Raw genomic sequence first — 57,671 nt, 5'->3', positions numbered from 1 at the left:
GCGAATTGACCTCTCTGCCAACACGAGACAACTTGCGGGCTATGGCCGCCGAGATCGGCCGGCCCTATCGTCAGGTCCTCTCGGCGGCGCTGTTCGACACCGGATATCTGACTGCGGCCGAGACGATGGTTCCCCGACCGTACGACGAAGTCCTCTACGACGTGATCGCCGCCCTGACGGAGGCCGCTCATCTGACGAATCAGCCGATGCGTCAACATAGTTCGGGGAAATGGGAACCGGATCGCGACTCCCGCGCAGCGCTACCGATCGACTGGGCCGAGTTCGTCACCCACGCCCTGGCCGCGGCCGCCGTCAACATCGAAGGCACCGAACAAATCCTGGCCGGGCGGCCCGGCTCCTGGGAGGCCGAGCGGGTGCGTCAAACCTTGCAGTCAACTGTCGGCGTCGACGACGAGGATCTCGTACGACAGCGTACCGAACTCGTCGTCATCGGCCTGTGGGTCGACAGAATCTTGCGCGACACCTACGACGACTACCGCAACGCCGAACTGGAACTTTCTCGACGCCAAGACGCCATCCCCCAACCCGATGACCAACCCCCCGGCCCCTTCTCCCCCGACGACACGCGTATCGCCGCAGTGGACTGGATCAGGGTCGACGAGAACGGTTACCTCATTGTGGAGGGTAAAGTCGGCGGGGCACGATCCAGCGGACACCGCACTGCTCGCCGACCTTCACCAGAAGGCCCAGACCAGTAGGCCTACGAGTTGACGACCTCGATCTCTCACTGCACCAAATGACCCGTGAATTCAAGACCTGGGTGAAATAGGCGCAGATGTAGGTCATCGACGGGTCAGCCCCCAGTGAGCCGTCCCGGCGTTTCCGGAGACTCCCGATCTTGGGAGGATCTGGGTTATGGGACGTGTCAGCAAGTACCCCGACGAGCTTCGTGAACGTGCGGTGCGCATGGTCGCTGAGGTGCGCCCGCAGTACCCGTCGCAGTGGGCGGCGATCACGGCGGTCACGGGCATGTTGGGGATCGGCACACCGGAGACGTTGCGGACCTGGATCCGCCGCTCGGAGGTCGATACCGGCCAGCGGCCGGGTGTGACCTCCGCGATGGCCGAGGAGAACAAGGCGCTGCGCAAGGAGATTGCCGAGCTGCGCCGGGCCAACGAGATCTTGAAAGCAGCGGCGATTTTCTTCGGGGCCGAGCTCGACCGGCCCGGGAGACGGTGATCCGGTTCATCGCCGAACACAAGGACCACCAGGTGGCCGGCCCCAACGGCGGGGCCGGGCTGCGCTGGGGTGTCGAGCCCATGTGTGCGGTGCTGTCTGAGCATGGCGTGCCGATCAGCCCGTCGACCTACTACGAGTGGATCAACAAGACCCCGACACGACGGCAGATCCATGACGCCGAGCTGGTCGAGATCATCACCGCGGCGCGGGAAGACAAGAAAAAGGGCAAGTTCGTCCAGACGCTGGGGTCACGCAAGTTGTGGATCTGGCTACGCAGCCAGGGTCACGATGTCGCCCGGTGCACGGTGGAGCGGATCATGCGCGAGAACGGTTGGGAGGGCGCGCGGTACGGATCCAAGCACAAGACCACCATCGCCGACGACACTCATCGGCGATACCCGGATCTGGTGGACCGCCGCTTTATGCCGCGGCGCCAAATCGGTTGTGGGTGGCCGACTTTACGTATGTGTCGACCTGGATGGGATTCGTCTACGTCGCATTCGTCATCGACGCCTACAGCCGCCGGATCCTAGGCTGGCGGGCCGCCAGATCCATGACCACCGATCTGGTCCTCGACGCTATCGAGCATGCGTTCTTCACTCGCGCCCAGGACGGCACCACCAGTCTGCACGGGCTGATTGCGCACAGCGACGCGGGCAGTCAATACACCTCGGTGGCCTTCACCCAGCGGCTCATCGATGAGGGCGTGGATCCCTCCGTCGGCTCGGTTGGCGATGCGCTGGACAATGCGCTGGCCGAGACCACCGTCGGCTCGTTCAAGAACGAACTTATCCGCCGGCAAGGCCCGTGGCGCGACGTCAACCAGGTCGAGCTGGCGACCGCTGAATGGGTGGTCTGGTTCAACACCGAACGCCCCCACGAGTACCTCGACGACTTCACTCCCGAGGCCGTCGAGACGCTCTACTACGATCACAAACGCACCCCACCAAAGGCAGGGTGATTCAACGAATGCAGTCTCCGGACTCACCGGGACGGCTCAGAGCGGTGCTTGGCGGGAAGGACTGACGATGTCAGAAACACTCGATCCTGTGGCGATGGAACTGGATCAACGGCAGCTGGCTGAGCAGCTGCTGGCGCAGGCGAAGGAACAAGGAGTCGAATTGGTCGGCCCCAACGGGCTGCTCAATCAGTTGACCAAGAACGTGCTTGAGACCGCGCTGGACGCGGAGATGGCCGAGCACCTGGGTTATGACAAGCATGACCCAGCGGGCCGTGGCAGCGGCAATTCCCGAAACGGCACCCGGGCCAAGACGGTGCTCACCGAGATCGGGCCCGTCGAGATCGAGGTGCCCCGTGACACCAACAGCAGCTTCGACCCGCAGATCGTCAAGAAACGACAGCGTCGCCTGACCGGTATTGATGAGATCGTATTGTCGTTGACGGCAAAAGGATTGACGACCGGCGAGGTCGCGGCACACTTCGCCGACGTCTACGGCGCCACCGTCAGCAAAGACACCATCAGCCGGATCACCGACAAGGTGGTCGGCGAGATGGCCGAATGGTGCAACCGGCCGCTGGAAGCGGTATATCCAGTGGTCTTCATCGACGCCATCTTCGTCAAGATCCGCGACGGGCAGGTCACCAACCGGCCCATCTACGTGGCCGTGGGGGTCACCTGCGCAGGCGAGCGCGACATCCTCGGGCTGTGGGCCGGCGAGGGCAGCGAAGGCGCCAAGTTCTGGCTGTCGGTGCTCACCGAGATCAAGAACCGCGGCACCGGCGATGTGTGCATCGTGGTCTGTGACGGATTGAAAGGATTGCCCGAGGCAGTCAACACCGTCTGGGACCGAGCGATCATCCAAACGTGCGTCATTCATCTGTTGCGCAACACCTTTCGCTACGCGTCCCGCAAGTACTGGGATCAGATCGCCCGCGACATTCGGCCGGTCTATACCGCGGCGACCGAGGCCGCGGCCAAGGAACGCTTCGTCGAATTCACCGCGAAATGGGGTCCCCAGTACCCGGCGATCATCCGGCTCTGGGAGAACGCCTGGAGCGAGTTCGTGCCCTTCCTGGACTACGACGTCGAGATACGTCGGGTCATCTGCTCCACGGATGAAATCGTCAAGGTGAGCGGTGATTGGTGGCGGGTTTGCGGGGTTGCCAGTGGGCGACGAGGACTTCGTAGGCACGTTCGGCCTGTTCGACGACCGCGTTCTCTTCGTCGCGGCGGTGCTTGCTGTTATAGGTCGCGCCGGGCTGGCGGTAGTTGCCGCGGCGTGACGGCGCCCCGGCGGCCAGTTCGAGCTTTCGGCGCTTGTGGGTGACCAGCCCTGGTCGAGCGAAGGCGTAGTCCTGGTCCTTGGTCACCAAATGCCATGCGAGCACCGTCATCTTGCGGGCGGTGGCCACGATCGCGGTCTGAAATCCGCGTCGGGATTTGATGCGCTGATAGAACGCACGCAAGGGCCCTGGTGCGCGACTGGCCGACCAGGCCGCCTCCACCAGCACACCACGCACATGGGCGCGGCCGGCTTTGCTGATCCGACCGTGCACCGGCGCGGAATTCCCGGACTGGCGCACCTTCGGGTTGAGCCCGATATAGGCCACTAACTTGTCGGGATCGTCGAACCGAGAGAAGTCGCCGACCGCGGCCACAATGGAGATGCCGGCGATCGCATCGACACCAGGGATGGTCATCAACCGGGCCACCATCGGATCGGTGAGCGCTTCTGGGCCAGCTCTCTATCGACCAAAGCGAGTTCATGGGCGTGAAAGTCCAACTGACGCAACAACGCCTGCACGCTGGCGCGTTCATCGGCAGGTAACGGCTGACGCGAGAGCCAGTGCCGACCGGTCTTGCCAAACAAATCCGACACCGGCGGCGTCGGTGCGAGGTTACGGGCCAGGATCGCGTGCACCTGATTCTTCAGCCGAGTCCGTTGACGCACCACGTGAGCACGACGCATCACCTGCCGGCGCAGACTGCGGGTCCGATCGTCGGGCAGCCACACCGGTGGCAGAAAATCCGCTGCCAGCAACTGCGCCAAGATCCGCGCATCGACCTTGTCGGTTTTCACCTTCGCCTCGGCGATCGCCCGCGTCTTCGACGGGTTCGACACCACCACACGGGCCACCAGCGGTGTGAGCAGAGTAGCGATCGCATCGCTGTTTCCGGTGGCCTCCAACGCCACCTCATCATCCGGGCGTAGTTCAGACGCCCACGCCCGCAATGCTTCTGGCGTCACTCCGATCTTGCCTTCGTCGCGGAGGATCCCGTCCTCGACCACCGCCAGCTGCGCGAACTCGCGGTGCACATCCATGCCGACATATCTGACCACCGCCTGGTTCTCCCTTCCGTGCTGATCACTTGGCCGGGGAACCGCTGGGACGGAACGACACCTACGGATACGCGCTCGCAGCGCAGCCGGACAAGTCGCAGGGGCGGCCAACTACTAACACGGGCTCGCAGCCCATCGAGCAAGAACGGCCTGCCCATACGTGTTCCCCGAAGGCCCCTGTTCCGGACGGTCGCACCGTATGCCTAGTACGTCTGACCAGGCAAGACAGAACCACGTGGGCCTCCACCCCATTTCATACCGGGTACCAACGCCGTGGAGTCGATCAACGCCCGCTACCGGCGCGCGATTCGCGCCCGCGGGCATTTCCCTACCGACCAAGCTGCCCTGAAATGCCTGTATCTCGTTACCCGATCACTAGATCCGACCGGGCGAGGTAGGGCACGATGGGCAATGAGGTGGAAGCCCGCACTCAACGCGTTCGCAATCACCTTCAACGGCCGGATCACCCCGACCGGCAACTAACAAATGCCAAGGTCGGATCCACCGTTAAATAGCAGTAAAGAAAGTCCTCACGTGCGAGGTCAGGGCATGTGTCCCACGGTGGCCGGCGGTCTGGCCCGGCTCTGGTCGCCGCGCGAGAGGCGCAAACGCCGTTGGCCTGGCGGTGGCAGGCGCGAACACGGCCGGTGTTCTCACTGAGTGGTGGGCGCTGGTCTGGTGCTCGGCGGCGGACGCAGGGCGCAGTGGAGCGACCGGCGCGGACGGGAGCGCCAGCGGACGGAAGCGAAGGGAGCGCAGCGAAGCCCGGAAGGTAGCCGCCGAGCTGTCGCTTGTGCTCAACGTGTGGTGAGGAGTTCGATCAGGGTGTCGGCGTTGCGGCCGAGGTGGTCGAGGGCACTGCTGCCCTTGGCGGCGGTGGCCTGGGATGGTGAGCCGATGACGCCGGTGGGCGTGTAGGCGTGGATGCCGAGGCTGGTGAGGTAGCGGCGGTCGTTGGCTGTGTGGTCGCTGGTCTGCCAGCCGTCGCGCAGGTAGTCGGGATGGGTGGCGAGCAGGATGGAGGTCTCTAGTTCGCCGGCGTGCATGTCGTCGTGGTTGCTGCTGTGGATTCCTGCGGCGGTGCGGGCTTCGGTCCAGTCTTCGCGGCTGGGGTAGAGCCCAACCTTGACGGGGTTGTTGGGGTGGTTGGCTTGTTGGACGACGTTGGTGAGTACGGCGTTGCCGCCGTGGCCGTTGACGACGATCAGCCCGGCGATGTTCTGCTGTGCCAGCGATTCGATGATGTCAGCGACGATCGCGGCCAAGGTGGTGGCGCTGATGCTGATGGTGCCGGGGTAGGCGGCGTGTTCGTGGGAGCAGCTGAACGCGACCGGTGGTAGCTGAAATACGTTGTGGTGCTGATTGATTGCGGATGCGATGGCAGTGGCGATGAGGGTGTCGGTGCCCAGCGGAAGGTAGGGGCCGTGTTGTTCGAATGAGCCGACCGGCAGCACCGCGACCGTGTGGGTGGCCGCGGGGTCGGTGGTGGTGGTGGTGTCGGGGATGATTCGACGGCTCACGGGGTGACTCCTTGGGTGGCGTTTTTGATGCGGCCGGCGAGCTGTTGCAGGATCGGGTCTTTGTTTCGCCGTCGACGGTCTCGCACGATTGTGCCTGCCCTGGCCAGATGAATCCTGGCTCGCTGAGGGCGCGGCCAGGTAGCCCGGGATCGCTGCGGCGGTCAGTGCCAGTGCTTGCTGGTATTCGCCGGTGGCGATGTAGGCGTGCAGGAGTCGCATATCGGCCACGGTCTGATCGCGGTGCTGCTGTGATGTCCAGGCGTGATGGTGCCCGGCGAGCAGGGTTAGGGCTTTATCCGGGTCACCGATGCGCAGGTAGCCGGAGGCGATCTCGCTGGCGACGTAGGCGCCGTGGGCATAGATCGCATGATCATGCGGGTGGGGTTGCAGGTCACCGAGTTCGAGGGCTGCGGCGGCGTAGCGATGAAATCCCCGCTCATTGTGATTGGCCAGCTCGGCAAGGGCCTGTTGGCGGGCGATGCTGGCGGCCAGGCGACCCACGTCGTGGCCGTCGATGAGGTCGGCGGCATCGGTGGCCAAGGCGGTGGCCAGGTCGGGGTTGGTGCGGGTGAGAATGTTGGATTGGCGCATCAAGATTATGGCGTTGAATGGCGGGCCGGCCGTACGTAGGTGCAGGGCTGCGGTGTGGGTGAGCTTCTCCGCGGCGGCGTGATCTCCGAGGTCTTGGGCGATCCACCCGGCAACTTCGGCGATAGCCCCAGCGGCGCGCCGCATCTCTGCCTTGACCTGCGAGGGTGCGTGGGCAATCAGGGATTCGATGGTGACCAGATCGGATTCCACCAGGGGGCGGGCGTGTTGGGGGCCGAAGGTGTGCTCAGCTTGGATGTGGGCATGTTGCTGGGCCTCGATGACGGCGAGTACGTCACGGTCGACGGGTAGTTGTATCAGCAGCGGGTGCGGCAGCTCGGTGGCGATCGGCACGCTGAACATTTCGTCGGGTTCGACGCCGAACACCGCGGCCAGGTCTTCACGCCACAGCGGGCCGAGCATTCCGGTCCGCTCGATCTGGGCGATTTTTTGCCGCAGGGATTCCCGCGCGGGCAGGTCGGGTCGCCGCGTAGCTTGCGCACGTTTTCGACCTCGATCGCCAACTCACGCAAGCTGTAGCCGTAGCGTTTGCGGGCTTGGCTGAGCCGCTGCGCATTGAGTGCCCGGATCGGGTCGACTGCGGCCATGGCTTCGATCATGCCGCATACATCAGCGCAGGTCAGCTACGTGTGCGCGTGTGCGGTCATCACCAGTATCACTGCCTGTCACTTCCGGGCGCATCCGGGATGGCGCTGTCCTTGAGTCGCGGCCGAACAGACCGCGCCAACACCGCAAGGAAGGACAGCAATCCATGAAGTTACGTATCGACACCACCGGGGTGACGTTCCTCTGTACTCGGATTCCCGAGCAGCGCACGAATTTCGACACCGGTGCACCGCGCGTGGACAAGGCCACCGGGCAGGCGTTGTGGCAGGTGCAGCTGATCGCCCTGGACGCCACCGGCGGTGAAGTGCTGGCGGTCACCGTGGTCGGGGAACCGAAAGTCGTTGTCGGCCAGCCGGTGTCTGTGACGGGTCTGGTGGCGTTGCCGTGGTCGCAAGACGGCCGCTCGGGCATCGCGTACCGCGCCGAAGCCATCACCGCCACCGACCTCGCCACCGTCAAGACGGGCCAGCAGGCCCGGTAACCGCAGGCCGGCCCGGCAGCCCCGCGACAGCGTGCGCCTATGGGCTGCCGGGCCGACGCTCCCGCCCCTTCTTTCCCCGTCGTAAGTGAAGGCAGACCGTCATGTCGAATAGTCCAAACCGTAAGAACCACAACAACAATCCATCACCCGATGATGACTGGATCGGCGAGCTGATCGTCGGACTACTCAAAGCCGCCGGGTATCTGCTGTGGTGGGCAATCCTGTTTCCCTCCCTGAGCATTCCCACCGTCGTCGCCATCTGGGTCGGTTTCAGTCACGGCGCCCGAGCCGGCGTTTTGACCGCCGTTGTGGAGGCCGTGGCATACCTCGGCTGGTGGGTGTGCCAGCCGGCCTCATTCACCCGGTGGGTCAGCGCTCCGCTGCGGCAGCGTTTCTGGGCGTGGTGGCGTTATCACCGCAACTGGGAATCGGTCTGCGCCCTGCACGGCCTGACCGCCAAACTGGGTGAACGCACGTTGGTGCCTGCCCTGCAATCGGTGCGGATCGGCCATCACGCCGACGTGCTGATCGTCAAGGTGGTGACCGGCCAGTCGATTGCCGACTGGCAGAAACGCGCCCTCGCACTGGCGGCGACCTGGGACGCGCAGCGGTTGACGATCCGCGCCACCACGCCGGGCCAGCTGCGGATCATCATCGGCCGCGGGGATGTGCTCGGCCAGCCGATCGCGGTGCCCATGCCAACCCCGGGTTCGGCGGTCGATCTGGGCGCGGTGCGGGTCGGGGTCACCGAATCGCGGCGCTGGTGGCACCTACCGGTGTTGGGCCAGCACATCCTGGCCGCCGGTGCCACCGGAGCCGGCAAAGGCTCGGTGTTGTGGTCGCTGATCGCCGGGCTGGCACCCCACGTTAAAACGGGGCGGGTGCGGTTGTGGGTGATCGACCCCAAAGGCGGCATGGAACTCGGTGCTGGCGCGCCGCTGTTCGCCCGGTTCTGCTACCACACCGGTCAGCCCACCGTGGAACTGCTGCGCGAGCTGGTGAAGCTGATGCAGACCCGCGCCACCCGGCTGCGCGGGCACACCCGCCTGCACACCCCCGCCCTCGCTGAGCCGTTGATCGTGCTGATCATTGATGAGATCGCCGCGCTGACCGCCTATGTCACCGACCGCAAACTCCGCGCCGAGACAGAACAACTCCTCGGCCTGCTGTTATCCCAAGGGCGTGCGGTCGGGATATCGGTGGTAGCCGCGGTGCAAGACCCGGCCAAAGACACCCTGCCGGTACGGCAGTTGTTCACCGTGCGGATCGGGCTGCGGATGACCGAGGCTACCCAAACCGCCATGGTCTTGGGCCAAGGAGCCCGCGATGCCGGCGCCGAATGCGACCTGATCGCTGATACCACCCCCGGCATCGGGTACGTGATGATCGATGGCACCGCCGACCCGATACGGGTCCGGGCCTTTCACGTCACCGATCGCGATATCACCTTGTTGGCCCGCACCTTTCGGGCACCGCGTTCAGGCGAACAGGGAAATCGGTGAAGACCGTAACGACGCAGAGCCCGGTGATCGTGCTGCCGGGCCTGCCGGCCACCATCGATGCCGATGCGGTGGTCACCCAGATGTGCCGGCGCGCCTCCTCACCCGGTTTCGGGTCGTGGTGGCGGCGAGTGGAATCGGTCGGTTACTGCGCCCACCCGATCCAGCTGCTCGGTGTCGACACCGCCGGGCGTCAGCACACGGTGTGGACGCGCTGCAACAACCGCCGTCACGCGGTGTGCCCGTCATGCTCAGACCTCTACGCCCGCGACACCTGGCAACTCGTGCACGCCGGAGCCGCCGGCGGCCACCACGACATACCCGTCGAGGTCGCCAACCGTCCGCAAGTGTTCACCACCTTGACCGCCCCCAGCTACGGGGCCGTGCACAACGCCACCGGAACTCCGTGTCACGCCATACCCAACAGGTCGGCGGGCCGCTGCCGGCACGGAAACTGCCTGCGCTGCACCATAATCCACAGTGTCGATGACCCTCTGGTGGGCCAACCATTGTGCGCGGACTGCTACGACTATCTGGGACATATCTTGTTCACCTGGCATCTGCCCGAGCTGTGGCGGCGGTTCACCATCGCACTACGGCGCGCCGTGGCGACGCACCTGAAAACAGTTGGCGTCAAGCCCGGCTCGGTGCGGGTCAGCTTCGTCAAAGTCGTTGAATTGCAAGCCCGCGCCATACCCCACATCCATGCCCTGATCCGCCTCGACCCGCCACCCGCCACCAACGACACCACGAAATCAGGTGACCACGATCGTCACGGCCCGCCGCCCGCGGGTGGCAGGTTGTCTCGTCCGGTAGCCGAGCAGCATCCCGGCTGGTCGTCAGCGATCACCGCCGCCGAGCTGGCCGCCTTGATCCAACACGCTGCCAGTCGCGTCAGTATCGACGTGCCCGCCGGCGACGACGATTACGCCAACCCGGGCGGGTGCGCACGGTGCGGTTCGGCACCCAAATTGATACCCAACCATTGACACCCGAACCAATAACCGCAAGCGATTCCGAAGTCGACGACACCGCAGTCGCTTCGGCCTCGCGGTTGTCGCCGCGCAGGGTTGCGGCATATCTGGCGAAATACGTCACCAAATCCCTGCACGACTTCGGCATCACCGCGCGCCGGCTGTCCGCAGAAGCGATCGGCGAACTCGACGTTACTGAACATGTGCGGGCCATCCTGTCCACCATCGCCGGACTCGCCGAACACCCAGCGTCCGCGGGTCCGTCGTTGGCGGGGATTGGGCGCTGGCTGCACACCCTGGGCTACCGCGGCCACATCACTACCAAATCGCGGCGCTATTCGACCACCATGGGTGCCCTGCGCGCCGCCCGCGCCACCTGGACCCGTAACCAGATAGCCAAACATTCAGGGCGACAGGACGATACGCAATCCGCCCATTTCGCTGACGACGTGACGGCGAGCACCGGCAGGCAGCAGCAACCGATCGACACCGATGAGATGCTGTGGGAGTTCGACCGCGCCGGACACGCCAGCGCCGGTGACCGCGTCCTGGTCATCTCCGCAGCCCTGCGCCACATCAGCGCCCGCATCACCGGTATCACCGAATCCCGGACTGTCTCCACCCGCATCTCGCCGCCACCACGCGGGGCAGGGTGATGGCCACGACGCCCGCGGGCGGCGCCGCCAACAACCACGATGCCGGCGCGGTCCCGCTGCACGAGCGCCCGGAGTTCATAGCCTGGCTGACCGCCTCATGTGAACGCCAAGCCCTATCCGTCACCGTCACCGACCCCACCACCCTGGCTGCCATCGCAACCCTCCTGCGCTGAGCACGCAAAGGCACCGTACCGTCACCGGCCAACCGGATAGACGACGAAAGTTATTTCAACACAACCCTTCCCGGCGATAAGAGCATTCCTGGTGTCTGGGCTGGTGGGCCGTCCAGGCTCGAAGCTGGCTTCGACCGCGTGCGGCTTTGGCCTTGACGGCCCACCAGCCCAGACACACACTCGGCACTCGCCAGGGAGCATCCGCGACGCCGAAAACCTAGATGCGCCAATGGGGTTGCACGCGGTTAATGTCGAGACTGCGGGAACCGGGGGTGCCCGGTGCGATCACCGCGTGATCCAGGATCGATTTGACGATGCTCCGCTGGCGTTCCACGTCGAGGTCCGGCCATTGGCCGCGCAACGCCCCGCCGGTGCCCGCCAACTCATAAACCTCACTGGTATCGGTGGCCTCAGCGATGTCACGCCTGGCCTGCTGGATGCGGCTGGTGATCGGGTCGCGGGCCGCGATCCACTCCCGCGCGCTGATCGCGCCGTCGGCATACAAACCGGCCAGCTCATCGAGGCGCGTTTGATCGGCCTCCACGGCCGCCGCCAACGCAGCCACATCATGATTAGGGCTGGCTTTGCCGGCCAACACCTTCGCCAGATCCCGAGAATCCAGGCGGGTCAACACCGCATCAGTCAACAAAGCCTCAACCGGTTCGGCGACCACCGTCAGCCGACCACAGCCGCCATGATCGGGTCCTTTCAGACAAACATAGCGGCGCACCCGATGATCGGGATTACTGTGCCGGGCTTGCGAATACAGCCGATTACCGCAACGCCCACACCGCAGCATCCCTGACAACACATATGTGCGCGCCGCCCGCGTCTTGGTCACCGACCGCGCCGCGATACGCGCCAAGATCCGGTCCCGCTCCGCCGGCGTAATGATCGCCGGCCATTTCGCAGGCCCGATCACCTCACCACGATGCTCCCGCAGCCCGGCGATACGGCCCGAGCACAGGATCTGGCGCACCGCCGAGGTCTGCCACGACTTGGCCACCGCCGGGGAAACGCCGGAGTCGTTGAGCCACACCGTCAACGACAACAACGACTGGCCCGCCAAGTAGCGGTCCACCATCTCACGCACCACCGCCGCCTCCGACGTCCGCAGCGTGATCTTGTCGTCCTCGTAGCCGAACGGGCGCACCGAGCCGTGCGGTAGTCCCTGTTCGGCGTTCTGCAACATCTTGCGGCGAATACGTGCGGACTTGCGCCCGGACTCCTTGGCGGCGAACGCGGCGAAAATCCGGGCCATGAACAACCCGTCATCGTTACCCAGGTCAATATCGGCGGTCACGGTAGCCACGTCTCGCACACCCACCGACTCACACAAAGCGACAAACTCTTCCAACTCCACCGGTCGGCGATGCAACCGGTCCAAGTTGTAGACGATCACCGCATCCCGCGCCCCTGATGCCAGATCGGCCAGCATCCGCGCATACTGCCGACGCGGCTTGCCCGAGAACGCCGACACATCGTTATCGACATACTCATCGCCAACCGGCCAACCGCGGTCAGCAGACAGCTTGCGGCAATCCTCCAACTGCCGCGCCACCCCCAACCCGGTGCCCTCCACATCAGCCGAGATACGCGCGTAAATCGCCGCCGACCGCACCCCAGCCCGCTGACCAGCGGATTTCATCTTCGCCATGGGGGTATATTAGCAGCATCTAACCTTGGACGGGTGGGTGGGCCCGGCTGGGTAGGCGATGGTGTGGTCGATGTCGGTGAGGTCGGCGGGGCGGTCGCAGCCGGGGAAGCGGCAGGTCAGGTCGCGGCAGCGGACGAACCGGGCCAGCGCGGCCGAGGGCCGGTAGCCCGGCTCGGCGGGCGCCCCGGCGGCCATCAGTAGGGGGCTGACGCGCGCGCCGGCGCGGGCCAGCTCGGCGATCAGCGCGGCGGGCAGGGTGGCCCCGCCGGTGAGGTGGGCCGCGGGCGGCAGTGGTGTTGGGGGGCCGGGTTCGGGGTCGGGGGCCAGCGCCTCGGCCAGCGTCATCTCGGGGGTGAGCGGTCGGCGCTCGGGTTGGCCGGAGGTGTGCGGGTCGGGCGGGGCGGTCAGGGCGGCGGCATCGGCCACCACATGGATGGTCACCGCCGCGGCGCGCGGGTCGACCTCGGAGCGGGCGGGGCAGTCGGGGTTGGCGCAGCCGCACGCCAGGGTCTGGGCGCCGGCGGCCAGGGCGCCCAGGGCGTCGGCGCGGCGCTGCTCGACGGTGCGCGGATCGTGGTCGCAGACCTGCCGGGCCAGCTGGGTCAACCGGCGGTCGAGCACGGCGGCGTCGGTGGCATACAGCGACCCCCACAGGCCCGCGGTGCCCGACGCGTCGTCGGCAGGGGTGATCGAGACGTGGCGGCCGCGGGCCCCGGCGCGGTAGCGGCGCACCGCGGCGGGGTCATGGCGGGACACGATGGCGTCGATGCGCTGGCCGGCCTTGGCCACCGAAAGCGGACCGAACTGCGCGGCATCCTCGCCCAGCGCCTCATCGACCAGACGCAGGGTGTCGGGGTCTTTGATCAAGTCGGTGTGCCACACGATCGCCGAGGCCAGCCGCACACCGATCACCCCGCGGGCCAACAACGCTCCCACGCGCGACAGCCGGCTGCGCAACGCCACCGCCAGATACATCTGCCCCGAGGCCATCGCATGGCTGACGTGCCCGGCCGCGGCCACCTCGGCGGCCATCGCGTCCCAGTTGTCACACGACCAATGCGCGGATTCGGTCGGCCCATCGGCGTGCCGCACCACGAACTCCGCGATCGCCGCCAACCGCCGCGCCGCGGCCCTCGCCTCGTCCCGCGCACCCGCCCCGATCATCGCCGCCAGCTGCCCATCGGTCGCCGACCGCAACTCCGAAACACTCAAGGTGTCGCACATGTGTTCGAAAATAGTCGTCAGCGGCGACACCCGAGGCCGGCCCGTCGCCCGCCTGTGGACGAACTCCCAACTGTGGATAACCCGTGCGAGTAGCCTGACCGCCGTGGACTATGCGGCCGCATTCCTCGACGAGAACCGCGCATTTTCGGAACTGTTCCGCGACATCGACGAGTCCACGCCGGTGCCGACCTGCCCGGAGTGGAACCTCAAGCAGCTTTTCCGGCACGTCGGCCGCGGGCACCGCTGGGCGGCGCAGATCGTGCGCGACCGGCTCGACGAAGCCCCCGACCTCCGCGCCGTCGAGGGCGGCAAGCCCCCGCCCGATCCGGCCGACGCCGTCTCTTGGATGCAAGGCGGCGCCCAGCGCCTGGTCGACGCCGTCGAGCTGACGGGCCCCGAGACGCCCGTGTGGACGTTCCTCGGGCCCCGTCCGGCGAACTGGTGGGTCCGGCGCCGGCTGCACGAAACCGCGGTGCACCGCGCCGACGCCGCCTTCGCGCTGGGCGGTGAGTACACCCTCGCCCCCGACATCGCGGCCGACGCCATCACCGAGTGGCTGGAACGGGTCGCGATCCAGGCCGGGGCCAACGGCGCGCCACTGCCACTCGAACACGGGGACACCCTGCACCTGCACGCCACCGACCCGAACCTGGGCGAAACGGGCGAGTGGACCGCCCGTGCCGACGGCGGCAAGATCGCCTGGGCGCACGAGCACGGCAAGGGCAGCGTGGCGCTGCGCGGCGCTGCCACCGAGCTTCTGCTGGCGATGCTGCGCCGAGTGCCGGTCGGCGACACTGGCATCCAACTCTTCGGCGACGACGCCGTCTGGCGGACCTGGCTGGACCGAACGCCGCTGTGAGGACCGCGGACACACGGTAACTTGCTGACCATGACTACATCGGAGATCGCCACCGTCCTGGCTTGGCACGACGCCCTCAATGCCGCCGACCTGGACACTCTGGTGGCCCTGTCCAGCGACGACATCGAGATCGGTGACGCGCACGGGGCCGCCCAGGGCCACGAGGCGCTCCGCAAGTGGGCCGCCGCCGGCCCGGCAAAGGCGGAGCCGGGCCGCCTGTACGTGCACGAGGGCGTCGTGGTCGTCGAGCAGAAGGCCGACGGAGCCGACGCCGCGTCCGCCTTTCGCGTCGTCCACGACCGCGTCACCTCGGTGTTCCGGCACGCGGACCTGGCGTCGGCGCTGGCGGCCACCGAACTCACCGAGGACGACCTCGTCGAATAGGGGTTGAATAGGGATCGATAGGGAGCCAAAAACATGCGCGGCATCATCTTGGCGGGCGGCTCGGGAACGCGCCTGCACCCGATCACGAAGGGCATCAGCAAGCAGCTGCTGCCGGTGTACGACAAACCGATGATCTACTACCCGCTGTCCACGCTGATGATGGCCGGAATCCGCGACATCCTGGTCATCACCACCCCGCACGACGCCGGGGGCTTTCAGCGGCTCCTCGGTGACGGGTCGCAGTGGGGCATCAACCTCACCTATGCGACGCAGGGGAGGCCGGATGGGCTGGCGCAGGCATTCGTCCTGGGCGCCAACCACATCGGGAACGATTCGGTGGCATTGGTGTTGGGCGACAACATCTTCTACGGGCCGCGCCTGGGCACCAGTTTGAGCCGCTTCCAAACCATCAGCGGCGGAGCCATTTTCGCCTACTGGGTGGCCAACCCGTCGGCCTACGGCGTCGTCGAATTCGCCGACGACGGCATGGCGCTCTCGCTGGAGGAGAAGCCCGCCACCCCGAAATCCAACTTCGCCGTGCCGGGACTGTACTTCTACGACAACGACGTGATCGACATCGCAAGGGGCCTCAAGAAATCGGCGCGCGGCGAGTACGAGATCACCGAGGTCAACCAGATCTACCTCAACCGGGGGCGGCTCTCCGTCGAGGTGATGGCCCGCGGCACGGCGTGGCTCGACACCGGAACATTCGACTCGTTGCTGGACGCCAGCGACTACGTCCGCACCCTGGAACGGCGGCAGGGCCTGAAGGTCAGCGTGCCCGAAGAGGTGGCGTGGCGCAGGGGCTGGATCGGCGACGAACAGCTGGCCGAACGGGCCCACACCCTGCTCAAGTCCGGCTACGGGTCGTACCTGCTGGAGCTGCTGGAACGTCGGAGGTGACCCGGCCCGGAGTGGCCAGCACCGCGGCGATCCCCGTCGTCAACGGCACCGACAGCGCCAGTGCGATGCCGCCCACCGCGGACCGGACCAGCTCGATGGCCACGCTCTCGCCGGTCAGCACGTCGGCGAGCGAGCGATTGGCGACGCTGAACAGCAACAGCAGGGGCAGCGAGCTGCCGGCATAGGCCAGTACCAGCGTGTACACCGTGCTGGCGATGTGGTCGCGGCCCACGCGCAGCGCGCCCAGGAAGACGGCCCGGCGCGACGATGACCCGCCGAGGTGGGCGAGTTCGAAGACGGTCGACGCCTGCGTCACCGTGACATCGTTGAGCACGCCCAGCGACCCGATGATGAAGCCGGCAAGCAGCAGGCCGCTGATCGACACGTTGCCCAGGTACGCGCTGACCGCCGAGTTCTGCTCGTCCGACAGGCCGGTCAGGTGCGTCAGTTGTATTGCCGCCCAAGACAAACCGGCGGCCAGCAGCAACGCCGAGAGGGTGCCGAGCAGGGCGGCGCTGGTCCGCAGGTTGACGCCGTGCGCGAGGTAGATCACGGCGTAGAGGATGGCCGCCGACGCCACCAGCGCCACCGGGACCGCGGGCGCGCCGTCGCGCAGCGCCGGCAGCAGGAAGACGACCAGCACGGCGAACGCGACGACGATGCCGACCAGGGCGAGCAGCCCGCGCCAGCGCGCGACCGCGACGATGACCACCGCGAACGCGATGGCCAGTGCCACCAGCGGCCAGCCGCGCTCGAAGTCGTAGAACGAGTAGCTGGTGGCGCCCTGGTCGTCGACCTGCCGGACGAGCCGGACGCGATCCCCCGGCGCGAACTGCGGCTGGCCGGGGCCGGGGGAGAACTCCAGCAGGGTCCTGGCGCCGGCGTTGGGCCCCGAATCGATCGCGACCAGCGTCTGCACGCACCGCCCGGCACCCGGGGCGGCCGGCGCCGGCGCGGTGGTCAGCACCTGACTTGCCGACGGGCTACCGCAGTCGCCCAGGGCGCTCGACAGCACGTGCCCGGCCTGGGTGCTCACGGCGCCCCCGGACGCGTTCTGGAACGGCACCGGGATGTCGACGTGCTGCCGGCTCGGCCATAACACGATCGCCCCGGCCAGCACCGCCAGACCGATCGCCACCAGCAGCCCCACGACGATGTGGGCGGGCAGCGGGCGCAACGGGGACGGGCCGGGCGGCAGGCCGTGCGAGTGGGAGTGCGTCACGCGCTCCACGGTAGAGGCGATTACTGGCGATAGCTGACCAGGAAGTTTCCCAGCCGCTCGATCGCGGCCGCCAGATCGCGCGCCCACGGCAGCGTCACGATCCGCAGGTGGTCGGGTGCGGGCCAGTTGAAGCCGGTGCCCTGGGCGACCAGGATCTTCTCGGACAGCAGCAGGTCCAGGACCAGCTGCTCGTCGTCCTCGATGTCGTAGACCTCGGGGTCCAGGCGGGGAAACGCGTACAGCGCACCCTCGGGCTTCACGCACGAGACGCCCGGAATCGCGTTGAGTTTCTCCCAGGCGACGTCGCGCTGCTCGAGCAGCCGGCCGCCCGGAAGCACCAGGTCCTCGATGCTCTGGTGGCCGCCGAGGGCCACCTGGATCCCGTGCTGAGCGGGCACGTTGGGGCACAGGCGCATGTTGGCCAGCAGGCTGATCCCCTCGATGAAGCTGCTGGCGTGGTCCTTGGGCCCGGTGATCGCCAGCCAGCCCGCCCGGTAGCCGGCGACGCGGTAGGCCTTCGAAAGCCCGTTGAAGGTCAGGCACAACATGTCGGGGGCAAGGGTGGCCAGGCTGATGTGCTTGGCGTCGTCGTAGAGGATCTTGTCGTAGATCTCGTCGGCGAGCAGCAGCAGTTGATGCTTGCGCGCCAGATCCACCATCTGCGTGAGCACCTCGCGGCCGTAGACGGCGCCGGTCGGGTTGTTCGGGTTGATCACGACCAGCGCCTTGGTGCGCTCGGTGATCTTGGACTCCAGGTCGGCGATGTCGGGCTGCCAGCCCTGCGTCTCGTCGCACAGGTAGTGGACGGGGGTGCCGCCGGCCAGCGACGTCGACGCCGTCCACAGCGGGTAGTCCGGCGACGGGATCAGCACCTGGTCACCGTTGTCGAGCAGGGCCTGCAGCGTCATCGTGATCAGCTCGGACACCCCGTTGCCCAGGAAGACGTCGTCGACGTCGAACCGGGGGAAGCCCTCGACCAGCTCGTAGCGGGTGACCACCGCGCGCCGGGCCGGCAGGATGCCCTTCGAGTCGGAGTACCCCTGGGCGTACGGCAGCGCCTGGATCATGTCGCGCATGATGACGTCGGGCGCCTCGAAGCCGAACGGCGCGGGGTTGCCGATGTTGAGCTTGAGGATCCGGTGCCCCTCGGCCTCGAGTCGCGCGGCGTGCTGGTGCACCGGCCCGCGGATCTCGTACAGGACGTCCTGGAGCTTGGACGACTGCGCGAACGTGCGCTGCCGGTGATGACCGGCCTGATGACCGGGGCCGTGCACGGGCAGCTGGTGGGTAGTCACGCCCCCTATGGTGCCACCGCTGTCCACCGAAATTTGCCGCCGGAGGTCAATCTGTGATCAACGCTTGCCCGGCGGACGGGCGCCGCGCGCGATGCCCAGCCCCTTCACCGGCGGTGTGGGTGCCGCCGACGCGGAGGCCTCGCCGTCGCCGTCGGTTCCGGCTTCGGGCGCCGGCTCGGCCTTGGGCGCCTCGGCCTTCGGCGGCTCGGCCTTCGCGGGGGCGGCCTTCTTGGCGCCGGGGCGCTTGGCGCCCGCGGCGATGCCCAGGCCCTTCACGGGAGCAGCCGGAGCCGCGGGGGCGGCCGGAGCTTCGGCCTTGGGCGCTTCCGCCTCGGCCGGTGCCTCGCTCGCCTTGGCGGCGGGTGCCGCAGCCTTCGGGGCGGCCTTCTTGGCGCCGGGTCGCTTGGCGCCGCCCGCGATGCCCAGGCCCTTCACCGGCGCGGCCGGCGCCTTGGCCTCGGCGGGTGCCTCGCTCCTGGCCTCCGCGGCCGGTTCGGCCGGCGCCTCGGTCGCCTTGGCGGCGGGGGCAGGGGACTTCTTGGCGCCGGGCCGCTTGGCGCCCCCGGCGATGCCCAGGCCCTTCACCGGCGCGGCGGGCGCTTCCGCCTTCGGCGCTTCCGCCTCCGCGGGCGCCTCGGCCGGTGCGCTGGGCGCCGCGACGGCGGCCTTCGGTTCCGCCTTCGGTGCCCGCTTCTCGGCCTCCTTGGCGGCCGTGCCCTTCTCCGGCAGCGTCGCCTTGTCGTACTCGAGCGACCCGAGCAGCACCTGGGCCACGTCGAGCACCTCGACGCCGCTGCGGCCGGCTTCTTCCTGCCGGTCGTTGACGCCGTCGGTGACCATCACCCGGCAGAACGGGCAGCCCGTCGCGATCGTGGCGGCCCCGGTGGCCAGCGCCTCGTCGACGCGCTCGTGGTTGATGCGCTTGCCGATGTGCTCTTCCATCCACATCCGGGCGCCGCCGGCGCCGCAGCAGAAGCTGCGCTCGGCGTGGCGTGGCATCTCGGTCAGGGTGGCCCCGGCGGCGCCGATCAGCTCTCGCGGTGCCTCATACACCTTGTTGTGGCGGCCCAGGTAGCACGGGTCGTGGTAGGTGATGTCCTGCGAAACCGGGGTGACCGGCACCAGCTTGTTGTCGCGGATCAGCCGGTTCAGCAGCTGGGTGTGGTGCAGCACGGAGTAGTTCGCGCCCAGCTGCCGGTATTCGCGGCCCAGCGTGTTGAAGCAGTGCGGGCAGGTGACGACGATCTTGCGGTCGACGGTCTCGGTGCCCTCGAAGACGCCGTCCAGGGTCTCGACGGCCTGGGCGGCCAGCTGCTGGAACAGGAACTCGTTGCCGGAGCGGCGCGCGGAGTCGCCGTTGCAGGTCTCCCCGGCGCCCAGCACCAGGTACTTCACCCCGGCGATGGCCAGCAGCTCGGCGACGGCCTTGGTGGTCTTCTTGGCCTTGTCGTCGTAGGCCCCGGCGCAGCCCACCCAGAAGAGGTATTCGAAGCCGTCGAAGCTGTCGACGTCCTCGCCGTAGACGGGAACGTCGAAGTCGACCTCGTCGATCCAGTTGGTGCGGTCGGCGGCGTTCTGGCCCCACGGGTTGGCCTTGGTCTCCAGGTTCTTGAACAGCACCGACAGTTCCGTGGGGAACTCGGACTCCATCATCACCTGGTAGCGGCGCATGTCCACGATGTGGTCGATGTGCTCGATGTCCACCGGGCACTGCTCGACGCACGCGCCGCACGTCACGCAGGACCACAGCACGTCGGGGTCGATGACGCCGCCCTGCTCGGCGGTGCCGACCAGCGGGCGGGTGGCCTGCTCGGGTCCGGACCCCATGACCCGGCCGAAGCCGGACTCCGGAACGTGGTGCGCCTCTTCGTGCTTTTCGCCGGCCACGTCCTCGCCGAGCCCGCCCTCCGGCGTGTTCTCGGTGGGCGTCTCCTTCTTGCCCAGGATGTAGGGAGCCTTGGCCATCCAGTGGTCGCGGAGGTCCATGATGACGAGCTTCGGCGACAGCGGCTTGCCGGTGTTCCAGGCGGGGCACTGCGACTGGCAGCGCCCGCACTCGGTGCAGGTGGCGAAGTCGAGCATCCCCTTCCAGCTGAAGTCCTCGATCTTGCCGCGGCCGAATTGGGCGTCGTCGGGCGGGTTTTCGAAGTCGATCGGCTTGCCCTCGTATTCGAGCGGCAGCAGCGGGCCCAGGGCGTCGGGCAGCCGCTTGAAGATGACGTTGATCGGCGCCGTGAAGATGTGCAGGTGCTTGGAGTGCAGCACGATGATGAGGAACGCCAACATGACCGCGATGTGCAGCAGCAGGGCCGTCGTCTCGATGATCTCGTTGGCGGGCTGCCCGAGCGGGCGCAGGATCACACCGAACAGCTGGGACAGGAACGCGCCCTTGCCGTAGGGCAGGGTGCCGTTGTTGACGGCCGACCCGCGGACCAGCACGTAGGTCCAGATGACGTTGAAGATCATGAACAGCACCAGCCAGGCGCCGCCGGTGTGCGAACCGTAGAACCGCGACGACCGGCCGATCTCACGCGGGCTGCGCGTCAGGCGGATGATCGCGAACGTGGTGATGCCCAGGAAGACGGCCGTCGCGAAGAAGTCCTGCAGGAAGCCCAGCGCGTCCCACCGGCCGATGATCGGGATGTGGAAGTTGTCCTGGAACAGCAGCCCGTAGGCCTCGATGTACACCGTGAGCAGGATGAAGAAGCCCCACATCGTGAAGAAGTGGGCCAGGCCGGGGATCGACCACTTCAGCAGGCGCCGCTGCCCGAAGACCTCCGTGATCTCGGTCCAGACCCGCCGGCCGGGGTCGTCAGTGTGCCCCGGTGCCGGTTTGCCGGCCGTGACCAGTTGGAACAGGAACAGGACCCGTCGTGCGGCAAGCGCCACCACGAGCAACGTCATGCCCATGCCCACGGTCAGTCTGATGAGCATCTGCGTGGTCACAGAAAATCTCCCCAATGCGTAGTGTCATTCAGCCTGCTTTGTGCTGATTAGCCCTGCTCATAGTTACATCTTCGCGGCCCGAGCCGCGAGAAAGGCTGCCCTAACTACGCCCGCGCTAGCGCCGGAAGGGCGAGTCGAACCGCGGGGGCAGAGGCCGGTCGCGCGCCGTGGTCGGCGCGGCCGTGGTGGTGGGTTGCGTCGTCGTGGGTTGTTGGCTGGTGGTGGTCGGCGGCGCCGCGGTCGTCGTCGTGGGTGGGTTCGTCGTCGTGTTCGTCGTGGTGCTCGGTGGCGGCGCGGCCGACGTGGTTTCGGTGGGCTGCGTCGACGGGGGCGGCGGCGCGGGGACCACCGTCACCGTGGTGCTGTCGTTCGGCCCGGTGATGGTGACGGTCTGCGGCGGCGCCGGTGCGTTGGGCGCTGTGGTGCCGGCGGGGCCGGGTTTGTCGCGGCCCAGCGTCAGTGCCAGCACCACGGCGACCAGCACTGCCGCGGCGGCGCCCGCCACGCTGAGGACCAGCGCGGTGCGCTTGTACCAGGGCAGCCCGCCCGGTTCGGCGGGGTAGCGGTCGGCGTCGGCGCCGGTGGAGACGTCGGCGGCCTTGGGTGCCTCCCGGTCGTACTGGCCGGTCATGTCCGGGCCGGTGTAGGGCACCGGTTCGCCGGTGTCGTCGTCGTCTTCCGACCAGGCCAGCACGGGATCGGCGTCGGCGGCCCGGGCGGTGCGGACCATCTGGGTCGGCGTCTCGACGGCGGCAGCCGCGGCGGTGGGCGCGCCGGCCGACTGCTGCTGGTCGCCGAGCACGGCCGCGCCGACCGCCGCGCTGAACGCGGGCTGGGGCGCGGTGTGGATCGGGACCCCGAAGCGTTCGGCGAGCCGCCTGCCGATCAGCGGAATGGCGGCGCCACCGCCGACCGTCGCCACGGCGGCCAGCCCCGTGCCGGCTATCCCGTTGCGCCGCAACACTTCTTCGACGGCGCCGGCGAACCGGTCCAGCGGTTCGGCGACGAGTTGCTCGAAGTCGGCGCGCGACAGCGTGACGATTTCCCCCGACCCGGCCGCCACCGTCGCCGTGGTGGCGGAAGACAGGTGTTCCTTGGCGCGTCGGCACTCGCCGAGCAGCCGGCTCTGCGAGCCGATCCGCGCGGTGCTCGCGATGTCGGCGGTGGCCGCGGGCGCGGTCGCCTGCTCGAGGACGAGCTGATCGAGCGCGTCGCCGGAGAAGTCGGTGTTGCGCACCGAGGGACCGATCTGCTGGTAGCCGGAGCCCGCATCGAACAGCGTGACGCTGGTCCCGCTGGCGCCGAAATCGCACAGGGCGACGACGCCGCTCGTCGGGAATCCCGGCTGGGCGCGCAGCGCCGCCAGCGCCGCCGTGGCGTCCGGGACCAAGACCGGGGGCACGCCGGCGCGCGCCAGATCCGGCTGGGCGAAGAACTCCTCGCGTAGCGCGGTCGCCTGGGTCTCCGACCAATACGCCGGGATGGCGATCGTCACCGGCGTGCCGTAACCGACGGCGCGGGCCATGGCCTCGATCGCTTCCACCGTCAGGACCTCGCCGAGGTATTTCGTCCCGTCGGCGGCCACCAGCGGGGTGCGGTCGCCCACCCGCTCGACGAATCCCCGCAGCACCAGCCCCTGCCCGGTGAGGTTCGGGTTCTCCTCGGGCAGGCCCACCTCGGTGGGCCGGTTCTCGAACAGCGTCACGACGGGGCTGCGGGTGACCGGGGCGCTGCCGGAGCGGGCCGCGACCAGGCGGGTCACGCCGATGGACAGCCCGAGCGACTCGCTCATATAGCGCACCCCTGTATCAGTTGTCCGGCTGGCGATGGCCCGGCGGCCCTCACCTTAGCGGCTCGGCCCGTCAGTTCAGGCCTGGCGGCAGGGTGATCACGGTCGGGACCTCCGGGATCGTGATCACCGACGGTAGCTGCGGCAGATGGTGCCGATGGGTCGGCTGACGCGGCTGCTGCTGGGTGGGCTGCTGGGCGGGCGGCTCCGACGCGTTGCTGGTGGAGGGCTCGGTGGTCGTCGGCGCGGTGGTCGCGGTCGTGGTGGTGGTTGTCGTGGTGGACGTCGACGTCGTGCTGGTGGTGGTCGAGGGTGTGTGGCTGGTGCCCTGCTCGCCGTGCAGCAGCTCGAGGACGCCGAACACGATCAGGCCGATGAGGACCAGCACGGCCACGATCCAGGCGATCAGCGCCGCCGGCTTGCGGTACCAGGGGTTGGGCTCGGCCTCGTCCAGCGGGTCCGCGAACTGCGGCCACTCGCCCTCGGGCGACGCCGCCGGGGTGGGCGAGGGCTCGGCCGCCGGCGGGGGCTCGCCCTTGCCGTAGTCGCCGAACTGGGTCGCCTGGTTGTGAAAGTCGTCGGGTGGGCCGTTGCGTGGCACGGCACCGATGGTACTGACATCGCCGGCCAGGCTCCCGAGCCAGCGGTCAGGACCGTCAAACGCCGGCCGCCGGTTATCCCCGCCGTCGACCCCACGGTCAACATCGACGGGGTCATGCAGAGCAGAACTTCGAAGCCACATGCGGACGACGCCCCGCAGTCGGGTCGATATCAGAAGGTGTTGACCTTGTCGAGGCTGACGAACATGCCGTGCTTGGTGCGATCGTTGGTGAATCGGGTGCCGTCGGCGGTGGCGACGATCGTCCAGCCCTGCGCGTTGTAGGTCTGGTAGTCGATGGTGACGGTCGGGATGGCGCCAAGGTTGCCCAGCACCCATTGCACGTTGCCGGCGGAACTGATGCTGACGCCGTTGGCGTGCTCGCCGTCCTGCAGCGGGGAGTTGGTGAACGGCGCCTCGCACCCCACGGTGTCCTTGTTGATCTGGCAGCGGGTCTGCCCGGACTTCGTCTCGATGAAGACGTAACCGTTCTGGTCGGGCGCCAGCGGGATGGCGCCGGCCGGTGGGGTCGGGCCGCCCGGCGCCGGCGGCGGGGCCACGGTGGTGCCCGGTGCCGTCGGCGCGGGCGTCGGCGTGGTCGGCCTGGGGGTGGGGAAGGTGGGTTCGACCGGCCCGGCACCCGGAGCGGCGACGGGCTTGCCCTCGATGATCGAGGCGCAGCCGTCGATCAGGGCGGGGCTGACGAACACGGGGACGAGCAGCAAGGATCCGCCGGCCAGCCCCCACCGCACCTTCCGAGGCAACAGCACGCGCAACTCCCAGCTCGGTCCAATACCGGGATCAGATTAAACAGCGGGCGCCGAAAGTGGCTGCAGTGACGCGCCTGCGAATGCTCGTCGATGGCGAAGCTTTACCGCGGCGTGACCGATTCGCGCATCAGTTCGGCCGCCCGGCGCGCCGCCGCAACGATGCCCTGGTAGCCCGTGCACCGGCAGAAGTTGCCGGACAGGCCCTCGCGGATCTCGTCGTCGGTCGGATCGGGGTTGTCGCGCAGCAGGGCGATCAGCGACGTGACGAAACCCGGCGTGCAGAACCCGCATTGGAGGCCATGACACTCGCGCAGCGCGGACTGCACGGGCGAGAGCGTCCCGTCCGGGGACGCGATGCCCTCCACCGTCGTCACCTCGAGGCCGTCCGCCTGCACGGCGAACAGCAGGCACGACCGCACCGCGTCGCCGTCCAGCAGCACCGTGCAGGCCCCGCAGGCGCCATGCTCGCACCCCAGATGGGTGCCGGTGAGGCCGCACTCGTCCCGCAGGAAGTCCGCCAGCGTCATCCGTGGCTCGACGCTGCGTGTGACGGCAACCCCGTTGACCGACAACCCAATCGGCAGCTCAGGCACTGGCGCTCCCCGCTTCGTCGATGGCCTCGGTCCAGGCGCGCGCGGCCATCGCGGCGCCCACCCGCGTCCGGTAGGACGCAGACCCCTGCAGGTCGACCGGTATGTCGTCGAGCCCGGTCATCGCGGCCCGCCCGATCTCCTCGGCGCTCAGCTCGTCGGCCGGCCTGCCGATCACCGCCGCCTCGGCCGCCGTCGCGCGCCGGGGCGTGGCGCCCAGACCCAACAAGCCGATCGCGCAGCGGGATACGCGGTCGCGATCGTCGAGCTGCACCGCCACCAGTGCCCCCGCGATCGCGAAATCGCCGTGGCGGCGCGAGAATTCCCGGACCGCGAACCCGGATCGACCCTCCCATACGGGAAACCGCACCCCGGTCAGCACCTCGTCGGGAGCCATCGTCGTCTCCCACAGCCCGGCGAAGAAGTCCGCGGCCGCGATCTCGCGCCGCCCGCCCGGTGAGACCACCTCCATCACCGCGTCCAGCGCCAGCGCGACGGCGGGGTATTCGCCCGCGGCGTCGGCGTGCGCGATCGACCCGCCGAGGGTGCCGCGGTTGCGGATCTGGAAGTGCCCGACGAACGGCGTGACCCGGGCCAGTAGCGGAACCGCTTGCCGCACTTGGTCGTCAGAGCCGACGGTCGCCTCGGTGGTGCCCGCGCCGATCCACAGTTCGCCGCCCCTGCGGTCGATGCCGCGCAACTCGCCCAGTCGGGAGACGTCGATGAGGTGGTCGAAGTAGGCCAGCCGCATGGCCAGCATCGGCACCAGGCTCTGTCCGCCGGCCAGGATCTTCGCCCCGTCTCCCGAGTCGCTCAGTTCGGCCAGCAGCCGCACCGCGTCCTCGACGGTGTCGGGTCGGTGGTAGTCGAAGGCGGCGGGCTTCACCGGTTCACCCCGTTCAGCAGCGCGGCGATGGACGCGGGGCTGGCCGGCAGCCGGGTGACCGCCACGCCCAGCGGCGCGAGCGCGTCGTTGACCGCGTTGATGACGGCGGGCGTGGAGCCGATGGCCCCGCCCTCGCCGGCGCCCTTGTAGCCGCCGGGGCCGGGGCCGGGGATTTCGACGTGGCCGAACTCGATGGGCGGGACCTCGGTGGCCGTCGGCAGCAGGTAGTCGACGAACGTGGTGGCGAGCGGGTTGCCGTCGTCGTCGTAGACCATGTCCTCCATCAGGGCACCGCCGATGCCCTGCACGGTTCCCCCGGCGATCTGGCCCTCGACGATCGTCGGGTTGATCATCGGCCCGACGTCCTCGCTGACGATGTAGCGCAGCAGCGTCACCTTGCCCGTCGCCACGTCCACCTCGCACGTGCACGCGTGCGTCGCGTTCGCCCAGTGAATCGGGTTGGGGGAGCTGAACCGCGCGGTCGCCTCCAGATTGGCCGACGCGCCCGGCGGCAGCAGCTGCGGCGAGTAGTAGGCGAAATAGGCCAGCTCGCCGAAGGACACCCGCCGCGACGGGTCGCCGCGCACCGCGGCCACGGAATACGCCAGCTCCACCTCGGATTCGGCGACCTCGAGGCGGTGCGCGGCCAGCGCGACGAGCTTCTCGCGCAGGATGGCGCCGGCCTCACCGACGGCCCCGGCCGTCATCGGCCCGCTGCGGCTGCCCTGGGTGCCGGCGCCGTACGGGGTGACCGCCGTGTCGCCCTGGATGGTCGCCACGTCGTCGATGTCGGCGCCCAGCGCGTCGGCCGTGAGCTGAATGACGGTGGTTTCCAAGCTGTTCCCGCTCGAGCCGCCGTTGACGTAGACGTTGATCTTGCCGGTCGGCTCCATCCGGATCGTGCAGCCCTCGGTGGCCAGGTGGCCGGTGGCCGCGCCGGTCGGCTCGACGTAGGCCGCGAACCCGAGGCCGAGGTAGCGGCCGTGGGCGAGCGCATCGCGCTGCTCCTTCCGAAAGCCTTCGGCATCAAGGAGTTTCACGGCCTGCTCGAACGTCTCGATCGGGGCGACGTGGTCGTACGGCATCCCGTTGGGGTTGACGTACGGCATCTCGTCGCGGCGCAGCAGGTTGCGCCGCCGCAACTCGACCGGGTCGCTTCCGAGCCTGCGGGCGGCGATGTCGAGCACCACCTCCCGCGCGAGCGATTCGTACTGCCAGGGGCCGCGGTAGGCCGCCAGGCCGCTGGTGTTGGAGAACACCGCTTGGTACTTAAAGCTGGCCTTGGGCACCCGATAGGGCCCCGGGAAGAACATGCCGATGGCGGCCGTGGTCAGCACAGGGTACGGCGTCGGATAAGCGCCCACGTCCTGGATGAAGTCGATGTCGGCGGCGAGGATGGCGCCGTCGGCGTCGAACGCCATCCGCGCGGTGCCGTCGACGTGCCGGGCCTGACCGGCCGACATCAGGTTCTCGCGCCGGTCCTCGATCCACTTGAGCGCGGCCGGCACCTTGCGGGCGGCCAGCATGATGCACATGTCCTCGCGCATCGGGACCACCTTCTGGCCGAAACCGCCGCCGGTGTCGCGCATGATGACCCGAACTCGTTGCGCCGCAATGCCCAACAGCCGCGCGCAGAACGCGCGCAGCTCGTGGGGCGTCTGCGTGGACGCCCACAGCGTGAGTTCGCCGGTCGCGGCGGTCCATTCCACGACCAGCCCGCGCGTCTCGATCGGCACCGGCGCGTAGCTCTGCTGGTGGATGTGCTCCTCCACGACGCAGGGCGCCGAGGCGAACAGTGCCTCGTCCGGCGGCGCCCCACCCAGCCCGCCCGCCACGTTGCCGGGGTAACCGTCGTGCACGAGCACCTCCGACGACCGGGCCCGGGTGAAGTCGCTGACCGCGGGCAGCGGTTCGTAGTCGACGTCGACGAGTTCGAGCGCATCCTCGGCGACGTAGCGGCTCTCGGCGACGATCAGCGCCACCGGGTCGCCGACGAACTTCGCCTCGCCCTCGGCCAGCGGCGGCCGCGGGGTGTCCGGGACGTCCTTGCCCGCGACGGCGTGCCAGGCCTCGCGCACGTCCGGGTTCAGGTCGGCGGCGGTGAACACCGCGTACACGCCGGGCAGCGCGAGCGCCGCCGACGCGTCGATGGCGTTGATCGCCGCGCGTGCGAACGGGCTGCGGACGAAGCACGCGTGCAGCATGCCGGGCCGCGATATGTCATCGACGAAGCTGCCGCGGCCGGTCAGCAACCGGCCGTCCTCGACGCGCTGGACACGGGTCCCGGCATAGCGGGGCGGGGCGGCGCCGCGGAGGTCCTGGGTCATCGCGCTCCATGTCGTCGCAACGTGAGAAGCTCAATGTCATCATAGGAGAGTGCCGTTATCGCAGTCGAGCGACGCGTCGAGGAACCCGGAGCCCCGCCACGTCGGGGTGCTGCTGGCCGCCGGCGCCGGACGGCGGTACGGCAAGCCGAAGGTCCTGGTCGACGGGTGGCTGGACACCGCCGTCGGCGCGCTGCGCGGCGGGGGCTGCGCGGACGTCGTCGTCGTCCTGGGCGCCGCCCAGATCGTGCCGCCGCCCCGGGTGACCGCCGTCGTGGCGCCGGACTGGGAGGACGGGCTGAGCGCCTCGGTGCGCGCGGGGCTGGCCGGGGCCGACCGCATGCGCGCGGACTACGCGGTGCTGCACGTCATCGACACCCCCGACGTCGGCCCCGCCGTGGTCGCGCGCGTCCTGGACCGCGCGGCGCGCTCCGGCGCCGGGTTGGCGCGGGCGTATTTCGGCGACCGGCCGGGCCATCCGGTGGTCTTGGCCCGAGCCCACTGGCCGGCGGTGCTGGCCTGGCTGTCCGGGGACCAGGGTGCCGGCGCCTACCTGCGCGGCCGCGCCGACGTCGAGCGCGTGGACTGCGCGGACCTCGCCGACGGCCGCGACATCGATTTCCCCGCGGGCGCGCCCGAAGGTTAGGCCGCCACCGGCGGGTCGGTGAGGGGCGAGGCCGCCACCGAAGGGTCCTGCGCCGCGGCCCGCACCCGGTGGCGGACCAGGAACCAGCCGCCGGTGAGCGCGACGGTGCCGAAGATCAGCGCGCCCATCAGCCACGGGCCCTGCACCTTGTCGAACAGCATCAGGACGATGACGCTGGCCAGGAACACCAGCGTGAGATAGCCGCTGTAGGGGGCCAGCGGCATCCGGAAGCTCGGCCGTTGCACCCGTCCGGCCCGGGCCAGCCGGTGCAGCGCCAGCTGGCTGGCCACGATCGTCGCCCAGGCCACCACCACGCCGACGGCGGCGAGGTGCAGCACGATCTCGAACGCCTGGCTCGGTTTGACGGCGTTGAGCACGATGCCGAACAGGCCGATGGCGCTGGTGAGCAGGATCCCGCCGTACGGCACGCCGTTCTTGGACATCGGGGCGGTGAACTTCGGGCCGCTGCCGTTGAGCGCCATCGATCGCAGGATGCGGCCGGTGGAATACAGCCCGGCGTTCAGGCTCGACAGCGCGGCGGTGAGGACCACGACGTTCATCAGGCTGCCCGCCGCACCGAACCCCAGCTTGGAGAAGAACGTCACGAACGGGCTCACGTGGTCCCGGTACGCGGTGTAGGGCAGCAGGAGCGCCAGCAGGACCGTCGAGCCGATGTAGAAGAGAGCGATGCGCAGCACCACCGAGTTGATCACGCGCGGCATGATCTTCTCGGGGTTCTCCGTTTCGCCGGCCGCGATGCCGACCAGTTCGACGGCGGCGTAGGCGAACACCACCCCCGAGGTGACCAGCACCAGGGGCAGCAGCCCGGCCGGGAGCAGGCCGCCGTGGCTCTCCCAGAGCCCCGCGCCGGTGTCCCGGCCGTCGACCTTGAACCGCCCGATCACGATTACCGCGCCGACCACCAGGAACGTCACCAGCGCCAGCACCTTGATCAGCGAAGCCCAGAACTCGAGCTCGCCGAACAGTTTGACCGAGATCAGGTTCATCGCCAGCACGACGACCAGCGCGACCAACGCGAGCGTCCACTGCGGGACGGCCTGGAACGTGTTCCAGTAGTGGCAGTAGTGCGCGATCGCCGTGGTGTCCACGATGCCGGTCATCGCCCAGTTCAGGCAGTACATCCAGCCCGCCACGAAAGCGACCTTCTCGCCGAAGAACTCGCGGGCATAGGACACGAAGGAGCCCGACGACGGGCGGTGCAGCACCAGCTCGCCCAGCGCGCGCAGGATCAGGAACACGAACACGCCGCACACCGCGTAGACCAGGAACAGCCCGGGCCCCGCCGACGCGAGGCGCCCGCCGGCGCCGAGGAAGAGACCCGTTCCGATGGCCCCGCCGAGGCCGATCATCTGGATCTGCCGGTTCTTGAGGCCCTTGTGGTAGCCGGCGTCTTCACGCGTGAGCCGGGCGCTGTCTGGGGATGACATCGAGCTCCTGCTGTGGTGGCTCCGGGAAACCTCAGGCTAAACCATGGACGCGGCGCACGCTGGCCAAAACCGGCCGGAGTTAAATCCCCAGCACCCGTTCGGCGTTGCGGTGGCTGATGCGGGCCCGGTCGTCGCAGCTGAGCGGCAGGTTGTCCAGGAAGGCGCGCGCCGCACGCATGGATCCGAAGGGATAGTCGGCCGAGAAGGCCACCCGGTCGACGCCGACCTGGGCGACCAGGTTCGCGTAGGTCGCTTCGTCGTTGAAATTCGCGAACGTGTAGGTGAAGTTCTCCCGCAGGTAGGAGCTGACCGGGCGCTTCAGGCCGGTCAGCTGCGGCGTCAGCGTGGCGTCGAACCTGGGGAGCATGAACGGTGTCGCCTCGCCCATGTGCCCGATGATCACCTGCAGCGACGGGTAACGGTCGAACACGCCGCCGAGGATCATGCGCAGCACGTGGGTGCCGGTGTTGATGTGCCACCCCCAGCCCACGGTGGCCAGCGCGAACGTGACCCGGTCGGCGAAGCCCGCGTAGCTTGACTCGATCACGCCGGCCGGCGGGATGGTGGGGTGCAGGTAGATCGGGGCGTGCAGCGCGGCGGCGCGCTCCAGCACCGGGTCGAAGAACGGGTCGTCGAGGTAGCGACCTTGGCTGTGGCCGTTGATCACCACCCCGAGGAAGCCGAGGTCGCGCACCGTGCGCTCGAGCTCCTTGACCGCCCGCTCCGGTGCGCTGATGGGCAGGGCGGCGAACCCCGCCAGCCGGTCGGGGTGACGCGCGATCGCGGCGGCGAGCTCGTCGTTGCAGACGCGGGCCAGGGGGACGGCGTCCGGCGGGTCCAGCTGTTCGACTCCCGGCGCCGCCAGCGACAGAACCGCCAGGTCGACGCCCGCGTCGTCCATCGCCGCGATCCGACCCTCGCCGAGGTCGCTGATCGGCCCGACGATGCCGTCCCGGGATTTCAGCCAGCCACCCGGACCGTTCAGGAATTCCGCGGTGACGAAATGCTCTTCGAGGGCGATCGTGCGCATGCGGTCGTGTCTACCCCTCGAGCACTCGGGCGGCGGCGGTCCAGAGCGGCCCCCGCTCGCGGTTGTCGGCGAGCCGGATCGTCTTGGTGTACCCGTATTCCGCGAGTGTCTGCTGGGTGTTGTTGCAGACGAAGCCGCACACGCCCACCCCGCGGTTGACGAACACGGTGCCCGCGCGCATCCGCCGGCTGACCCGCAGCGCGCGGTCGCTGTCCTCGGTGAACACCGCCGCCGCCAGCCCGAAGCGCGTGCCGTTGGCGATGCGCACGGCCTCGTCCTCGTCGGCGAACGGGATCAGGGCGACGACCGGACCGAGGATCTCCTCGCGGGCCACCCGCATGCGGGGGGTCACGTCGGTCAGCACGGTCGGGGAGACGAAGAAGCCGTCCGCCAGTCGGGGGTCGTCGGGCAGCGGCGCCTGCGCGGCGATGCGCGCGCCCTCGGACACGCCGATGCTCAGGTAGTCGAGGACCTGCTTCTGCTGCGGGCGGGTGACCAGCGGCCCGACGTCGGTTTCCGGGTCCGCGCCGTCGCCGACTCGCAACCGGCGCACCGCGGCGCACAGCTTGTCGGCGAATTCCTCAACGATGTTGTGCTGCACCAGGATTCGCGATGAGGCGGCGCGGATCTCACCGTGGCTGAAGAATCCGCCGTCGACGGCGGCCAGCAGGGCCTCGTGCTGATCGGCGTCGTCGAAGACCAGCAGCGGGTTCTTCCCGCCCAGCTCGAGCAGGGTGGGTGTGAGGTTGGGCGCAGCGGTTCGCAACACGGCGGCCCCGGTCCGCGGTGAGCCGGTGAAGGAGACCTTGCCCACCAGCCGGTGCCCGGCCAGCACGCTGCTCACCTCGCCCCTGCCCGGCACCGCGTGCACCACGCGGTCCGGCAACACGGACTGCATCAGTTCGACCATGCGCAGCACCACCGAGGGCGTCTGCTCCGGCGGTTTGAGCACCACGGCGTTTCCGACGGCCAGCGCCGGCGCGATCTTCGCCGCGGTGTGGATCGGGGGCCAGGTGAACGGCACGAGGCAGGCGACCACCCCGTATGGCTCCAGCGTGGTCACGTCGAAGACGGGCCCTTGCTCACCGGCGTCGTCGCGGGCCAGGCCGGGCAGCGCCTCCACCGCGCCGGCGAAGTGCTCGAAGATGTTGATCGCGGCCTCGACGTCGACGTTGCGCGCCTGGGTGAACGGCTTGCCCATCTCCAGGGACTCGAGTTGGGCTATCTCGTCGGCGTTGGCGCGGATCACCTCGGCCACCTCGCGCAGGTACCGTCCGCGTTCGCTCGCCGCGCGCCGCTTCCAGCGCAGGTGGGCCGAGTGGGCCGCGCGCACCGCCTGGTCCACCTCCTCGGCGCCGGCGCCCTGGACGACGGTGACCGTCTGGCCCGTCGCGGGGTTCTGAACGACGAACTGGTCGTCGGTGGACGCCGACGACCAACGCGTCCGGATCCTGGTCAAGGTCGGCAAAGGGTAAGCCATAGGCACCGTCCAGCACAGTGAGGGGGGGTGGGAGGACCGTGGTTGATCAACCGGAGGGGTAACTCCAAGCGAACCGTACGTTGACCAGCGTTATCGGTGCCAATACCGGTTTCTGATGGGGGCTATCACCGAGGGTGATAATGACCACGTGGAGCTTCGTCAACTGGAGTATTTCCTCGCCGTCGCGGACAACCACAGCTTCACCCGCGCCGCCGAGAAGCTGCACGTGGTGCAGTCCGGGGTCTCCTCGACGATCAAGGCTCTCGAACGCGAGCTCGGCGCGCAACTGTTCGTCCGGGGTCCGGCCGGTGTGACGCTGACCGCCGCGGGACGCGAGCTCGCGCCCCGCGCCCGCACGACCCTCGACGCCGCCCGCGCGGCCGTGGACGCCGTGGCGGCCGCCCGTGGCGCCGTCCGCGGCACCGTCACGCTCGGGACGCTCACCTCGATCAACATCATCGACCTGCCCACGCTGCTGGCCGAGCTTTACGCCCGGCATCCGGGGGTGTTGGTCCAGCTCCGCTCCGCCCGTGCCGGGTCGGCGGGGCTGGTGCGGCAACTCCGCGCCGGCGACCTCGACGTCGCGTTCGTCGTGTTCCCGGAGGGGTCGCCGGCCGATCTGCACACGCGGCTCGTCGCCGCCTACCCGCTGCTGCTGGTCGTGCCCGCCCACCATCCGCTCGCCGCGCGGGAGACGGTGCGGATTTCCGAGCTGGCCGGGATGACATTCGTCGACGGGCCCCCCGGCTACGGCAACCGGGCCGTGGTGGATCGGGCCTTCGCCGCGGCCGGGGTGGCACGCACGATCGCGCTCGAGATCGCCGACATCGGCACGACGGCGACCCACATCCGCAACGGTATCGGGATCGGCTTCCTGAGCCGATTCATTCTCGACGAGATCGGGGACGACGGCCTGGCGACCGTCCGGATCGCCGACCAGGACCTCTGCTGGCGCCTCTACGTCGCGATGTCCGCGGTCCGCCCGCCCAGCGCGGCCGCGCGAGCCGTGTTCTCCCTGATCGAGCAGATGATTCCGGATCGCGGCGCGCCGAGCGTGCCCTGACCCCGGGGCGCGCGGCCCCCCCGGGAACAAGACGCGGCCGCCCGCCGTTAGCATGATCAACAAGTTGAGTGAACTAGGCTCAAGGCTGGGGTTGACACCACGGCTCGGCCGGAGCAGTCTTGAGCGGGGTTCACTCAGCATAGTGCAGTACCCAAGCTCTACTACTCAGGAGGAATCACTATGGCTCGTGCGGTCGGCATCGACCTCGGGACCACCAACTCCGTCGTCGCAGTTCTGGAAGGTGGCGACCCCGTCGTCGTCGCAAACTCCGAGGGCTCCAGGACCACGCCTTCGATCGTCGCGTTCGCGCGCAACGGCGAGGTGCTGGTGGGGCAGCCCGCCAAGAACCAGGCGGTGACCAACGTCGACCGCACCATCCGCTCGGTCAAGCGGCACATGGGCAGCGACTGGTCGATCGAGATCGACGGCAAGAACTACACCGCCCCGGAGATCAGCGCCCGCGTGCTGATGAAGCTGAAGCGGGACGCCGAGGCGTACCTCGGTGAGGACATCACCGACGCGGTGATCACCGTCCCCGCCTACTTCAACGACTCCCAGCGTCAGGCCACCAAGGACGCCGGCCAGATCGCCGGCCTCAACGTACTGCGGATCGTCAACGAGCCGACCGCCGCCGCGCTGGCCTACGGCCTGGACAAGGGCGAGAAGGAACAGACCATCCTGGTCTTCGACCTCGGCGGCGGCACCTTCGACGTCTCCCTGCTGGAGATCGGCGAGGGCGTGGTCGAGGTCCGTGCCACCAGCGGTGACAACCACCTCGGCGGCGACGACTGGGACCAGCGGATCGTCGACTGGCTGGTGGACAAGTTCAAGGGCACCAGCGGCATCGACCTGACCAAGGACAAGATGGCGATGCAGCGGCTGCGTGAGGCGGCCGAGAAGGCGAAGATCGAGCTGTCCAGCTCGCAGAGCACCTCGATCAACCTGCCGTACATCACCGTCGACGCCGACAAGAACCCGCTGTTCCTCGACGAGCAGCTGACCCGCGCGGAGTTCCAGCGCATCACCCAAGACCTGCTGGACCGCACCCGCAAGCCGTTCCAGTCGGTGATCGCCGACACCGGCATCTCGGTATCCGACATCGACCACGTGGTGCTGGTGGGTGGTTCCACCCGCATGCCCGCGGTGACCGACCTGGTCAAGGAGCTCACCGGAGGCAAGGAGCCCAACAAGGGCGTGAACCCGGACGAGGTCGTGGCCGTGGGTGCCGCGCTGCAGGCCGGTGTCCTCAAGGGCGAGGTGAAAGACGTTCTGCTGCTTGACGTCACGCCGCTGAGCCTGGGCATCGAGACCAAGGGTGGCGTGATGACCAAGCTGATCGAGCGCAACACCACGATCCCCACCAAGCGGTCGGAGACCTTCACCACCGCCGACGACAACCAGCCGTCCGTGCAGATCCAGGTCTACCAGGGTGAGCGCGAGATCGCGGCGCACAACAAGCTGCTGGGGTCGTTCGAGCTGACCGGCATCCCGCCGGCGCCGCGCGGCGTCCCGCAGATCGAGGTCACCTTCGACATCGACGCCAACGGCATCGTGCACGTCACCGCGAAGGACAAGGGCACCGGCAAGGAGAACACGATCAAGATCCAGGAAGGCTCGGGCCTGTCCAAGGACGAGATCGACCGGATGATCAAGGACGCCGAGGCGCACGCCGAGGAGGACCGCAAGCGCCGCGAGGAGGCCGACGTCCGCAACCAGGCCGAGACGCTGGTCTACCAGACGGAGAAGTTCGTCGCCGAACAGCGCGGGGCCGAAGGTGGATCCAAGGTTCCCGAGGACACGCTGAACAAGGTGGATGCCGCGATCGCAGAGGCCAAGTCGGCCCTGGGCGGCACCGACATCACCGCGATCAAGTCCGCGATGGAGAAGCTGGGCCAGGAGTCCCAGGCGCTCGGCCAGGCCATCTACGAGGCCACCCAGGCCGAGGGTGCCCACGCCGGCGGCGCCGACGGCGGGCCGTCCGGCTCGGCCGACGACGTCGTGGACGCGGAGGTGGTCGACGACGACCGGGAGTCCAAGTGAGCGAAGCGAATCAGGAACAGGTAACTGTCACCGATAAGCGGCGCATCGACCCCCAGACGGGCGAGGTTCGGCAGGCCCCTTCCGGCGCTCAGCCGGAGGGGGGCCCGCCGGCCGGCAAGCCCAGCGAGGCGGGCGCAGAGGCGGGCACCAAGGTCGCCGAGCTGACCGCCGACCTGCAGCGGGTCCAGGCCGACTTCGCCAACTACCGCAAGCGGGCGCTGCGCGACCAGCAGGCGGCGGCGGACCGGGCCAAGGCCGCGGTCGTCAACGAATTGCTGGGCGTGCTCGACGATCTCGATCGCGCGCGCCGGCACGGCGACCTCGACTCCAGCCCGCTGAAGGCGGTGGCGGACAAGCTGATGAGCGTCGTGACCGGCCTCGGCCTCACGTCGTTCGGCGCCGAGGGCGAGGACTTCGACCCGGTACTGCACGAGGCCGTCCAGCACGAGGGCGATGGTGGCGAAGGGTCGCGGCCGGTGATCGGCACGGTCATGCGGCAGGGCTACAAGCTCGGCGAGCAGGTGCTGCGCCACGCGCTGGTCGCCGTCGTCGACACGGTTGGTGACGCCGGCGCGGCCACCGCGGCCGACACGAAACGGGGCGAATCGGACGATAAAGCCGGCAGCCCAGGTGACTAGACCACACAATCAGCACAACATGACAACAGAAAGGTGAGAGGGGGTGACGCGACATGGCCCAGCGTGAATGGGTCGAAAAGGACTTCTATAAGGAGCTGGGCGTCTCCTCCGACGCCAGCCCGGAGGAGATCAAGCGCGCCTACCGCAAGCTGGCGCGCGACCTGCACCCCGACGCCAACCCCGACAACCCCGCCGCGGGCGAACGGTTCAAGGCCGTGTCCGAGGCGCACAACGTGTTGTCGGACCCGGCCAAGCGCAAGGAGTACGACGAGACGCGTCGGCTGTTCGCCGGCGGCCGCTTCGGTGGCGGCCGCCGGTTCGACGGCGGTGGCGGCTTCGGCGGGTTCGGCGGTGACGGTGCCGAGTTCAACCTGAACGACCTGTTCGACGCCGCCGGGCGAAGCGGCGGGGCCAACATCGGCGACCTGTTCGGCGGCCTGTTCGGCCGGGGCGCCGGGACCCGTCCCAGCCGGCCGCGGCGCGGCAACGACCTGGAGACCGAGACACAGCTGGACTTCGTCGAGGCCGCCAAGGGTGTCGCGATGCCGCTGCGGCTGACCAGCCCGGCGCCGTGCACCAACTGTCACGGTAGTGGCGCGCGTCCGGGCACCAGCCCGAAGGTGTGCCCGAGCTGCAACGGTTCCGGCGTGATCAACCGCAATCAGGGTGCGTTCGGCTTCTCCGAACCGTGCACCGACTGCCGGGGCAGCGGCTCGATCATCGAGCACCCCTGCGACGAGTGCAAGGGCACCGGCGTGACCACCCGCACGCGCACCATCAACGTGCGCATTCCGCCCGGCGTCGAGGACGGGCAGCGCATCCGGCTGCCCGGTCAGGGCGAAGCCGGCCTGCGCGGTGCCCCGTCCGGCGACCTGTACGTGACGGTGCACGTCCGGCCCGACAAGGTCTTCGGCCGCGACGGTGACGACCTGACGGTGACCGTTCCGGTCAGCTTCACCGAATTGGCTTTGGGCACAACGCTTTCGGTGCCGACGCTGGACGGCAAGGTCGGGGTCCGGGTGCCCAAGGGCACCGCCGACGGCCGCATCCTGCGGGTCCGCGGCCGCGGCGTGCCCAAGCGCAGCGGGGGCAGCGGGGACCTGCTGGTCACCGTGAAGGTGGCGGTGCCGCCCAACGTGGAGGGCGCCGCGCAGGAGGCCCTGGAGGCCTACGCGGCCGCCGAGCGGGCCAGTGGTTTCGATCCGCGAGCGGGATGGGCGGGTAATCGCTGATGGCAGGGAACCGCAGAGACTCGGACCGGGAAGAGTCCCGCACCTTCCTGATTTCGGTGGCGGCGGAACTGGCCGGCATGCACGCGCAGACCCTGCGCACCTATGACCGCCTCGGCCTGGTCAGCCCGCGCCGCACTTCCGGTGGGGGACGGCGCTATTCGGAGCACGACGTCGACCTGCTGCGCGAGGTGCAGAGGCTGTCCCAGGACGAGGGCGTCAACCTGGCCGGCATCAAGCGCATCATCGAGCTGACCAATCAGGTCGAGGCGCTGCAGTCGCGGGTCAAGGAGCTGACCGAGGAGTTGGCGCAGGTGCGGGCCGCCCAGCGCCGCGACCTCGCGGTGGTGCCCAAGAGCACCGCGCTCGTCGTGTGGCAGCCGCGCCGCGCGCGCTAGGCGATCACACGCGGATCGAGAATTGGGTGATCGCCGGCTCGCCCGGCGGCGCGCACCGGTAGCCGCCCCGGCGCAACGCGTCGGTGGGCGCGGTCATCGGCTCGAAGCACACCAGGTCCTCGCCGGGCGGAGCGAAGATCTGCGTGGCGGGATACCCGCGATCGAAGTGGACCTCGAGGCGCCGGCCGCCGCCGGACACGGCGAACACCGCGCCCTCGTCGACCCCGTCGTAGGCGTCATCGAAAGCCTTGTCGCCCAAGGCTTCCCGCATGGGTTCCTGGGCTTGCGACTCGCCGGTGGGCAGGCCGCGCTCGTCGAGCCCCAGATGCCGCAGGGGCGGCGTCTCGATCACCCACTCACGGCGCGGCAGGCCGGGGAGTTGTAGGTACGGGTGAAACCCGAAGCACAGCGGCACGGCGTGTTCGCCCGTCGCGGTGATCGTGGTGCGAATGGTCAACGCCCGCTCCGCCAGTCGCACGGCCACCGTCAGCAGGTGCGAATAGGGGAAACTGGCCAGCAGTTGCGGGTCGGCCCCGAAGTCCAGCTCGGCGGTCAGCTCGTTGCCCGACTCCGCCGTCACCCGCCAGCCCGGGTAGGCGGCCAGCACGCCGTGAATCGGCAGCCCGTTGGGGTCCGCGCGGACCCCGTTGCGGCCCGGCGTCAGCTCCACCGTCACGCCCTGCGCGGTATACGTGTTGGCGCCCAGCCGATTCGCCCACGGGTAGAGGATCGGGATGCCCATCGTCTTGCCCGCCGTGCGGTAGGCGTCCAGCCCGCGGCGTTGCCCGAGCAGCTGCGCGCCGGCGTCGGTGAGCGAGGTGCCGATCATGCCCGCGGTCGGGACGAATTGCGCGGCCACCTCCGACGCCGGGTCGGTCAGCGTGACGACGTCCATTGCCTACCTCCACAGGGGGTCGTGCTGAATGTGTTCGGGCGGTGCACCTTTGGCGATCAGGGCGGCCTTGGTGGCGCAGACCATGGCTGGGCCGCCGCAGATCAGGATCTGCCGGTCGCCCCAGCCGCCGTACTTGGTCACCACCTCGGGCAGCCGCCCGGTCTGGTGCACGTGCAGGCCGCGCGGCGGGGTGACGTCGGGGTAGTCGGCGGCCCACGCGGGGTCGCGGGCGTATTCCGAGACCGGCGACACCGAGAGCCACGGGTTGTGCGACGCCACCTGCCACAGGGTGGGCAGGTCGTGAAGCTCGCAGCGGTAGCGGGCGCCGTAGAACAGGTGCACCCGCGGGTTTTCGGCGTAGCGGCTCAGGTCCATGATCAGCGCCCGCAGCGGCGCCAGGCCGGTGCTGCCGGCGACCATCAGCACGTCGCCGCCGCCGCGGTCGACGCGGAGGCTGCCGTGCGGGCTGGACAGGCGCCACCGGTCGCCGGGGCGCGTCTCGTCGACGACGGCGGCGCTCACCAGTCCGCCGGGGACCCGGCGGACGTGGAACTCTATCCCGCCGTCCGGGTCCGCCGGGATCGCCGGGCTGAGGTAGCGCCAGCGGCGCGGGCACTGCGGGACGTGGACGTTGACGTACTGGCCGGGGTGGTAGTGCAGCGGCCGGTCCAGGTGCAGCCGCACCACCGCGAGGTCACGCGAGACGCGGTGGTGCTCGATCACCGTGCCGTCCCACCAGGCGGGCCCCTGCTCGGCGTCGGCGGCGCCCCGCATCAGGCCGGTGATCAGGTTGAGCGACTGTGTGGCGGCGGCGTCGACGGCGGGCGTCCACGCGTCACCCAGCCGGGTGCGCAGCGTCGCGTAGAGGGCGCGGTGCAACGTGTCGTAATGGCCCGGCTGCACACCGTATTTGCGATGATCCCGGCCCAGCTGGGCGAGAAAGGCGACGGGCTCCGCGGCGCGCTGCTCGACCAGCTCGCCGTAGACCCAGCGCATCGCCTGGGCGAAGGCCGCTCGCTGGGCGTCCAGTTCGGGCGGGAACAGGTCGCGCACCGAGACGTCGAGCGCGAACCAGTGCGTGTAGAAGCGGTGCACGAGCTCGCTGCCGGCGAAGGCGTTGCGCAGGACCTGCAACGCATCCCGGTCCTCCAAGCTCACGGACGCCGATTCTAGGCGCGGTCAGCCCTCCTGGACGGCGGTCGGGGTTGCGCTTACCGCCTGATACTGCTGGCCGTAGTTGCCGAACAGTTTCGCGATAGCCGCCGAAACTTCGTCGCCGTCCGCTGCCGCCAGCGCTGTCGTTGACGCTGCCGCGGTCGCGTTGGCCGCATTGATCGCCGACCCCACCGCGGCCAAGTCCCGCACCGCTGCCGACACGGCCTCCGGCGCTATCGATACAAATGACACCGTCATCACGAGTTCCCTGGGTCGCCCGCGCCGCCGGCACCGCCTCGACCGCCGGTGCCGCCCGTTCCGCCCGTTGTGCCGGTCCAACCGTTGCCGGGATTGCCGGCGCCCGGGCTGCCCCCGCCGCTCCCGGCGCCGTTGGGGCCCGGACCGCCGGTTCCGCCGGTTCCGCCGCTTCCGCCGTCGCCACCGATGCCGCCTACGCCGCCGCCCGTGGCGTCACCGCCGGTGCCGCCGGTGCCGCCGATACCGCCGGTGCCGCCGGTCCCGCCGGTGCCGGTGCCATCGCCCGCGGTTCCGCCGGTTCCGCCCAGGCCGCCGTTGCCGCCGCTACCGGCGTGACCGCCGTCGCCGCCGCCGCTGGAACCGACGACGGTGCCGCCGTCCCCGCCGTCGCCGCCGGTCCCACCGGCCCGCCGGTGCCGCCGACTTGGCCCGTCCCCCCGAAGCCGTCCTGGTTCACAGTGCCGGCTTGACCACCCTGACCGCCCGTGCCCGCGTTTCCGCCGACGCCACCGTTGCCGCCGAAGTCTCCGCCAGTACCCCCTATCCCGCCGTCGCCGCCGGTACCGCCGACCCCCCCGACGCCCCCGCTGGGGCCGTCCCCGTCGTTGCCGCCTTGCCCGGCCAGGCCGCCCTGGCCACCCTGCCCACCGGTTCCGCCAGGTCCGGTGCCACTTCCGCCCTGGCCGCCCGCGCCGCCGACACCGCCGGTTCCGCCCTGGCCGCCTTGGGCCCCGTCGAAACCGCCGCCGTAGGGAGTGCCTTCGCCTCCGTTGCCGGCGGTGCCGCCCTGGCCGCCTTCTCCGCCCTGGCCGCCCCGTCCGCCGCCGACGCCGTCGATGCCGGCGCCACCGGCGCCACCGACGCCGCCCGCACCCCCGGCGCCACCCTTGCCGCCGGGGGCGGCCGCGCCGGACGCGTCAGAGTCGTAACCCGTGGCGCCGCTGCCGCCTTGTCCGCCCTCTCCGGCCGTGCCGCCCACACCGCCGGTGCCGTTGGCGCCGCCGTCGGTACCGGCCCCGGCGGCTCCGCCCGCACCGCCGATGCCACCCTGACCGCCCTCGGCGCCCTCGCCGGAATCGCCGTTGAAATGGGCGGTGCCCGTGTTGGAGCCGCCGTCGCCACCAAGACCGCCTTGCCCGCCTTGCCCGCCTTGGCCGCCCGCGCCGCCGCCGACGCCGTTGAAGCCCGAACCACCGTCGCCCCCGGGTCCGCCCTGGCCGCCCCGGCCGCCAGGATTGCCGGCGGTGGGGGAGTCACCGTTCGAGCCGTTGGTGCCGATTCCGCCGTTGCCGCCTTGCCCCCCCTGGCCGCCAACACCGCCGGTGCCGAGGCCGCCTGCCGCCCCGCCGTCGACCCCGCTGCCGCCCGGGCCGGCGGCGCCTCCGGTGCCGCCCTGCCCGCCGTCGGCGCCGGTGCCGCCGCCAAGGCCTTCGTAATTGCCGCCGGTGCCGCCGGTGCCGCCGGTGCCACCGAGCCCGCCTTGGCCGCCCGCGCCGCCGCCGACGCCGTCAACGCCTAAGCCACCCGAGCCGCCTTGCCCGCCGATGCCGCCCTGGCCGCCCTGGCCGCCGTCGGTGGGATCGTCCAACGAGTTGGAGCCGTCGGTACCGGCCGCCCCTTGGCCGCCCTGGCCTCCGGTGCCGCCGTTGCCGGCGGTGCCGGTGGCGCCTTGGGTGGAGCCGTTTCCGCCGAGCCCGGCGTTGCCGCCCTGGCCGCCGGTGCCGCCCTGGGCGCCTTGGCCGTCGTTGGTGCCGGTGATGCCGGTGCCGCCTTGGCCGCCCTGTCCGCCGTTGCCGCCTTGTCCGCCGGTGCCGCCGGTGCCTTGGTGGCCGGCGGTGCCGCCGTGGGCGTTGCCGGCTGCTCCGCCGTCGCCGCCGGTGCCGCCCTGGCCGCCTTGTCCGCCTTGGCCGCCCTGGGTGCCGGCCGCGGCGACGGTGGTGTTGTCGGTGCCGGTGGCGCCAGTCCCGCCGACCCCGCCGGTGCCGCCGTCGCCGGCGGTCCCCGCCGCGCCGGTGACACTGCCGTTTCCGCCGAGTCCGGCGTCGCCGCCCTGGCCGCCGGTGCCGCCTTGGGCGCCTTGGCCGTTGTTGACGCCGGTGATGCCGGCGCCGCCTTGGCCGCCCTGTCCGCCGTTGCCGCCGTTGCCTCCGCTGCCGCCGGTGCCTTGCTGGCCGGCGGTGCCGCCGTGGGCGTTGCCGGCTGCTCCGCCGTCGCCGCCGATCCCGCCGCTGCCGCCTTGTCCGCCTTGTCCGCCTTGGGTGCCGGCCGCTGCGACGGTGGTGTTGTCGGTGCCGGTAGCCCCGGTCCCGCCGGCGCCGCCTTGGCCGCCGTCGCCGGCCGCGCCGGTGGCGCCTTGAGTGGAGCCGGTGCCGCCGAGTCCGGCGTCGCCGCCCGTGCCGCCGGTGCCGCCATGGGTTCCTTGGCCGTTGTTGACGCCGGTGATGCCGGTGCCGCCTTGGCCGCCCTGGCCGCCTTGTCCGCCGGTGCCACCGGTGCCGCCGGCGCCCTGAATGCCGCCGGTGCCGCCGTGGGCGTTGCCGGCGGCCCCGCCGTCGCCGCCCACCCCGCCGCTGCCGCCTTGTCCGCCTTGGGTGCCACCACCGAGGACGGAGGCGCCGTCGGTGCCCGTAACTCCGGTGCCGCCGGTGCCGCCCTGGCCGCCGTCGCCGGCGGTGCCGGTGGCGCCTTGGGTGGAGCCGGTGCCGCCGAGTCCGGCGTCGCCGCCCGTGCCGCCGGTGCCGCCTTGGGCGCCTTGGCCGTTGTTGACGCCGGTGATGCCGGTGCCGCCTTGGCCGCCCTGGCCGCCGTTGCCGCCTTGTCCGCCGGTGCCGCCGGCGCCTTGCTGGCCGCCGGTGCCGCCGTGGGCGTTGCCGGCGGTGCCGCCGTCGCCGCCGATCCCGCCTTGTCCGCCTTGTCCGCCTTGGCCGCCCTGGGTGCCGGCCGCGGCGACGGTGGTGTTGTCGGTTCCGGTGGCGCCCGTCCCGCCGACCCCGCCGGTACCGCCGTCGCCGGCGGTCCCCGCCGCGCCGGTGACACTGCCGTTTCCGCCGAGTCCGGCGTCGCCGCCCTGGCCGCCGGTGCCGCCCTGGGCGCCTTGACCGTCGTTGGTGCCGGTGATGCCGGTGCCGCCTTGGCCGCCCTGGCCGCCGCTGCCGCCTTGTCCGCCGGTGCCGCCGGTGCCTTGCTGGCCGGCGGTGCCGCCGTGGGCGTTGCCGGCTGCTCCGCCGTCGCCGCCGGTGCCGCCCTGGCCGCCGGCGCCGCCCTGCCCACCCTGGGTGCCGGCCGCGGCGACGGTGGTGTTGTCGGTGCCGGTGGCGCCAGTCCCGCCGACCCCGCCGGTGCCGCCGTCGCCGGCGGTCCCCGCCGCGCCGGTGACACTGCCGTTTCCGCCGAATCCGGCGTCGCCGCCCTGGCCGCCGGTGCCGCCCTGGGCGCCTTGGCCGTCGTTGGTGCCGGTGATGCCGGCGCCGCCTTGGCCGCCCTGTCCGCCGCTGCCGCCTTGTCCGCCGGTGCCGCCGGTGCCTTGCTGGCCGGCGGTGCCGCCGTGGGCGTTGCCGGCTGCTCCGCCGTCGCCGCCCACCCCGCCGCTGCCGCCTTGTCCGCCTTGTCCGCCTTGGGTGCCGGCCGCGGCGACGGTGGTGTTGTCGGTTCCGGTGGCGCCCGTCCCGCCGACCCCGCCGGTGCCGCCGTCGCCGGCGGTCCCCGCATTGCCTTGGGTGGAGCCGTTTCCGCCGAGTCCGGCGTCGCCGCCCGTGCCGCCGGTGCCGCCTTGGGCGCCTTGGCCGTCGTTGGTGCCGGCGATGCCGGCACCGCCTTGGCCGCCCTGGCCCCCGATCCCGCCCGTCCCGCCGGTGCCGCCGGCGCCCTGAATGCCGGCCGTGCCGCCGTGGGCGTTGCCGGCTGCTCCGCCGTCGCCGCCGATCCCGCCGCTGCCGCCTTGTCCGCCTTGGCCGCCCTGGGTGCCGGCCCCGGCGACGGTGGTGTTGTCGGTACCCGCTACTCCAGTGCCGCCGTTTCCGCCCTGGCCGCCGTTACCGGCGGTCCCCACATTGCCTTGGGTGGAGCCGTTTCCGCCGAGTCCGGCATCGCCGCCCGTACCACCGGTGCCGCCCCGGGCGCCTTGACCGTCGTTTAGCCCGGTGATTCCGGTGCCGCCCTGTCCGCCCTGGCCGCCTTGTCCGCCAGTGCCGCCGTCGCCGCCGGACCCCTGGTGGCCGGCCGTTCCGCCGTTGGCGTTGCCGGCGGCCCCGCCGTCGCCGCCAGTCCCACCGTGTCCTCCGGTGCCGCCCTGGTCGCCTTGCAGACCCGCGCCGGCGGTGGTTGCGTCGGTGCCGGTAGCCCCGGTGCCGCCAATACCTCCGGTGCCCCCGTTGCCGGCCGTACCGGCGGTGCCTTGGGTGGAGCCGGTGCCGCCGAGTCCCGCAGCGCCGCCCTGGCCGCCGGTGCCGCCTTGGGCGCCTTGGCCGTTGTCGACGCCGGTGATTCCTGTGCCGCCTTGGCCGCCCTGTCCGCCGTTGCCGCCGTTGCCTCCGCTGCCGCCGGTGCCTTGGTGGCCGGCGGTGCCGCCGTGGGCGTTGCCGGCTGCGCCGCCGTCGCCGCCGGTGCCGCCCTGGCCGCCTTGTCCGCCTTGGCCGCCCTGGGTGCCTGCCGCGGCGACGGTGGTGTTGTCGGTCCCGGTGGCGCCCGTCCCGCCGACCCCGCCGGTGCCGCCGTCGCCGGCCGTGCCCGCGTTGCCTTGGGTGGAGCCGGTGCCGCCGATGCCGGCGGCGCCGCCCTGGCCGCCGGTGCCGCCTTGGGCGCCTTGGCCGTTGCTGGTGCCGGTGATTCCGGTGCCGCCTTGGCCGCCCTGGCCGCCTTGTCCGCCGGTGCCGCCGACGCCGCCGGCGCCTTGCTGGCCGGCGGTGCCGCCGTTGGCGGCACCGGCTGCCCCGCCGTCGCCGCCGTCGCCGCCCTGGCCGCCGGCGCCGCCCTGCCCACCCTGGGTGCCTGCCGCGGCGACGGTGGTGTTGTCGGTCCCGGTCGCGCCCGTCCCGCCGACCCCGCCGGTGCCGCCGTCGCCGGCCGTGCCCGCGTTGCCTTGGGTGGAGCCGGTGCCGCCGATGCCGGCGGCGCCGCCGGTGCCGCCGACGCCGCCTTGGGCGCCTTGGCCGCTGTTGACGCCCGCGATGCCGGTCCCGCCCTGGCCGCCCTGGCCGCCTTGTCCGCCGGTGCCGCCGACGCCGCCGATTCCTTGGTGGCCGGCGGTGCCGCCGTTGGCGGCACCGGCCGCCCCACCCTGGCCGCCGGTGCCGCCGGCGCTGCCTTGCCCGCCCTGGGCGCCGGCAGTGCCGGGCGCTGCGACGGTGGTGTTGTCGGCGCCGGCCGCGCCCGTGCCTCCCGCGCCACCCTGGCCGCCGTCGCCGGCTACGCCCGCCACGCCGGCGACCCGGCCGGCTCCGCCCAGTCCGGCGGCGCCGCCGGTGCCTCCGGTGCCGCCGCTGCCACCCTGGCCGTTGTCGACACCGACGACGCCCGTGCCGCCGCGCCCACCGAGTCCGCCCACACCGCCGGTGCCACCCTGGCCGCCCGCGCCCTGGATCGCGCCCTCGCCGCCGCCCAGACCGCCGACGCCACCCGCCCCACCAGCGAAGCCGGTGCCACCGGAACCCGCGACGGCGTCGGCCCCGGCCGCACCGGCCCCACCTGTGCCGCCCGTTCCCCCCTGACCGCCGATGCCCGCACCGCCCCCAGTGCCGCTGCTGCTCAAGTATTGGCCGGCGGCCCCGCCCGCCCCGCCGACACCTGGAGCGCCGCCGGTGCCACCCGCCCCGCCGGTGCCGCCGATGCCGGCCAGACCGGCGATGCTCCCGTCGGCACCGGTACCGCCGGTGCCGCCCACGCCACCGTTGCCGCCCATCCCGCCGTGCCCGCCGGCGCCGAACAGCAACGCGCCTTGGCCACCGGTCCCGCCGGCGCCGCCGGCGCCACCGGTCCCGCCCGCGCCGCCGAGCCCGTTACCCAGCGCGGTGCCGTTGCCGCCAGTGCCGCCGTAACCGCCCGACCCGCCGTTGCCGCCCGCGCCACCGCCGCCGAACAACGAGCCCGGTCCGCCGGCGCCGCCGGGGCCGCCCGCGCCGGCGGGGCCGCTGGGACCAGCGTCGCTACCGGTGCCGCCCGCGCCGCCAGCCCCGCCGGTGCCGAACAGCAATTCGGCCCGGCCGCCGGTGCCCCCGGCGCCCCCGCCGAAGCCACCGGTGCCGCCGTCTCCGCCGCCGCCCACCAGCCACCCGCCCATACCGCCGGCTCCGCCGGTGCCCCCGCCGGTTCCACCGGTGCCTCCGGCTCCACCCCACCCGAGCAGCAATCCGGCGTGACCGCCGGCGCCGCCCGCGGCTCCGAAAGCCCCGCCCGCTCCGCCGGCCCCACCGTTGCCCCACAATCCCGCCGACCCGCCCGCACCACCGGGCTGGCCCGGACCACCGGGCGCTCCGTTACCACCATTTCCGAACAACAGACCGCCGTTGCCGCCGTTACCTCCCGGCGTCGACGCGTTGGCGCCGTTGCCAATCAGCGGGAACCCAATCAGCGCCTCGGTCGGCGCATTGATTGCGTTGAGCAGAGCCTGCCCGGCATTGGCCGCCTCGGTCGTCAGATATGCCTCGGCTCCGCCATTCACGGATTGCGCGAAGATGTCCTGAAGCGTCGCCGCACGTTCGATCAGCGCCTGTCGTTCCTGGGCGTATCCGCCGAACAACTCAGCAATACGCACCGAGATCTCGTCGCTGCCCGCGGCCACAATCTGAGTCGTTGAGACTGCCGCAGCGGTGTTCGCCGCCCGAACAGCCGAAACCACCCGCGCGAGATCCTGCGAAGCTGCTGTCATGGTCTCCGGGGAAACCAACACGAACGACATCACGCCGAACTCCGTGGCCTAGCGGAAGGGGCCACCCGATACGACAAATTCGCCATCGTCTATTGCGCCGGCGCAGTCTTTCCGGCCCTCGCTATCCGCCTGGCCGATCGATCGGAAGTGCCGAGGTCTTCACGCCGTCGTAGCTGGTGGCCTGTCATTGGCGCCAGTCGATGACCCGCCCGCTCAGCGTCGCCGGATCGGGTTGCCTTGACGGCTGAAATCGGCTCGGGCATAGCCGTTTTAGAGGTCACCTAATACTCCTGAGAATCGTTTCGCGCTCTGACCCGGGCACGGGCCAGCGGCTTGATCCATGAAACGCGAATTCACTGCGGCTTGAGCTGCCAGATCATGCGGAAATAGTCGCGCGCGCGCACTATCCGGAATTCCGATAGTCGGGTTGCTTTACGCTGCGGATGGTTCGGCGCGATGAGGGTGGACGCTTATTTTTGAGACGATAAGAATTCTGGGCTTCCCCCATCTCCGGGAAATGGCGCGGCCTGCCGTCTTCGCGTGACTGATTCCGCATCTGGCCGGAGCCGCTCGGCACAACCGAATATACCGGTATGCGTCGTCGTCGGCAACATAAACTGAGATAAATATGTCGTGCGGCGCGGAGCGCGTCGGCATACCGAAGCTCCCGGAACTGTGACCTGGGGTCTCCCCGGTCCGCGGGCAGTCCGACAATGCCCGGTGCGGCGGCTTCCGCCGGCCGGGCATGCGATCTGGTCTCGGGGCGATCACCCTGTCCCGCTTGACACCGGACACCGGTCTCGAGGCCCCCGGCGGCCGATTCACCGTTAACATGGGTGGACGCGGGTGGGAGCGCCTGTGAACGGAGGTATCGTGACCCGGGATCGTGCCGCCATGGAGAGTCAGGTGTCCACGACGGATTTGGCGGTCAAGCTCAACAAGCTGTTCGAGGTCATGCACAGCCCGTCGGAGCCGGCGCTGTCGAATGCCGCCGCTGCCGAGGCGATTACGGAAAAGACCGGTGTCTCGATCAGCCCGGCGTACTTGTGGCAGCTTCGCAGCGGGCTGAAAACCAACCCGACGGTGGCGCATCTGCGTGCGATCGCGGAGTTCTTCGGTGTGTCGGCGTCGTATTTGATCGACGCCGGGGTCGACGAACACCTCGAGGCGCAGCTGGATCTGTTGCAGGCACTGCGGGATGCGGGGGTGCGGGATCTGGCCATGCGCGCTTCCGGGCTGACGGATGCTGCCCTCACTAATTTGGCGGCGATGGTCGACCATGTCCGCGAGCTGGAGAAGCTGCCTCCACTCGCCCCGGCGCCTCGGGGCGGAGATGACCACGTCTGACGCTGAGCTGCAGGCGCTGGCCCGCCGGATGCCGATCCCTGTCCCGTGGGACCGTCATCAGTTCGTGGACAACGTGGCCCGGATGCGGGGCCGACCGATTCGGCTGGTACCAACGCCCACTCCGGCGTTGGCCGGTAGCCCGTGCGGGTTGTGGTTGAAGCGCGACGCCGACGATGTCATCGTCCACGCGATCGGCACCTCCGAGTACCACATGGACCAGATCGTCTGCCACGAAGTTGGGCACATGGTTCTCGGTCACGACCAATCCCGCGCCGGCGGCCCGCCTGGCTTGCCGCACGACCATCTGAGCAGCACGCTGCTGCCCGACCTCGATCCGGCCGCCGTGCGCGCGGTGTTGGGTCGCACCGACTACGCCAGTGCCCAGGAACGCGCCGCCGAAACCTTCGCCTCCATGCTGATGATTGCCGCCGCCGACGCCGGTGCGCAACGCTCCGTCATGCGCAGCGTGTTCTTCCGCTCCCGATGACCAGCACCGTGCCCCCGGCGGTCGCTTGGCCGCTGATCCTGTTCATGGCGATCGTCGTGGTCACGCGCTACGTGGGGTTCAACACGAATCTTTATGACGCGTACCTCAACAACACCCTGGCGACCTTGCTGCTGGCCCAGCTATTGCGCGAACACGCTGTCGAACAATTGCTGTCGGATGCTGCGCTGATCACCGCCACCACGGCACAGCAATTGGCAGTGGTCGCCCTGATCTTCGGCAGCGTGGAATTCATCGGTTTCACCATGATGTGGGCAGGGCTATCTGGACCCGACATGCGCCGCCGCCATCGCTACTACCGTTGTGCGGCAGCGCTATTGGCGTTCGGCTATCTCGTCGCGGCAACGCGAGCCCGGGTCGCGGCAAAGCCCGTCGAAATTTCCGGCGGGTGGGACGGGGTGCTCGCCTACGGTTTCTACTCGACGATGTTCCTCGTGTTGGTCGTTCAGCTGATGCGACTGAGCATCGGGGAACTCGCGCGCGCGGGTGCGCCGCGCCGCGAGCGCCTCATCGCCGCCCTGGGGGTGGTATTGGCGGTGGCAATCGGGTGGGTCACCGTGGAATCGTTGCTGCTGCTGGTTTTCGAACAGCTCGGGTGGCTGCACACCAGCGCGTACCGGGTCAAGGTCCACGGCGTGTATTTCTTCTGGGAAGCCGTCGGTTGCGCCGCGCTCGCCGCGGTCCCGTGCGCGCTCGCGATCATCGCCCGTGTCGGGTTGGATCCCGTCAGCCGACAATGGCGCAAACTGCAGCCGCTGCGGCACGGCCTGCGACAGGCCTTACCGCAGAACGCTTTTGACCCGCAGGACAGCGGTACCCGGTACCGGAAATCCGCCCTGCAGCTCCATCAGGCCGTCGTTGAAATTCGGGACCTGATCTTGCAGCTACGGCCACACTTTCGCGACATCCCCCCGCGGCAAGTTGAGCAATTCGTCGCGGCGCATTCCGTCCCCGCGGCTGATCGCGACACCGCGATCCTGGCCCTGCAACTAGCCCACGCGGCCGACGCCAAAGCATCGGGAACCACCCCGCAACGAGCCGATGCGACCCACATCGCCACCTCCCGTGCGACGACTCTCGAGCAGGAGGCCCGCGAACTGGTGTCGCTGGCCAAGTGGTGGACTCCTGCCGCGGCTGCGGTCACCGCCACCCGATCATCCGCCGGCGGGCCGCCGAGGCCCGTCAACCGCAAGGGTGTGCTGTCCAGCGGTGAGCAGCGCTGACCGGCTCGCCTCCCGGCGGCGTTGGCGGGTGACCCGATGAACAAATGACCCGATGCCAAACTTGGTTGGACTTGAGCGGAACACACTCAACCTTGACGGCGTTGAACAACCCGACCACCATTTTTCCCACAACCCGAACGGAGGTGTCGTGGACTCTTTCAACCCGACCACCAAGACCCAGGCGGCGCTGACCTCGGCCCTTCAGGCGGCCTCGGCCGCCGGTAACCCCGAGATCCGGCCCGCTCACCTGCTGTTGGCGCTGCTGACGCAGAACGAGGGAATCGCCGCGCCGCTGCTGGAGGCGGTCGGCGTCGAGCCCGCCACCATCCGCGCCGAAGCCCAGCGCCTGCTGGACCGGCTGCCGCAGACCAGCGGCGCCAGCTCGCAACCGCAGCTGTCGCGCGAATCGCTGGCCGCGATCACCACCGCCCAGCAGCTCGCCACCGAGATGGACGACGAGTACGTCTCCACCGAGCACCTGATGGTCGGGCTGGCCACCGGCGACTCCGATGTCGCCAAGCTCCTGACCGGACACGGCGCGTCGCCGCAGGCCCTGCGGGAGGCGTTCGTCAAGGTCCGCGGCAGCGCCCGCGTCACCAGCCCCGAGCCCGAGGCCACCTACCAGGCGCTGGAGAAGTACTCCACCGACCTGACCGCCCGGGCCCGCGAGGGCAAGCTCGACCCGGTGATCGGGCGGGACAACGAGATCCGCCGCGTCGTCCAGGTGTTGAGCCGCCGCACCAAGAACAACCCGGTGCTGATCGGCGAGCCCGGCGTCGGCAAGACCGCGATCGTGGAGGGCCTGGCCCAGCGCATCGTCGCCGGCGACGTGCCCGAAAGCCTTCGCGACAAGACCGTCATCAGCCTGGACCTGGGCTCGATGGTGGCCGGGGCGAAGTACCGCGGGGAGTTCGAGGAGCGGCTCAAGGCCGTCCTCGACGACATCAAGAACTCCGCCGGGCAGATCATCACCTTCATCGACGAGCTGCACACCATCGTCGGCGCCGGCGCGACCGGCGAGGGCGCCATGGACGCCGGCAACATGATCAAGCCGATGCTGGCCCGCGGCGAGCTGCGCCTGGTCGGCGCCACCACGCTCGACGAGTACCGCAAGTACATCGAGAAGGACGCGGCCCTCGAGCGCCGCTTCCAGCAGGTGCTGGTCGGCGAGCCGTCGGTCGAGGACACCGTCGGCATCCTGCGCGGGCTCAAGGACCGCTACGAGGTGCACCACGGCGTGCGGATCACCGACTCGGCCCTGGTGGCCGCGGCCACGCTGTCCGATCGCTACATCACCGCCCGCTTCCTGCCGGACAAGGCCATCGACCTGGTCGACGAGGCCGCCAGTCGGCTGAAGATGGAGATCGACTCCCGGCCCGTCGAGATCGACGAGGTCGAGCGCCTCGTGCGCCGCCTCGAGATCGAGGAGATGGCGCTCGCCAAGGAGGAGGACGAGGCGTCCAAGGAGCGGCTGGAGAAGCTGCGCTCGGAGCTGGCCGACAAGAAGGAACAGCTCGCCGAGCTCACCACCCGCTGGCAGAACGAGAAGAACGCGATCGACGTCGTCCGCGAGCTCAAGGAGCAGCTGGAGACCCTGCGCGGGGAGTCGGAGCGCGCCGAGCGCGACGGCGACCTGGCCAAGGCCGCCGAGCTGCGCTACGGACGCATCCCCGAGGTCGAGAAGAAGCTCGACGCCGCGCTGCCCCAGGCCGAGGCCCGGGAGAACGTCATGCTCAAGGAGGAGGTCGGACCCGACGACATCGCCGAGGTGGTGTCGGCGTGGACCGGCATCCCCGCCGGACGGATGCTCGAGGGCGAGACCGCCAAGCTGCTGCGCATGGAGGAGGAGCTGGGCAAGCGCGTCATCGGGCAGCGCAAGGCCGTGCAGGCGGTGTCCGACGCCGTGCGCCGGTCCCGGGCCGGCGTCGCCGACCCGAACCGGCCGACCGGGTCGTTCATGTTCCTGGGCCCGACCGGCGTCGGCAAGACCGAGCTGGCCAAGGCGCTGGCGGAGTTCCTGTTCGACGACGAGCGCGCGATGGTCCGCATCGACATGAGCGAGTACGGCGAGAAGCACTCGGTCGCCCGCCTGGTCGGTGCGCCCCCGGGCTACATCGGCTACGACCAGGGCGGCCAGCTCACCGAGGCGGTGCGCCGGCGCCCCTACACGGTGATCCTGTTCGACGAGATCGAAAAGGCGCACCCGGACGTGTTCGACGTGCTGCTGCAGGTGCTCGACGAGGGCCGCCTGACCGACGGGCAGGGCCGCACGGTCGACTTCCGCAACACCATCCTGATCCTGACGTCCAACCTCGGGTCGGGCGGCAGCGAGGAGCAGGTGATGGCCGCGGTGCGCTCGGCGTTCAAGCCGGAGTTCATCAACCGCCTCGACGACGTGATCATCTTCCACGGCCTCGAGCCCGGTGAGCTGGTGTCGATCGTCGACATCCAGCTGGCCCAGCTGCAGAAGCGGCTGGCGCAGCGCCGCCTCACGCTGGAGGTGTCGCTCCCGGCCAAGCAGTGGCTGGCGCAGCGCGGATTCGACCCGGTCTACGGCGCACGGCCGCTGCGGCGGCTGGTGCAGCAGGCCATCGGCGACCAGCTCGCGAAGCTCCTGCTGGCCGGCGACGTGCACGACGGCGACACGGTTCCGGTGAACGTCAGCCCCGACGGTGACTCGCTGATCCTGGGCTGAATCCCTCGAACCGGTTAAGGGGGGACCGTCCCGCCGCTGTAACTGGGTTGTGACCGGCCGGGCTTCGGTGTTCCGGCCCAACAGCAGATACCCTGTGTGGGATGGTCCCCCTTTGGTTCACGCTCTCCGCACTGTGCTTTGTCGGTGCGGGGGTGCTGCTGTACGTCGACCTGGATCGACGCCGCGGGCGCAGCCGGCGGCGTCGATCGTGGGCGCGCTCGCACGGCTTCGACTTCGAGAGCGAATCGACCGAGATCCTCAAGCGCTGGAAGCGCGGCGTGATGTCCACGGTCGGCGACGTCCCGGCCTTCAACGTGGTGCTGGGCCAGATCCGCGGCGAGGCCGTGTACATCTTCGACCTCGAAGAGGTCGCGACGGTCATCGCGCTGCACCGCAAGGTCGGCACCAACGTCGTGGTGGACCTGCGCCTCAAGGGGCTCAAAGAGCCGCGGGAGAGCGACATCTGGTTGCTGGGCGCCATCGGCCCGCGGATGGTGTACTCCACCAACCTCGACGCCGCCCGTCGCGCCTGCGACCGGCGCATGGTCACCTTCGCCCACACCGCGCCCGACTCCGCCGAGATCATGTGGAACGAGCAGAACTGGACGCTGGTCGCCCTGCCGGTCACCAGCACGCGCACCCAGTGGGACGAGGGCCTGCGCACCGTGCGCCAGTTCAACGACCTGCTGCGGGTGCTGCCACCGGCGCCGCAGGACACCGCCGAAGAAGCCGCGGCGCCCGCGCCGCGCACCGCGGCCCCGGGCCGCCCGCTGGCGCCGGCCGGTCGGGCGGAACTGCCGCCGCGCCGCGCTCAGCAGGACGTGGCCGGATTGCTGGGGGACGCCGGCCGCCGCGGGCCGGAGCCCGTGCGCCGGGAGCAGGCGCCGCGCGCCGAGGGCCGGCCCGAACCGGGCCACCGCCCACCGCCGACGGGGCGCAACGGCCGGCAGGCCAGCAACTTCCAGCACTGACCCCGGGGAGCGCGGGTCGGGCGGCGGCGCCGCCGTCATAGGATGTCGCTCATGCCCCGCCCCGTCGCCCTGATCACCGGGCCCACGTCGGGCATCGGCGCCGGCTACGCCCGGCGCTACGCGCGCGACGGCTACGACCTGGTGCTGGTGGCCCGCGACGTCGACCGGCTGACCGAGCTGGCCGGTGAACTGGAGGCCCAGACCGGCACCGTCGAGATCCTGCCCGCCGATCTCGCCGACCCCGCCGATCGCGCGAAGGTCGCCGACCGGCTCGCCGACGGGGTGCGGGTCCTGGTCAACAACGCCGGCTTCGGCACCAAGGGCGACTTCTGGGCGACCGACCCCGCGCTGCTGCAGAAGCAGCTCGACGTCAACGTCACGTCGGTCATGCACCTCACGCGGGCAGCCCTGCCCGCCATGCTCGACGCCGGCGCCGGGACCGTCATCAACATCGCCAGCGTCGCCGGGCTGGTGGCGGGGCGCGGGTCGACGTATTCGGCGTCCAAGGCGTGGGTGATCTCGTTCAGCGAGGGCCTGGCCGTGGCCCTGGAGGGCACCGGCGTCGGCGTGCACGCCGTCTGCCCGGGATACGTGCACACCGAGTTCCACGCCCGCGCCGGCATCGACATGGCCAAGCTGCCGTCGTTCATGTGGCTGGAGGTCGACGACGTGGTGAGCCAGAGCCTGGCCGACGTCGCGGCCGGCAAGGTCATCAGCATCCCCGGGGTGCAATACAAGGCGTTGGTCACCGCCGGGCGCCTCATTCCGCGCGGCCTGCTGCGCGGGGTCGTCAAACGGGTCGGCGGTGGCCGTGGCCGAAGCTGACGACCGGGCGGAATTGGCGGACCTGGTGCGCCGGCTGTCGGTGGTGCACGGGCGGGTCACCCTCTCGTCGGGCAAGGAGGCGGACTACTACGTCGACCTGCGCCGCGCCACCCTGCATCACCGGGCCTCCGCGCTGATCGGCCGGCTGATGCGCGAGCTCACCAGCGACTGGGATTACGCCGTGGTCGGCGGGTTGACCCTGGGCGCCGACCCGGTGGCCACGGCCGTCATGCACGCGCCCGGGCGCCCGGTCGACGCGTTCGTGGTGCGGAAGTCGGCGAAAACTCATGGGCTGCAACGACTTATCGAGGGCAGCGACGTCGTGGGCAAGCGGGTGCTGGTCGTCGAGGACACCAGCACCACCGGCAACTCGGCGCTCACCGCCGTGCACGCCGTGCGGGACGCCGGGGGCGAGGTGGTCGGCGTGGCCACCGTGGTGGACCGGGCCACCGGGGCCGCCGAGGCGATCGAAGCCGAGGGATTGCCCTATCGCAGCGTGCTGGGCCTGGCCGATCTGGGGTTGGGCTAGTTTGCATCGCCGCACGCAGCTTCTCGCGATTGCGGCCTGCCTGCTGGCGCTCGTGGCGGGGTGCTCGGGCTCGCGTCAGCCGGTCCGCGCGTACGGCGCCCAGGGCGCCCGGCTGGGCGAATCGCTGGCGCTGCTGGGCTGGAACATGTCGGTGTCGAATCTGCGCTGGGACGGCGACTACGTGCTGGTCGACGTCGACGCGTCGGTGGCCGATCCGCACGGCGCGCACGCCGCGCCGGCGGACATCCGCTTCGGGCTCTACGGGGCGCTCGCGCATCCGATGGAGCACACCGCGCTGGGCAGCTGCGACGACGCGGCGGCCAGCGTGCGAGACGTCCGCTCGCCGCTGTCGGCGCCGCCGGACCGGCTCACCGGCACGGTTTGCCTTGGGCCCCTGCAGGATCGAAGCCAGGTCCGGGGGGTCTACGGTTACTCACCGCGCGACCGGATCCCGAACACGTCGGCGGCCTACCCGGTGGCGTTCCCGGTGGGGCTGATGCCGACCAACGTCAACGACACCGGATTGGTGGTCAAGACCGCCAGCCTGTCGGCCTGGCGCGCCGACGGCAAGCCGGTGACCCAGGCGCAGCTCGGCGATCCGGGGGCGTTCACCGGCAACGGCTACATGCTGCTGGGCCTGGAGGCCGACGCGGTCGCGGGCCGCTACCGCGACGACTCCGCCAAGCGCGGCGGCCCGATGATGCTGCTCGCGTCGCCGACCCTGCCCCCGCCGGGGCTGAACCCGTCGTGCGCGGTGTACGGGTCGTCGGTGCTGATCCTGCCCGACGCCTCGCTGGATTCGGTGCACGTCAACGCCTCGCTGTGCACGCAGGGCGAGATCAACGAGGCGCTGCTGTATGCGACCGTCGCGGTGGACGGCACGCACGCCGCGGTGTGGACGCAGCGATGAGCGAGCCGGGGCCCACCGAATGGGCGGTACCGGCGCCGGGCGTCGGCCCCTGGGCCGGCGAGGTTCCCGACGACCCGCGGTATGACCCGGTCCTGTTGCGGGAGGGCGATTCCCGCAACGTGGTCGACGCCTACCGGTACTGGACCCGGGAGGCGATCATCGCCGACATCGACACGAGGCGGCACCCGCTGCACGTGGCGATCGAGAACTTCGGGCACGACGCGAACATCGGGTCGGTGGTGCGCACCGCCAACGCCTTCGCCGTGCACACCGTGCACATCGTCGGCCGGCGACGCTGGAATCGCCGCGGCGCCATGGTGACCGACCGCTACCAGCGGCTGTGTCATCACGACAGCGCGGCCGAGTTGCTGGACTTCGCGGCGGAGGCCGGGCTGACGGTCGTCGCGGTCGACAACGTCCCGGGAGCGGCGCGGCTGGAGGAGACGGCGCTGCCGCGGGACTGCCTGCTGGTCTTCGGTCAGGAGGGTCCGGGGATCACCGGTGACACCCGCACGGGCGCGGCCGTGACCGTGTCGATCGCGCAGTTCGGGTCGACGCGCAGCATCAACGCCGGTGTGGCCGCCGGGATCGCGATGCACGCCTGGGTTCGTCGGCACGCGGATCTCTCGCGCGCCTGGTGAGGGTGCGCTGTCGGGCGTTGAGTGTGTGCTGAGGGTTTCGAGTGTGCATCCGGGGCGGGCGCCGCGGCGTTTTCCCCGCCTTCAGCGCACAATGAAAGCCCCAGGTGCACAGTCGATGAGCGTCGGGTTGGAGCAGCCCGTCGAGGGTGCGCCCAGTCCATCGAGTGCGTGCTGAGGGTTTTGGGTGTGCATCCAGGGCGGCGCTTCGGCGTTTTCTCCGCCCTCAGCGCACAATGGACGCCCTACGCGCACCCTGGACAACAGTCGGCCGGCCGTCCAGGCACACACTCAACTCCACAGCGTCACATGCACTTTCGGCCGGAACCGCGTCACGCCCACACCCGATCCGCGGATCATCGCCTGCGTGCATCTCGGCGTGGTGATGAAGCTGATCAATTCCGACACCGCGGGCTGAC

46 protein-coding genes and 5 pseudogenes (1 of these 51 running past the window's edge) are annotated in these 57,671 nt (G+C 70.2%); 29 read left to right on the top strand and 22 right to left on the bottom strand.

What is annotated here, in order from left to right:
• Positions 1-41: 41 nt before the first annotated feature.
• The 5 genes and pseudogenes from G6N56_RS20390 to G6N56_RS20380 all read left to right on the top strand — a co-directional run bounded on the left by G6N56_RS20390 (position 42) and on the right by G6N56_RS20380 (position 3,488).
• Positions 42-719, top strand: a complete 678-nt coding sequence (locus G6N56_RS20390; RefSeq protein WP_085240914.1) for a hypothetical protein — start codon at positions 42-44, stop codon at positions 717-719.
• 157 nt (positions 720-876) lie between these two features.
• Positions 877-1,200: a transposase gene (locus G6N56_RS29225; protein ID WP_042791966.1), complete on the top strand. Its 324-nt coding sequence runs from the start codon at positions 877-879 to the stop codon at positions 1,198-1,200.
• Between the two features lie 80 nt (positions 1,201-1,280).
• Positions 1,281-1,490: pseudogene (locus tag G6N56_RS29220) on the top strand (IS3-like element ISMyma3 family transposase); the annotation flags it as partial.
• Positions 1,460-2,161: an IS3 family transposase gene (locus G6N56_RS29215; protein ID WP_332103328.1), complete on the top strand. Its 702-nt coding sequence runs from the start codon at positions 1,460-1,462 to the stop codon at positions 2,159-2,161. The pseudogene G6N56_RS29220 and the gene G6N56_RS29215, both read left to right, overlap by 31 nt.
• A 67-nt stretch (positions 2,162-2,228) precedes the next feature.
• A complete protein-coding gene (locus tag G6N56_RS20380; RefSeq protein ID WP_408632640.1) occupies positions 2,229-3,488 on the top strand; it encodes an IS256 family transposase in 1,260 nt (419 codons plus the stop codon).
• Between the two features lie 181 nt (positions 3,489-3,669).
• Here the strand turns inward: G6N56_RS20380 and G6N56_RS29870 are convergent.
• Positions 3,670-3,861, bottom strand: a pseudogene (locus G6N56_RS29870) (IS110 family transposase); the annotation flags it as partial.
• Positions 3,861-4,484: an IS110 family transposase gene (locus tag G6N56_RS29865; protein ID WP_408632639.1), complete on the bottom strand. Its 624-nt coding sequence runs from the start codon at positions 4,482-4,484 to the stop codon at positions 3,861-3,863. The gene G6N56_RS29865 and the pseudogene G6N56_RS29870, both read right to left, overlap by 1 nt.
• A gap of 273 nt (positions 4,485-4,757) precedes the next feature.
• On the opposite strand from G6N56_RS29865, the pseudogene G6N56_RS20370 reads away from it, so the two are divergent.
• Positions 4,758-4,985 (top strand): annotated as a pseudogene (locus G6N56_RS20370) (transposase); the annotation flags it as partial.
• Positions 4,986-5,299: 314 nt separating this feature from the next.
• Here G6N56_RS20370 and G6N56_RS20365 read toward each other — a convergent pair.
• Entirely contained in the window at positions 5,300-6,022 is a 723-nt protein-coding gene (locus G6N56_RS20365) for a creatininase family protein (protein WP_042791982.1), read from the bottom strand.
• A gap of 1,145 nt (positions 6,023-7,167) precedes the next feature.
• On the opposite strand from G6N56_RS20365, the gene G6N56_RS20355 reads away from it, so the two are divergent.
• From G6N56_RS20355 to G6N56_RS20335, 5 genes and pseudogenes are all read left to right on the top strand, one after another.
• Positions 7,168-7,386, top strand: coding sequence for a hypothetical protein (locus G6N56_RS20355; protein ID WP_163645070.1), 219 nt, complete (start codon positions 7,168-7,170; stop codon positions 7,384-7,386).
• Positions 7,383-7,718, top strand: a complete 336-nt coding sequence (locus G6N56_RS20350; protein WP_024637274.1) for an SCO3933 family regulatory protein — start codon at positions 7,383-7,385, stop codon at positions 7,716-7,718. Before G6N56_RS20355 ends, G6N56_RS20350 begins: the two co-directional genes overlap by 4 nt.
• Positions 7,719-7,819: 101 nt before the next feature.
• The gene (locus tag G6N56_RS20345; RefSeq protein WP_042909775.1) at positions 7,820-9,220 is read left to right on the top strand and encodes an FtsK/SpoIIIE domain-containing protein; all 1,401 of its coding nucleotides are present in this window, start codon (positions 7,820-7,822) and stop codon (positions 9,218-9,220) included.
• Positions 9,221-9,300: 80 nt separating this feature from the next.
• A pseudogene (locus G6N56_RS20340) lies at positions 9,301-10,847 on the top strand (replication initiator).
• Entirely contained in the window at positions 10,844-11,020 is a 177-nt protein-coding gene (locus G6N56_RS20335; RefSeq protein WP_163645069.1) for a hypothetical protein, read from the top strand. Before G6N56_RS20340 ends, G6N56_RS20335 begins: the two are co-directional and overlap by 4 nt.
• Positions 11,021-11,237: 217 nt before the next feature.
• On the opposite strand, the gene G6N56_RS20330 is transcribed toward G6N56_RS20335, so the two are convergent.
• Positions 11,238-12,677 carry a recombinase family protein gene (locus G6N56_RS20330; protein WP_024637089.1) on the bottom strand — a complete coding sequence of 480 codons (1,440 nt, stop codon included), beginning with the start codon at positions 12,675-12,677 and terminating at the stop codon, positions 11,238-11,240.
• A 9-nt stretch (positions 12,678-12,686) separates the two neighbouring features.
• Positions 12,687-13,901 carry a DUF222 domain-containing protein gene (locus G6N56_RS20325; RefSeq protein WP_163645151.1) on the bottom strand — a complete coding sequence of 405 codons (1,215 nt, stop codon included), beginning with the start codon at positions 13,899-13,901 and terminating at the stop codon, positions 12,687-12,689.
• 103 nt (positions 13,902-14,004) lie between these two features.
• Here G6N56_RS20325 and G6N56_RS20320 point away from each other — a divergent pair, with 103 nt between their 5' ends.
• Genes G6N56_RS20320 through rfbA form a run of 3 tightly spaced genes read left to right on the top strand, consistent with a single transcriptional unit; the run spans position 14,005 to position 16,047 of the window.
• Positions 14,005-14,760 carry a maleylpyruvate isomerase family mycothiol-dependent enzyme gene (locus tag G6N56_RS20320; RefSeq protein ID WP_085254555.1) on the top strand — a complete coding sequence of 252 codons (756 nt, stop codon included), beginning with the start codon at positions 14,005-14,007 and terminating at the stop codon, positions 14,758-14,760.
• Positions 14,761-14,790: 30 nt separating this feature from the next.
• Positions 14,791-15,144, top strand: a complete 354-nt coding sequence (locus G6N56_RS20315) for a nuclear transport factor 2 family protein (RefSeq protein WP_085254561.1) — start codon at positions 14,791-14,793, stop codon at positions 15,142-15,144.
• 33 nt (positions 15,145-15,177) lie between these two features.
• Complete coding sequence (rfbA, locus tag G6N56_RS20310; RefSeq protein ID WP_085254554.1) at positions 15,178-16,047, top strand: glucose-1-phosphate thymidylyltransferase RfbA; 870 nt, start codon at positions 15,178-15,180, stop codon at positions 16,045-16,047.
• On the opposite strand, the gene G6N56_RS20305 is transcribed toward rfbA, so the two are convergent.
• From G6N56_RS20305 to G6N56_RS20265, 9 genes are all read right to left on the bottom strand, one after another.
• Positions 15,995-17,269, bottom strand: a complete 1,275-nt coding sequence (locus tag G6N56_RS20305; RefSeq protein ID WP_085254560.1) for a YibE/F family protein — start codon at positions 17,267-17,269, stop codon at positions 15,995-15,997. The two genes, rfbA and G6N56_RS20305, sit on opposite strands and share 53 nt — an antisense overlap.
• Before the next feature lie 20 nt (positions 17,270-17,289).
• A complete protein-coding gene (locus G6N56_RS20300; RefSeq protein WP_085254553.1) occupies positions 17,290-18,591 on the bottom strand; it encodes a pyridoxal phosphate-dependent aminotransferase in 1,302 nt (433 codons plus the stop codon).
• A 30-nt stretch (positions 18,592-18,621) separates the two neighbouring features.
• Positions 18,622-21,510 (bottom strand): (Fe-S)-binding protein, encoded by a 2,889-nt coding sequence (locus G6N56_RS20295; protein ID WP_085254552.1) that lies wholly within the window; start codon positions 21,508-21,510, stop codon positions 18,622-18,624.
• Positions 21,511-21,625: 115 nt separating this feature from the next.
• A complete protein-coding gene (locus G6N56_RS20290; protein ID WP_085254551.1) occupies positions 21,626-23,302 on the bottom strand; it encodes an Hsp70 family protein in 1,677 nt (558 codons plus the stop codon).
• Positions 23,303-23,372: 70 nt separating this feature from the next.
• Entirely contained in the window at positions 23,373-23,900 is a 528-nt protein-coding gene (locus G6N56_RS28480) for a hypothetical protein (RefSeq protein WP_169717516.1), read from the bottom strand.
• Positions 23,901-24,070: 170 nt separating this feature from the next.
• On the bottom strand, positions 24,071-24,667 hold the full coding sequence (locus tag G6N56_RS20280; protein ID WP_163645150.1) for a hypothetical protein: 597 nt from the start codon (positions 24,665-24,667) through the stop codon (positions 24,071-24,073).
• Between the two features lie 101 nt (positions 24,668-24,768).
• Positions 24,769-25,260, bottom strand: coding sequence for a (2Fe-2S)-binding protein (locus tag G6N56_RS20275; RefSeq protein ID WP_085254550.1), 492 nt, complete (start codon positions 25,258-25,260; stop codon positions 24,769-24,771).
• Positions 25,253-26,143 carry an FAD binding domain-containing protein gene (locus tag G6N56_RS20270; protein ID WP_085254549.1) on the bottom strand — a complete coding sequence of 297 codons (891 nt, stop codon included), beginning with the start codon at positions 26,141-26,143 and terminating at the stop codon, positions 25,253-25,255. The genes G6N56_RS20275 and G6N56_RS20270 overlap by 8 nt, the downstream gene beginning before the upstream one ends.
• Positions 26,140-28,470, bottom strand: a complete 2,331-nt coding sequence (locus G6N56_RS20265) for a xanthine dehydrogenase family protein molybdopterin-binding subunit (protein WP_085254548.1) — start codon at positions 28,468-28,470, stop codon at positions 26,140-26,142. Before G6N56_RS20265 ends, G6N56_RS20270 begins: the two co-directional genes overlap by 4 nt.
• A 49-nt stretch (positions 28,471-28,519) precedes the next feature.
• Here G6N56_RS20265 and G6N56_RS20260 point away from each other — a divergent pair, with 49 nt between their 5' ends.
• Positions 28,520-29,113: a nucleotidyltransferase family protein gene (locus G6N56_RS20260; RefSeq protein ID WP_085254547.1), complete on the top strand. Its 594-nt coding sequence runs from the start codon at positions 28,520-28,522 to the stop codon at positions 29,111-29,113.
• Here the strand turns inward: G6N56_RS20260 and G6N56_RS20255 are convergent.
• The 3 genes from G6N56_RS20255 to G6N56_RS20245 all read right to left on the bottom strand — a co-directional run bounded on the left by G6N56_RS20255 (position 29,110) and on the right by G6N56_RS20245 (position 33,050).
• Positions 29,110-30,561 (bottom strand): amino acid permease, encoded by a 1,452-nt coding sequence (locus tag G6N56_RS20255; RefSeq protein WP_085254546.1) that lies wholly within the window; start codon positions 30,559-30,561, stop codon positions 29,110-29,112. The genes G6N56_RS20260 and G6N56_RS20255 overlap by 4 nt on opposite strands.
• Before the next feature lie 79 nt (positions 30,562-30,640).
• Positions 30,641-31,591 carry an amidohydrolase family protein gene (locus G6N56_RS20250; RefSeq protein ID WP_085254545.1) on the bottom strand — a complete coding sequence of 317 codons (951 nt, stop codon included), beginning with the start codon at positions 31,589-31,591 and terminating at the stop codon, positions 30,641-30,643.
• Between the two features lie 10 nt (positions 31,592-31,601).
• Positions 31,602-33,050 carry an aldehyde dehydrogenase family protein gene (locus G6N56_RS20245; RefSeq protein WP_232069102.1) on the bottom strand — a complete coding sequence of 483 codons (1,449 nt, stop codon included), beginning with the start codon at positions 33,048-33,050 and terminating at the stop codon, positions 31,602-31,604.
• Positions 33,051-33,219: 169 nt separating this feature from the next.
• On the opposite strand from G6N56_RS20245, the gene G6N56_RS20240 reads away from it, so the two are divergent.
• The 5 genes from G6N56_RS20240 to G6N56_RS20220 all read left to right on the top strand — a co-directional run bounded on the left by G6N56_RS20240 (position 33,220) and on the right by G6N56_RS20220 (position 38,439).
• Positions 33,220-34,134 carry a LysR family transcriptional regulator gene (locus G6N56_RS20240; protein ID WP_085254557.1) on the top strand — a complete coding sequence of 305 codons (915 nt, stop codon included), beginning with the start codon at positions 33,220-33,222 and terminating at the stop codon, positions 34,132-34,134.
• Positions 34,135-34,314: 180 nt separating this feature from the next.
• Positions 34,315-36,174, top strand: coding sequence for a molecular chaperone DnaK (gene dnaK, locus G6N56_RS20235; RefSeq protein ID WP_085254543.1), 1,860 nt, complete (start codon positions 34,315-34,317; stop codon positions 36,172-36,174).
• On the top strand, positions 36,171-36,812 hold the full coding sequence (grpE, locus tag G6N56_RS20230; protein ID WP_085254542.1) for a nucleotide exchange factor GrpE: 642 nt from the start codon (positions 36,171-36,173) through the stop codon (positions 36,810-36,812). Before dnaK ends, grpE begins: the two co-directional genes overlap by 4 nt.
• A 53-nt stretch (positions 36,813-36,865) precedes the next feature.
• Entirely contained in the window at positions 36,866-38,044 is a 1,179-nt protein-coding gene (gene dnaJ, locus G6N56_RS20225) for a molecular chaperone DnaJ (RefSeq protein WP_085254541.1), read from the top strand.
• Complete coding sequence (locus tag G6N56_RS20220) at positions 38,044-38,439, top strand: heat shock protein transcriptional repressor HspR (protein ID WP_085254540.1); 396 nt, start codon at positions 38,044-38,046, stop codon at positions 38,437-38,439. Before dnaJ ends, G6N56_RS20220 begins: the two co-directional genes overlap by 1 nt.
• A 4-nt stretch (positions 38,440-38,443) precedes the next feature.
• Here the strand turns inward: G6N56_RS20220 and G6N56_RS20215 are convergent, their stop codons facing one another.
• From G6N56_RS20215 to G6N56_RS20200, 4 genes and pseudogenes are all read right to left on the bottom strand, one after another.
• Positions 38,444-39,334, bottom strand: a complete 891-nt coding sequence (locus G6N56_RS20215) for an aldose 1-epimerase (RefSeq protein WP_085254539.1) — start codon at positions 39,332-39,334, stop codon at positions 38,444-38,446.
• A gap of 3 nt (positions 39,335-39,337) precedes the next feature.
• The gene (locus G6N56_RS20210; protein WP_085254538.1) at positions 39,338-40,492 is read right to left on the bottom strand and encodes an FAD-binding oxidoreductase; all 1,155 of its coding nucleotides are present in this window, start codon (positions 40,490-40,492) and stop codon (positions 39,338-39,340) included.
• Between the two features lie 27 nt (positions 40,493-40,519).
• Positions 40,520-40,741: pseudogene (locus tag G6N56_RS20205) on the bottom strand (PE family protein); the annotation flags it as partial.
• A gap of 199 nt (positions 40,742-40,940) precedes the next feature.
• The gene (locus tag G6N56_RS20200; protein ID WP_163645224.1) at positions 40,941-47,639 is read right to left on the bottom strand and encodes a PE family protein; all 6,699 of its coding nucleotides are present in this window, start codon (positions 47,637-47,639) and stop codon (positions 40,941-40,943) included.
• An 864-nt stretch (positions 47,640-48,503) separates the two neighbouring features.
• Here G6N56_RS20200 and G6N56_RS20195 point away from each other — a divergent pair.
• From G6N56_RS20195 to G6N56_RS20155, 9 genes are all read left to right on the top strand, one after another.
• Positions 48,504-48,956: a helix-turn-helix domain-containing protein gene (locus G6N56_RS20195; protein WP_085257839.1), complete on the top strand. Its 453-nt coding sequence runs from the start codon at positions 48,504-48,506 to the stop codon at positions 48,954-48,956.
• Positions 48,943-49,443: a hypothetical protein gene (locus tag G6N56_RS20190; RefSeq protein ID WP_085257840.1), complete on the top strand. Its 501-nt coding sequence runs from the start codon at positions 48,943-48,945 to the stop codon at positions 49,441-49,443. The genes G6N56_RS20195 and G6N56_RS20190 overlap by 14 nt, the downstream gene beginning before the upstream one ends.
• The gene (locus tag G6N56_RS20185) at positions 49,440-50,684 is read left to right on the top strand and encodes a DUF6545 domain-containing protein (RefSeq protein ID WP_085257841.1); all 1,245 of its coding nucleotides are present in this window, start codon (positions 49,440-49,442) and stop codon (positions 50,682-50,684) included. Before G6N56_RS20190 ends, G6N56_RS20185 begins: the two co-directional genes overlap by 4 nt.
• 148 nt (positions 50,685-50,832) lie before the next feature.
• Positions 50,833-53,379 carry an ATP-dependent chaperone ClpB gene (gene clpB, locus G6N56_RS20180; protein WP_085257842.1) on the top strand — a complete coding sequence of 849 codons (2,547 nt, stop codon included), beginning with the start codon at positions 50,833-50,835 and terminating at the stop codon, positions 53,377-53,379.
• A 101-nt stretch (positions 53,380-53,480) separates the two neighbouring features.
• Positions 53,481-54,350, top strand: coding sequence for a trehalose monomycolate transport factor TtfA (ttfA, locus tag G6N56_RS20175; protein WP_085257843.1), 870 nt, complete (start codon positions 53,481-53,483; stop codon positions 54,348-54,350).
• A gap of 51 nt (positions 54,351-54,401) precedes the next feature.
• The gene (locus G6N56_RS20170) at positions 54,402-55,175 is read left to right on the top strand and encodes an SDR family NAD(P)-dependent oxidoreductase (RefSeq protein ID WP_085257844.1); all 774 of its coding nucleotides are present in this window, start codon (positions 54,402-54,404) and stop codon (positions 55,173-55,175) included.
• The gene (pyrE, locus tag G6N56_RS20165; protein WP_085257900.1) at positions 55,162-55,704 is read left to right on the top strand and encodes an orotate phosphoribosyltransferase; all 543 of its coding nucleotides are present in this window, start codon (positions 55,162-55,164) and stop codon (positions 55,702-55,704) included. Before G6N56_RS20170 ends, pyrE begins: the two co-directional genes overlap by 14 nt.
• Position 55,705: 1 nt before the next feature.
• Positions 55,706-56,614, top strand: coding sequence for a hypothetical protein (locus tag G6N56_RS20160; RefSeq protein ID WP_085257845.1), 909 nt, complete (start codon positions 55,706-55,708; stop codon positions 56,612-56,614).
• Entirely contained in the window at positions 56,611-57,255 is a 645-nt protein-coding gene (locus G6N56_RS20155) for a TrmH family RNA methyltransferase (protein WP_085257901.1), read from the top strand. Before G6N56_RS20160 ends, G6N56_RS20155 begins: the two co-directional genes overlap by 4 nt.
• A 288-nt stretch (positions 57,256-57,543) precedes the next feature.
• Here the strand turns inward: G6N56_RS20155 and G6N56_RS20150 are convergent, their stop codons facing one another.
• Positions 57,544-57,671: the 3' portion of a LysR family transcriptional regulator gene (locus G6N56_RS20150; protein WP_085257846.1), read on the bottom strand. It continues 838 nt past the right edge of the window; the window shows 128 of its 966 coding nt (coding positions 839-966); the start codon falls outside the window, past its right edge — the gene reads right to left on this strand; the stop codon is at positions 57,544-57,546.

It is taken from the genome of Mycobacterium saskatchewanense, from assembly GCF_010729105.1.
In the GTDB taxonomy this organism is placed as follows: Bacteria; Actinomycetota; Actinomycetes; order Mycobacteriales; family Mycobacteriaceae; genus Mycobacterium; species Mycobacterium saskatchewanense.
Note: the sequence above shows the minus strand (reverse complement) of the source record. Positions and strands in the feature narration are given on the sequence as shown.

Excerpts from the sequence above, each read along its gene's own strand:
- G6N56_RS20255 (WP_085254546.1), bottom strand. The coding sequence starts at position 30,561 with ATGTCATCCCCAGACAGCGCCCGGCTCACGCGTGAAGACGCCGGCTAC.
- G6N56_RS20290 (WP_085254551.1), bottom strand. The coding sequence starts at position 23,302 with ATGAGCGAGTCGCTCGGGCTGTCCATCGGCGTGACCCGCCTGGTCGCG.
- G6N56_RS20155 (WP_085257901.1), top strand. The coding sequence starts at position 56,611 with ATGAGCGAGCCGGGGCCCACCGAATGGGCGGTACCGGCGCCGGGCGTC.
- G6N56_RS20325 (WP_163645151.1), bottom strand. The coding sequence starts at position 13,901 with ATGTGCGACACCTTGAGTGTTTCGGAGTTGCGGTCGGCGACCGATGGG.
- G6N56_RS20250 (WP_085254545.1), bottom strand. The coding sequence starts at position 31,591 with ATGCGCACGATCGCCCTCGAAGAGCATTTCGTCACCGCGGAATTCCTG.
- dnaK (WP_085254543.1), top strand. The coding sequence starts at position 34,315 with ATGGCTCGTGCGGTCGGCATCGACCTCGGGACCACCAACTCCGTCGTC.
- G6N56_RS20350 (WP_024637274.1), top strand. The coding sequence starts at position 7,383 with ATGAAGTTACGTATCGACACCACCGGGGTGACGTTCCTCTGTACTCGG.
- G6N56_RS20315 (WP_085254561.1), top strand. The coding sequence starts at position 14,791 with ATGACTACATCGGAGATCGCCACCGTCCTGGCTTGGCACGACGCCCTC.
- G6N56_RS20200 (WP_163645224.1), bottom strand. The coding sequence starts at position 47,639 with ATGTCGTTCGTGTTGGTTTCCCCGGAGACCATGACAGCAGCTTCGCAG.
- G6N56_RS20345 (WP_042909775.1), top strand. The coding sequence starts at position 7,820 with ATGTCGAATAGTCCAAACCGTAAGAACCACAACAACAATCCATCACCC.
- G6N56_RS20190 (WP_085257840.1), top strand. The coding sequence starts at position 48,943 with ATGACCACGTCTGACGCTGAGCTGCAGGCGCTGGCCCGCCGGATGCCG.
- G6N56_RS20195 (WP_085257839.1), top strand. The coding sequence starts at position 48,504 with ATGGAGAGTCAGGTGTCCACGACGGATTTGGCGGTCAAGCTCAACAAG.
- G6N56_RS29865 (WP_408632639.1), bottom strand. The coding sequence starts at position 4,484 with ATGGATGTGCACCGCGAGTTCGCGCAGCTGGCGGTGGTCGAGGACGGG.
- G6N56_RS20380 (WP_408632640.1), top strand. The coding sequence starts at position 2,229 with ATGTCAGAAACACTCGATCCTGTGGCGATGGAACTGGATCAACGGCAG.
- ttfA (WP_085257843.1), top strand. The coding sequence starts at position 53,481 with ATGGTCCCCCTTTGGTTCACGCTCTCCGCACTGTGCTTTGTCGGTGCG.
- G6N56_RS20185 (WP_085257841.1), top strand. The coding sequence starts at position 49,440 with ATGACCAGCACCGTGCCCCCGGCGGTCGCTTGGCCGCTGATCCTGTTC.
- G6N56_RS29225 (WP_042791966.1), top strand. The coding sequence starts at position 877 with ATGGGACGTGTCAGCAAGTACCCCGACGAGCTTCGTGAACGTGCGGTG.
- G6N56_RS20215 (WP_085254539.1), bottom strand. The coding sequence starts at position 39,334 with ATGGACGTCGTCACGCTGACCGACCCGGCGTCGGAGGTGGCCGCGCAA.
- G6N56_RS20390 (WP_085240914.1), top strand. The coding sequence starts at position 42 with ATGGCCGCCGAGATCGGCCGGCCCTATCGTCAGGTCCTCTCGGCGGCG.
- G6N56_RS20170 (WP_085257844.1), top strand. The coding sequence starts at position 54,402 with ATGCCCCGCCCCGTCGCCCTGATCACCGGGCCCACGTCGGGCATCGGC.
- rfbA (WP_085254554.1), top strand. The coding sequence starts at position 15,178 with ATGCGCGGCATCATCTTGGCGGGCGGCTCGGGAACGCGCCTGCACCCG.
- dnaJ (WP_085254541.1), top strand. The coding sequence starts at position 36,866 with ATGGCCCAGCGTGAATGGGTCGAAAAGGACTTCTATAAGGAGCTGGGC.
- G6N56_RS20265 (WP_085254548.1), bottom strand. The coding sequence starts at position 28,470 with ATGACCCAGGACCTCCGCGGCGCCGCCCCGCCCCGCTATGCCGGGACC.
- G6N56_RS20330 (WP_024637089.1), bottom strand. The coding sequence starts at position 12,677 with ATGGCGAAGATGAAATCCGCTGGTCAGCGGGCTGGGGTGCGGTCGGCG.
- G6N56_RS20220 (WP_085254540.1), top strand. The coding sequence starts at position 38,044 with ATGGCAGGGAACCGCAGAGACTCGGACCGGGAAGAGTCCCGCACCTTC.